The 56,560-nt window shown below is 74.1% G+C and carries 53 protein-coding genes and 1 riboswitch (2 of these 54 running past the window's edge); of the genes, 22 read left to right on the top strand and 31 right to left on the bottom strand.

Translation table 11 applies throughout. The features are described 5' to 3' along the window. Positions 1-1,381 carry the 5' portion of a glycerol-3-phosphate dehydrogenase/oxidase gene (locus tag ACTMSW_RS14730; protein WP_441181445.1) on the bottom strand. Its footprint begins 431 nt before the window's first position, so 1,381 of the gene's 1,812 nt are visible here — the first part of the coding sequence; it begins with the start codon at positions 1,379-1,381; its stop codon lies off the left edge, out of view. A 78-nt stretch (positions 1,382-1,459) separates the two neighbouring features. Here ACTMSW_RS14730 and ACTMSW_RS14725 point away from each other — a divergent pair, with 78 nt between their 5' ends. The 3 genes from ACTMSW_RS14725 (at position 1,460) to ACTMSW_RS14715 (ending at position 5,174) form a co-directional block, all read left to right on the top strand. After that, positions 1,460-3,850 carry a S8 family serine peptidase gene (locus tag ACTMSW_RS14725; RefSeq protein WP_441181171.1) on the top strand — a complete coding sequence of 797 codons (2,391 nt, stop codon included), beginning with the start codon at positions 1,460-1,462 and terminating at the stop codon, positions 3,848-3,850. A gap of 104 nt (positions 3,851-3,954) precedes the next feature. Then, complete coding sequence (locus ACTMSW_RS14720) at positions 3,955-4,890, top strand: GNAT family N-acetyltransferase (protein WP_441181170.1); 936 nt, start codon at positions 3,955-3,957, stop codon at positions 4,888-4,890. 86 nt (positions 4,891-4,976) lie between these two features. Next, a complete protein-coding gene (locus ACTMSW_RS14715) occupies positions 4,977-5,174 on the top strand; it encodes a hypothetical protein (protein WP_441181169.1) in 198 nt (65 codons plus the stop codon). Positions 5,175-5,280: 106 nt separating this feature from the next. On the opposite strand, the gene groL is transcribed toward ACTMSW_RS14715, so the two are convergent. From groL to ACTMSW_RS14700, 3 genes are all read right to left on the bottom strand, one after another. Beyond that, positions 5,281-6,903 carry a chaperonin GroEL gene (gene groL / locus ACTMSW_RS14710; RefSeq protein ID WP_441181168.1) on the bottom strand — a complete coding sequence of 541 codons (1,623 nt, stop codon included), beginning with the start codon at positions 6,901-6,903 and terminating at the stop codon, positions 5,281-5,283. A gap of 274 nt (positions 6,904-7,177) precedes the next feature. Further along, entirely contained in the window at positions 7,178-8,161 is a 984-nt protein-coding gene (locus ACTMSW_RS14705) for a hypothetical protein (protein ID WP_441181167.1), read from the bottom strand. Positions 8,162-8,406: 245 nt separating this feature from the next. Further along, positions 8,407-8,610: a cold-shock protein gene (locus ACTMSW_RS14700; RefSeq protein WP_067305333.1), complete on the bottom strand. Its 204-nt coding sequence runs from the start codon at positions 8,608-8,610 to the stop codon at positions 8,407-8,409. Positions 8,611-8,854: 244 nt separating this feature from the next. Here ACTMSW_RS14700 and ACTMSW_RS14695 point away from each other — a divergent pair, with 244 nt between their 5' ends. Continuing rightward, the gene (locus tag ACTMSW_RS14695) at positions 8,855-9,394 is read left to right on the top strand and encodes an N-acetyltransferase family protein (protein WP_441181444.1); all 540 of its coding nucleotides are present in this window, start codon (positions 8,855-8,857) and stop codon (positions 9,392-9,394) included. Positions 9,395-9,460: 66 nt separating this feature from the next. On the opposite strand, the gene paaN is transcribed toward ACTMSW_RS14695, so the two are convergent. After that, the gene (paaN, locus tag ACTMSW_RS14690; protein ID WP_441181166.1) at positions 9,461-11,134 is read right to left on the bottom strand and encodes a phenylacetic acid degradation protein PaaN; all 1,674 of its coding nucleotides are present in this window, start codon (positions 11,132-11,134) and stop codon (positions 9,461-9,463) included. Between the two features lie 186 nt (positions 11,135-11,320). Between paaN and ACTMSW_RS14685 the strand changes: the two genes are divergently transcribed. Together ACTMSW_RS14685 and ACTMSW_RS14680 are read left to right on the top strand one after the other, a co-directional pair. Further along, the gene (locus tag ACTMSW_RS14685; protein ID WP_441181165.1) at positions 11,321-13,492 is read left to right on the top strand and encodes a hypothetical protein; all 2,172 of its coding nucleotides are present in this window, start codon (positions 11,321-11,323) and stop codon (positions 13,490-13,492) included. Between the two features lie 50 nt (positions 13,493-13,542). Next, entirely contained in the window at positions 13,543-14,037 is a 495-nt protein-coding gene (locus ACTMSW_RS14680) for a hypothetical protein (RefSeq protein ID WP_441181164.1), read from the top strand. Here the strand turns inward: ACTMSW_RS14680 and ACTMSW_RS14675 are convergent. The 4 genes from ACTMSW_RS14675 to ACTMSW_RS14660 form a co-directional block, all read right to left on the bottom strand. Beyond that, positions 13,976-14,995 (bottom strand): GNAT family N-acetyltransferase, encoded by a 1,020-nt coding sequence (locus ACTMSW_RS14675; protein ID WP_441181163.1) that lies wholly within the window; start codon positions 14,993-14,995, stop codon positions 13,976-13,978. The two genes, ACTMSW_RS14680 and ACTMSW_RS14675, sit on opposite strands and share 62 nt — an antisense overlap. 247 nt (positions 14,996-15,242) lie before the next feature. Further along, positions 15,243-16,529 (bottom strand): threonine synthase, encoded by a 1,287-nt coding sequence (thrC, locus tag ACTMSW_RS14670; protein ID WP_441181162.1) that lies wholly within the window; start codon positions 16,527-16,529, stop codon positions 15,243-15,245. A 10-nt stretch (positions 16,530-16,539) separates the two neighbouring features. Next, a riboswitch (SAM riboswitch) is annotated at positions 16,540-16,675 on the bottom strand. A gap of 131 nt (positions 16,676-16,806) precedes the next feature. Next, positions 16,807-17,703: an ABC transporter permease gene (locus ACTMSW_RS14665; protein ID WP_441181161.1), complete on the bottom strand. Its 897-nt coding sequence runs from the start codon at positions 17,701-17,703 to the stop codon at positions 16,807-16,809. Further along, positions 17,703-20,570, bottom strand: coding sequence for an alpha/beta fold hydrolase (locus ACTMSW_RS14660; RefSeq protein WP_441181160.1), 2,868 nt, complete (start codon positions 20,568-20,570; stop codon positions 17,703-17,705). The genes ACTMSW_RS14665 and ACTMSW_RS14660 overlap by 1 nt, the downstream gene beginning before the upstream one ends. Before the next feature lie 373 nt (positions 20,571-20,943). Between ACTMSW_RS14660 and ACTMSW_RS14655 the strand changes: the two genes are divergently transcribed. Genes ACTMSW_RS14655 through ACTMSW_RS14625 form a run of 7 tightly spaced genes read left to right on the top strand, consistent with a single transcriptional unit; the run spans position 20,944 to position 29,686 of the window. After that, positions 20,944-22,125: a hypothetical protein gene (locus ACTMSW_RS14655; RefSeq protein WP_441181159.1), complete on the top strand. Its 1,182-nt coding sequence runs from the start codon at positions 20,944-20,946 to the stop codon at positions 22,123-22,125. Beyond that, positions 22,112-24,817 (top strand): sensor histidine kinase, encoded by a 2,706-nt coding sequence (locus ACTMSW_RS14650; protein WP_441181158.1) that lies wholly within the window; start codon positions 22,112-22,114, stop codon positions 24,815-24,817. The genes ACTMSW_RS14655 and ACTMSW_RS14650 overlap by 14 nt, the downstream gene beginning before the upstream one ends. Continuing rightward, entirely contained in the window at positions 24,814-25,290 is a 477-nt protein-coding gene (locus ACTMSW_RS14645) for a roadblock/LC7 domain-containing protein (protein WP_441181157.1), read from the top strand. Before ACTMSW_RS14650 ends, ACTMSW_RS14645 begins: the two co-directional genes overlap by 4 nt. Beyond that, positions 25,287-25,772, top strand: coding sequence for a DUF742 domain-containing protein (locus tag ACTMSW_RS14640; protein ID WP_441181156.1), 486 nt, complete (start codon positions 25,287-25,289; stop codon positions 25,770-25,772). Before ACTMSW_RS14645 ends, ACTMSW_RS14640 begins: the two co-directional genes overlap by 4 nt. Continuing rightward, a complete protein-coding gene (locus ACTMSW_RS14635; protein WP_441181155.1) occupies positions 25,750-26,502 on the top strand; it encodes a GTP-binding protein in 753 nt (250 codons plus the stop codon). The genes ACTMSW_RS14640 and ACTMSW_RS14635 overlap by 23 nt, the downstream gene beginning before the upstream one ends. A gap of 44 nt (positions 26,503-26,546) precedes the next feature. Further along, the gene (locus ACTMSW_RS14630) at positions 26,547-27,311 is read left to right on the top strand and encodes a hypothetical protein (protein WP_441181154.1); all 765 of its coding nucleotides are present in this window, start codon (positions 26,547-26,549) and stop codon (positions 27,309-27,311) included. 41 nt (positions 27,312-27,352) lie between these two features. After that, positions 27,353-29,686 (top strand): AAA family ATPase, encoded by a 2,334-nt coding sequence (locus ACTMSW_RS14625; protein WP_441181153.1) that lies wholly within the window; start codon positions 27,353-27,355, stop codon positions 29,684-29,686. Between the two features lie 6 nt (positions 29,687-29,692). On the opposite strand, the gene ACTMSW_RS14620 is transcribed toward ACTMSW_RS14625, so the two are convergent. The 12 genes from ACTMSW_RS14620 to ACTMSW_RS14565 form a co-directional block, all read right to left on the bottom strand. Continuing rightward, a complete protein-coding gene (locus tag ACTMSW_RS14620; protein ID WP_441181152.1) occupies positions 29,693-30,046 on the bottom strand; it encodes a gas vesicle protein K in 354 nt (117 codons plus the stop codon). Beyond that, positions 30,043-30,288 carry a gas vesicle protein gene (locus tag ACTMSW_RS14615; RefSeq protein ID WP_441181151.1) on the bottom strand — a complete coding sequence of 82 codons (246 nt, stop codon included), beginning with the start codon at positions 30,286-30,288 and terminating at the stop codon, positions 30,043-30,045. Before ACTMSW_RS14615 ends, ACTMSW_RS14620 begins: the two co-directional genes overlap by 4 nt. Next, the gene (locus ACTMSW_RS14610) at positions 30,279-31,145 is read right to left on the bottom strand and encodes a GvpL/GvpF family gas vesicle protein (protein ID WP_441181150.1); all 867 of its coding nucleotides are present in this window, start codon (positions 31,143-31,145) and stop codon (positions 30,279-30,281) included. The genes ACTMSW_RS14615 and ACTMSW_RS14610 overlap by 10 nt, the downstream gene beginning before the upstream one ends. Next, positions 31,129-31,494 (bottom strand): gas vesicle protein GvpJ, encoded by a 366-nt coding sequence (gene gvpJ, locus ACTMSW_RS14605; RefSeq protein WP_441181149.1) that lies wholly within the window; start codon positions 31,492-31,494, stop codon positions 31,129-31,131. Before gvpJ (ACTMSW_RS14605) ends, ACTMSW_RS14610 begins: the two co-directional genes overlap by 17 nt. 1 nt (position 31,495) lies before the next feature. Further along, complete coding sequence (gene gvpO / locus ACTMSW_RS14600; RefSeq protein WP_441181148.1) at positions 31,496-31,852, bottom strand: gas vesicle protein GvpO; 357 nt, start codon at positions 31,850-31,852, stop codon at positions 31,496-31,498. Further along, the gene (locus ACTMSW_RS14595) at positions 31,821-32,207 is read right to left on the bottom strand and encodes a gas vesicle protein GvpG (RefSeq protein ID WP_441181147.1); all 387 of its coding nucleotides are present in this window, start codon (positions 32,205-32,207) and stop codon (positions 31,821-31,823) included. Before ACTMSW_RS14595 ends, gvpO begins: the two co-directional genes overlap by 32 nt. Before the next feature lie 4 nt (positions 32,208-32,211). Next, complete coding sequence (locus tag ACTMSW_RS14590) at positions 32,212-32,967, bottom strand: GvpL/GvpF family gas vesicle protein (protein ID WP_441181146.1); 756 nt, start codon at positions 32,965-32,967, stop codon at positions 32,212-32,214. A 1-nt stretch (position 32,968) separates the two neighbouring features. Continuing rightward, positions 32,969-33,412 carry a gas vesicle protein GvpJ gene (gene gvpJ / locus ACTMSW_RS14585; protein WP_441181145.1) on the bottom strand — a complete coding sequence of 148 codons (444 nt, stop codon included), beginning with the start codon at positions 33,410-33,412 and terminating at the stop codon, positions 32,969-32,971. Beyond that, positions 33,409-34,590 carry an SRPBCC family protein gene (locus ACTMSW_RS14580; protein ID WP_441181443.1) on the bottom strand — a complete coding sequence of 394 codons (1,182 nt, stop codon included), beginning with the start codon at positions 34,588-34,590 and terminating at the stop codon, positions 33,409-33,411. Before ACTMSW_RS14580 ends, gvpJ (ACTMSW_RS14585) begins: the two co-directional genes overlap by 4 nt. Positions 34,591-34,592: 2 nt before the next feature. Next, complete coding sequence (locus ACTMSW_RS14575; RefSeq protein WP_441181144.1) at positions 34,593-35,045, bottom strand: hypothetical protein; 453 nt, start codon at positions 35,043-35,045, stop codon at positions 34,593-34,595. Between the two features lie 265 nt (positions 35,046-35,310). Then, a complete protein-coding gene (locus ACTMSW_RS14570; RefSeq protein WP_441181143.1) occupies positions 35,311-35,820 on the bottom strand; it encodes a GNAT family N-acetyltransferase in 510 nt (169 codons plus the stop codon). Between the two features lie 103 nt (positions 35,821-35,923). After that, positions 35,924-36,775 (bottom strand): hypothetical protein, encoded by an 852-nt coding sequence (locus ACTMSW_RS14565; RefSeq protein WP_441181442.1) that lies wholly within the window; start codon positions 36,773-36,775, stop codon positions 35,924-35,926. 294 nt (positions 36,776-37,069) lie between these two features. Between ACTMSW_RS14565 and ACTMSW_RS14560 the strand changes: the two genes are divergently transcribed. Beyond that, positions 37,070-37,285, top strand: a complete 216-nt coding sequence (locus ACTMSW_RS14560; RefSeq protein WP_441181142.1) for a hypothetical protein — start codon at positions 37,070-37,072, stop codon at positions 37,283-37,285. A 3-nt stretch (positions 37,286-37,288) separates the two neighbouring features. Here the strand turns inward: ACTMSW_RS14560 and ACTMSW_RS14555 are convergent, their stop codons facing one another. The 4 genes from ACTMSW_RS14555 to ACTMSW_RS14540 all read right to left on the bottom strand — a co-directional run bounded on the left by ACTMSW_RS14555 (position 37,289) and on the right by ACTMSW_RS14540 (position 40,897). After that, positions 37,289-37,702, bottom strand: coding sequence for a DUF3263 domain-containing protein (locus ACTMSW_RS14555; RefSeq protein WP_441181141.1), 414 nt, complete (start codon positions 37,700-37,702; stop codon positions 37,289-37,291). 231 nt (positions 37,703-37,933) lie between these two features. Further along, positions 37,934-38,950: an ABC transporter permease subunit gene (locus ACTMSW_RS14550; protein WP_441181140.1), complete on the bottom strand. Its 1,017-nt coding sequence runs from the start codon at positions 38,948-38,950 to the stop codon at positions 37,934-37,936. Then, complete coding sequence (locus tag ACTMSW_RS14545) at positions 38,947-39,957, bottom strand: ABC transporter ATP-binding protein (protein WP_441181139.1); 1,011 nt, start codon at positions 39,955-39,957, stop codon at positions 38,947-38,949. Before ACTMSW_RS14545 ends, ACTMSW_RS14550 begins: the two co-directional genes overlap by 4 nt. A gap of 154 nt (positions 39,958-40,111) precedes the next feature. Beyond that, the gene (locus ACTMSW_RS14540) at positions 40,112-40,897 is read right to left on the bottom strand and encodes a DeoR/GlpR family DNA-binding transcription regulator (RefSeq protein WP_441181138.1); all 786 of its coding nucleotides are present in this window, start codon (positions 40,895-40,897) and stop codon (positions 40,112-40,114) included. 198 nt (positions 40,898-41,095) lie between these two features. Between ACTMSW_RS14540 and ACTMSW_RS14535 the strand changes: the two genes are divergently transcribed. Genes ACTMSW_RS14535 through nagA form a run of 3 tightly spaced genes read left to right on the top strand, consistent with a single transcriptional unit; the run spans position 41,096 to position 44,046 of the window. Beyond that, entirely contained in the window at positions 41,096-42,025 is a 930-nt protein-coding gene (locus ACTMSW_RS14535; protein ID WP_441181137.1) for an SIS domain-containing protein, read from the top strand. Continuing rightward, positions 42,022-42,927, top strand: coding sequence for an ROK family protein (locus ACTMSW_RS14530; protein ID WP_441181136.1), 906 nt, complete (start codon positions 42,022-42,024; stop codon positions 42,925-42,927). The genes ACTMSW_RS14535 and ACTMSW_RS14530 overlap by 4 nt, the downstream gene beginning before the upstream one ends. 9 nt (positions 42,928-42,936) lie before the next feature. Then, on the top strand, positions 42,937-44,046 hold the full coding sequence (gene nagA / locus ACTMSW_RS14525; RefSeq protein WP_441181135.1) for an N-acetylglucosamine-6-phosphate deacetylase: 1,110 nt from the start codon (positions 42,937-42,939) through the stop codon (positions 44,044-44,046). 208 nt (positions 44,047-44,254) lie between these two features. Here the strand turns inward: nagA and ACTMSW_RS14520 are convergent, their stop codons facing one another. Then, entirely contained in the window at positions 44,255-45,469 is a 1,215-nt protein-coding gene (locus ACTMSW_RS14520; protein ID WP_441181134.1) for a DUF4032 domain-containing protein, read from the bottom strand. 110 nt (positions 45,470-45,579) lie between these two features. Between ACTMSW_RS14520 and ACTMSW_RS14515 the strand changes: the two genes are divergently transcribed. Together ACTMSW_RS14515 and ACTMSW_RS14510 are read left to right on the top strand one after the other, a co-directional pair. Beyond that, on the top strand, positions 45,580-46,347 hold the full coding sequence (locus tag ACTMSW_RS14515; RefSeq protein WP_441181133.1) for a phosphatase PAP2 family protein: 768 nt from the start codon (positions 45,580-45,582) through the stop codon (positions 46,345-46,347). Positions 46,348-46,358: 11 nt separating this feature from the next. After that, positions 46,359-47,594 (top strand): APC family permease, encoded by a 1,236-nt coding sequence (locus ACTMSW_RS14510; RefSeq protein WP_441181132.1) that lies wholly within the window; start codon positions 46,359-46,361, stop codon positions 47,592-47,594. A gap of 3 nt (positions 47,595-47,597) precedes the next feature. Here ACTMSW_RS14510 and ACTMSW_RS14505 read toward each other — a convergent pair whose 3' ends face one another. Next, positions 47,598-49,430, bottom strand: a complete 1,833-nt coding sequence (locus ACTMSW_RS14505; protein ID WP_441181131.1) for an NAD-binding protein — start codon at positions 49,428-49,430, stop codon at positions 47,598-47,600. Between the two features lie 90 nt (positions 49,431-49,520). Here ACTMSW_RS14505 and ACTMSW_RS14500 point away from each other — a divergent pair, with 90 nt between their 5' ends. The 3 genes from ACTMSW_RS14500 (at position 49,521) to ACTMSW_RS14490 (ending at position 52,447) form a co-directional block, all read left to right on the top strand. Beyond that, entirely contained in the window at positions 49,521-50,009 is a 489-nt protein-coding gene (locus ACTMSW_RS14500) for an MSMEG_6728 family protein (RefSeq protein WP_441181130.1), read from the top strand. A 195-nt stretch (positions 50,010-50,204) separates the two neighbouring features. After that, entirely contained in the window at positions 50,205-51,734 is a 1,530-nt protein-coding gene (locus ACTMSW_RS14495) for an FAD-dependent oxidoreductase (protein WP_441181129.1), read from the top strand. A gap of 269 nt (positions 51,735-52,003) precedes the next feature. Further along, entirely contained in the window at positions 52,004-52,447 is a 444-nt protein-coding gene (locus ACTMSW_RS14490; RefSeq protein WP_441181128.1) for an HNH endonuclease, read from the top strand. A gap of 114 nt (positions 52,448-52,561) precedes the next feature. On the opposite strand, the gene ACTMSW_RS14485 is transcribed toward ACTMSW_RS14490, so the two are convergent. The 4 genes from ACTMSW_RS14485 to ACTMSW_RS14470 all read right to left on the bottom strand — a co-directional run. Then, positions 52,562-54,037 (bottom strand): serine/threonine-protein kinase, encoded by a 1,476-nt coding sequence (locus ACTMSW_RS14485; protein ID WP_441181127.1) that lies wholly within the window; start codon positions 54,035-54,037, stop codon positions 52,562-52,564. Positions 54,038-54,118: 81 nt separating this feature from the next. Further along, positions 54,119-55,603 (bottom strand): serine/threonine-protein kinase, encoded by a 1,485-nt coding sequence (locus ACTMSW_RS14480; protein ID WP_441181126.1) that lies wholly within the window; start codon positions 55,601-55,603, stop codon positions 54,119-54,121. Between the two features lie 72 nt (positions 55,604-55,675). Beyond that, positions 55,676-56,449 (bottom strand): enoyl-CoA hydratase/isomerase family protein, encoded by a 774-nt coding sequence (locus ACTMSW_RS14475; RefSeq protein ID WP_441181125.1) that lies wholly within the window; start codon positions 56,447-56,449, stop codon positions 55,676-55,678. 89 nt (positions 56,450-56,538) lie between these two features. Next, a protein-coding gene (locus tag ACTMSW_RS14470) for a LysR family transcriptional regulator (RefSeq protein WP_441181124.1) crosses the window boundary here: on the bottom strand, positions 56,539-56,560 show its 3' end. The gene runs 863 nt beyond the window's last position; 22 of the gene's 885 nt are visible here — the last part of the coding sequence; its start codon lies beyond the right edge, outside the window; the stop codon is at positions 56,539-56,541.

Raw genomic sequence — 56,560 nt, 5'->3', positions numbered from 1 at the left:
CCAGCAGGTGCTCCACCACCCCGACCGGCAAGCCGTGCCGGCGGGCCAGGTCGGCCCGGTCCCGCCACATGGACGCGTACCCGTCGGCGCCGAGCAGCGGCAGGTCGGCGGTCCGCGACGGGCGGACCACGCCGAGGCGGTGTGCGGCCCGGTCGACCACGTCCGAGGCCATCACCCGGTACGTCGTGTACTTGCCGCCGGCCACCAGCAGCAGGCCGAGCATGGGCTCGAAGACCGCGTGCTCCCGGGACAGCTTCGAGGTGGAGTCGGCCTCGCCGGCCAGCAGCGGCCGTAGGCCCGCGTACACGCCCTCGATGTCGGCGGTGGTGAGCGGCCGGTCGAGCACCGTGTTGACCTGGTCGAGCAGGTACTCGATGTCGCGGGCCGAGGCGGCCGGGTGGGAGCGGTCCAGCCGCCAGTCGGTGTCCGTGGTGCCGATGATCCAGTGCCCGCCCCAGGGGATGACGAAGAGCACACTGGTCGCGGTACGCAGGATCAGGCCGGCCTCGCCGGTGATCGCCGAGCGGGGCACGACGAGGTGGACGCCCTTCGAGGCCCGCACCCGGATGCCGGGGCGCAGCCCCACGTCGTTGAGCATCCGCGACATGTCGTCGCTCCACACGCCGGTGGCGCCGACGACCACGCGGGCGCGTACCTCGAACTCGGCCTCGGAGCCGGCGGGCGCCTCCAGGTCGCGGACCCGGACGCCGGTGACCTCGCGGGCCTGCCGGATCAGCCCGACGGCACGGGTGCTGGTGACCACGGTCGCCCCGAGGCTGGCCGCCGTCCGGGCCAGCGTGACCACCAGCCGGGCGTCGTCGACCTGCCCGTCGTAATAGCGGATCGCACCGGCCAGCGTGTCGGGGCGCAGGCTGGGGAAGATCCGCCGGGCACCCTCGCGGGTCAGGTGGCGGTGCAGCGGCATGCCGCGACCACCGCCGAAGATGCCCGCGAAGGCGTCGTACGCGGCCACGCCGGCCCCGTAGTAGGAGCGGCGGAACAGCCGGGCCGGGAGGTCCCGGACGCCGCTGCCGGCGGGCAGCGGAACCAGGATCGGCACCGGCCGGACCAGGTGCGGTGCGAGCCGGGTGGCCAGCAGGCCGCGCTCGGTCAGCGCCTCGTGCACCAGGTGGAACTCCAGCTGCTCCAGGTAGCGCAGGCCGCCGTGAATGAGCTTGCTGGACCGGCTGGAGGTGCCGGCGGCGTAGTCACGCGCCTCGACCAGGGCCACCTTGAGCCCTCGGGAGGCGGCATCCAGGGCGGCGCCCGCCCCGGTCACACCGCCGCCGATGATCAGGACGTCGAAGCGCTCCGCCCGGAGTCGGCGCAGGTCGGCGGCACGCCGCTCGGGCGAGAGCTGGCCGGCCACGGACCGGGACACGTTGGGGTCACGCACGGTTCCACGGTAGCGGTCGTGGCCGTCGGTCGGCATGTACCCTCCGCGCCGTACTGTCGGGGCATGGAGATCGGCCCACCGTTTCCCCCCGGTCGACCCGTTCACCCCGCCCCGCCCCGTCCGGGTCCGTGGGCGGTGGTGGCGGCCGTGTTCACCGGGTTGTGGATCGTCGGATTCACCGTGGTCTCCCAGTTCGGCGGGTGGCTGACCGACCAGGTGCTGCTCGCCTCGGGCCTGAACCGGGCGGTCTGGCTGTGGCCGGTGGTGGCGCTGGCCACGGTGCTGCTGGCCGGCACGCCCGCACTGGCGTTGGCGCTGGTGCCGCGCTCGGCGGCGGTCCGCACCACGGGCCGGGTCTGGTTGGCCGGGGTGCTCGTGCTGGGGCTGCTCGGGCTGCTCCGAGCCCTCCCCCCGGTCCACCACGAGGCGTACCTCGCGACCCTCGCCGGTACCGCCGCCCTGGCCGCCCTCGCCGTACGCCGGCTGGCCCCCGCCCGTCCGGGCCGCCACGCGGGACGGCGGCCGGGGACGGTCACGCTGCTCGGGGTGGCCGCCGGCCTGGCCCTGCTGCTGCCGTGGGTGTGGGTGGGCGCGCTCGGCGGACTGCTGGAGACCCTGCTCGCCGTCCTCGCGGCGGCGGCGGTCGGCGCGCTGGCCGCCGCGCTGCTGGACGACGCGTTCTGGTCGGCGTTCGCGGTCGGCTCGCCACCCCGGCCGGCGCGGCTGGTGCTGGTCGGCGGACTGGTCGCCGGGGTGGCTTTGCTGCTGGTCGGAGCCGGCGTCGGCCAGTCCGGCGCACACCTGCCGCTGCTGGTGACCATGCCGCCGGCCGGCTTCGCGCTGGCCGCCCTGGCCGCCGCCGGCCGCCGCACGTCGCCCGGCGCCCGGACCGGGGCCGGCTGGCTGGTCGGGCTCGGCGTGTTCGGTCCGCTGGCGTTCACCGACCCCGAGGAGATCAGCGTCGTCCTGGTCAACACCCGCGACGTGCCGTACTGGGTCGCGGTCGCCGCCGGCGCCGGGCTCGCCGTCGCGGTCGTGCTCGCCGTCGCGTACGGAGTGCTGCTCGCCCGTCCCCACGGCGGCGTGCCGCGTCGGCGGGTGGCCGGGGTGACCGCCGCGGTCCTGCTGGCCACCGTCGGGGTGGTCGCGGTCGGGCTCGGCCAGCCCGGCCTGCACGGCGAACGGTTACTGGTGGTGCTGCGGGACCAGGCGGACCTGAGCGGCCTCCCCACCGCGCCGGGCAAGGCGGGGCGGGACGTGCGGGCGACCGAGGTGTACCGGCGGCTCGTGGAGACCGCCGGGAGGACGCAGGCCGACCTGCGCCGGGACCTGCGCCGGCTGCGACTCGACCACACCCCGTACTACCTGGTCAACGCGGTCGAGGTGGACGGCGGCCCGGCGGTACGCGCCTGGCTGGCCAACCGGCCCGAGGTGGCCCGCGTGCTGGTCAGCCAGCGGGTACGGCCGCTGCCCGCGCCGGCCGGCGTGACCCGGGGCGACGCCCCCGCGCCGACCGGACCGGAGTGGAACATCCGCCTGATCGGCGCGAACCGGGTCTGGTCGGAGCTGGGGGTGACCGGCACCGGCGTGACCGTGGGCAGTTCCGACTCGGGGGTGGACGGCCGGCATCCGGCCCTGGCCGAGGGTTTCCGGGGCGGCGACGACTCCTGGTACGACCCGTGGGACGCCACCCGCTTCCCCACCGACCAGGGCGGCCACGGCACCCACACGGTCGGCAGCGCGGTGGGCCGCGAGGGCGTCGGGGTGGCCCCCGGCGCCGGCTGGGTGGGCTGCGTCAACCTCGACCGCAACCTGGGCAACCCGGCGTACTACCTGGACTGCCTCCAGTTCATGCTCGCGCCGTTCCCGGCCGGCGGGGACCCGTTCACCGACGGTCGCCCCGCCCGCGCGCCGGAGATCCTCACCAACTCGTGGGGCTGCCCGGCGATCGAGGGCTGCGACCCGGGCGTGCTCCGGCCGGCCGCCGCCGCGCTCGACGCCGCCGGGATCATGGTCGTCGCGGCGGCCGGCAACACCGGACCCACCTGTGGCTCGCTCGACGACCCGCCCGCGCCGTACGCGGACGTGCTCACCGTGGGCGCGGTGGACGACCGGCGCCGGGTGGCCAGCTTCTCGTCACGGGGACCGGCACCGGACGGGGCCGCCAAGCCGGACCTGGTCGCACCCGGCGAGGAGATCGTCTCCGCGATGCCCGGGGGCGGGTACGGATCGCTCAGCGGAACCTCCATGGCGACCCCCCAGGTGGCGGGCGTGGTGGCGCTGATGTGGTCGGCGAACCCGGCGCTGGTCGGGGACCTGGACCGGACCCGGCGGATCCTCGCCGAGACCGCGACACCCGCGGTGGCGCCGACGGACACCTGCGGCGACGCACGGAACGTCGTCGGCGCCGGTCTGGTCGACGCGTACGCCGCCGTCCAGGCCGCCCAGCGGTAAGGAAGGGGTAAGGAAGGGGTAAGGAAGGGCCCCCTCTTAACGCCTGGTGAGGTGGAAGGGCCCCTTCTTAACAGGTGGCCTCCGGTGCTCTAGGGTCGGCGACCATGGACGCGGAGATCATCGTCACCGAGCTGGCCGCCGACCGCGTGCCGGACGTGGTGGAGCTGTGCCGGCGGGCGCTGGACCTGCCCGAGGACGCGGCGGAGGCGGAGGTCCTGGTCGACACGCTGTGGGTCCGGGCACGCGCGGACCGGCCGGTGGTGGCGCTCGGCGCGTTCCGGGGTGCAGAGCTGGTAGGGACGCTGGTCTGCTCGGTCTCCGGGCGGGACACCCGACTCGGGCACGTCGACCTGGTGGCGGTGGACCCGGCGTACCGCCGGCGCGGCGCGGGGCGGGCGCTGCTGTCGTACGCCGAGCGGACGCTCGCCGGGCTGGGCGCAACCGAGGTGCTGCTCGCCGGCAACCCGCCCTGGTACGGCTGGCCCGGTGTCGACGTGCGCTACACCCCGGCGGTGTGCGCCGCGCTGGCGCTCGGCTACACGCAGGACCGTACGGCCTGGAACATGACCGCCGACCTGTCGTACGACGCCTCGCCGGCCCTGCGCCCGACGGAGGCCGCGGAGGCGCGGCTGGCCGGCCAGGGCGTGTCGGTACGGCGCGCGGAGCCGGCGGACCTGCCGGCGCTGGCGGCCTTCGCCCGCGCCACCTTCGGCGGTTCCTGGGACGAGGAGCTGGCCGGGTCGGTCGGCCGTGACCGGGCGGGTTGCCACCTGGCGGAACGCGAGGGCGAGCTGCTCGGTTTCGCGGCCTGGGGGTCGTCCCGGCCCAGCTGGTTCGGCCCGATGGGCACGGCGCCGGAGGCCGAGGGTTCGGGGATCGGCGGGGTGCTGCTGCGGCGCTGCCTGGCCGACCAGCGGGAGGCGGGAATCGACACCGCGCAGATCGGCTGGGTGGGGCCGGTGCCGTTCTACTCGGGCAGCGCGGGCGCCCGGATCGAGCGGGTCTTCTTCCTGTACCGGAGGACGCTCGGAGATCAGTAAGGGGCGAATGGGATATAGACTCCGATAGCGTCATTCGCCCGCATGCGTCATGGACGGCCCCTACCGTTCTGGTAGAGGAGGCTTCCATGACCACGGACGACGAACTGCCCGGCCCGTTGCCGTTCGACCGACTCGACTTCGGCGACGCCGAGCAGCGGGCGGAGATGACCGGCGCCGACGAACCGGCCGACGAACCGGTCACGCCGGTGGACGAACCGGTCCAGATCCGGCAGCCGTACGACCGGGCACACAAGCGGCGCAACCAGCGACCCCTGCCGACGTGACGGGCTGAGCCGTCGCACGTCGCTCCTAAGGCGGTGCCACCGGGGACAGGGAAAGGGGCGGACCGCTGACGCGGCCCGCCCCTTCCGGCGTTTCAGAAACCTGGACTCAGAAGTCCATGTCCCCGCCACCCGGACCAGCCGGGGCGGCCGGGGTCTTCTCCGGCTTGTCCGCCACGACGGCCTCGGTGGTGAGGAAGAGCGCCGCGATCGACGCCGCGTTCTGCAGCGCAGAACGGGTCACCTTGGCCGGGTCGATGATGCCCGCGGCCAGCAGGTCCACGTACTCGCCGTTGGCGGCGTTGAGGCCGTGGCCCGCCTCGAGGTTACGGACCTTCTCCACCACGACGCCGCCCTCGAGGCCGGCGTTGACGGCGATCTGCCGCAGCGGGGCGTCCAGCGCGATCCGGACGATCTGCGCACCGGTCGCCTCGTCACCGGCGAGGTCCAGCTTGTCGAAGGCGGTCTTGCCGGCCTGCACCAGCGCGACGCCACCACCCGGGACGATGCCCTCCTCGACGGCGGCCTTCGCGTTGCGAACGGCGTCCTCGATGCGGTGCTTGCGCTCCTTGAGCTCGACCTCGGTGGCCGCGCCGACCTTGATCACCGCAACACCGCCGGCCAGCTTGGCCAGGCGCTCCTGCAGCTTCTCGCGGTCGTAGTCGGAGTCGCTCTTGTCGATCTCGGCCCGGATCTGGTTGACCCGGCCCTGGATCTGCTCGGCGTCACCGGCACCGTCGACGATGGTGGTCTCGTCCTTGGTCACCACGACCTTGCGAGCCCGGCCCAGCATGTCGACGCTGACGGCGTCCAGCTTGAGGCCGACCTCCTCGCTGATGACCTGGCCACCGGTGAGGATGGCGATGTCGGTCAGCATGGCCTTGCGGCGGTCACCGAAGCCCGGCGCCTTGACGGCGACCGACTTGAAGGTGCCCCGGACCTTGTTGACCACCAGGGTGGCCAGGGCCTCGCCCTCCAGGTCCTCGGCGATGATCAGCAGCGGCTTGCCGCCCTGCATGACCTTCTCCAGGATCGGGAGCAGGTCCTTCACCGACGAGATCTTGCTGTTGACGATCAGGATGTACGGGTCGTCGAAGACGGCCTCCATACGCTCCGGGTCGGTCATGAAGTACGCGGAGATGTAGCCCTTGTCGAAGCGCATACCCTCGGTGAGCTCCAGCTCCAGCCCGAAGGTGTTGCTCTCCTCGACGGTGATGACGCCTTCCTTGCCGACCTTGTCCATCGCCTCGGCGATGATCTCGCCGACGGTGTTGTCACCGGCGGAGATGGAGGCGGTGGAGGCGATCTGCTCCTTGGTCTCGACGTCCTTGGCGAGCTTCAGCAGCTCCTCCGAGACGCTGGCCACGGCCGCCTCGATGCCCCGCTTCAGGGCCATCGGGTTGGCGCCGGCGGCCACGTTGCGCAGGCCCTCACGGACCAGGGCCTGGGCCAGGACGGTCGCCGTCGTCGTGCCGTCACCGGCGACGTCGTCGGTCTTCTTCGCGACCTCCTTGACCAGCTCGGCGCCGATCTTCTCGTACGGGTCCTCGAGCTCGATCTCCTTGGCGATGCTCACACCATCGTTGGTGATGGTGGGGGCACCCCACTTCTTCTCGAGCACGACGTTGCGGCCCTTGGGGCCGAGCGTCACCTTCACGGCGTCGGCGAGCTGGTTCATGCCCCGCTCGAGGCCGCGGCGCGCCTCTTCGTCGAACGCGATCATCTTGGCCATACGGCGTTGTCCTCCTGGACACTCACGGGCCACCCGAGTGTGTGTCCCGGATGGGCCGCCTGGTGTACGCACCTTGGGGACGTCGCCACCTGGCGACGACGACGTCTCCTCGGCCGGGCCGGATAGCCCGCGACGACCGGCCATGTGCCGCACCAGCGACTGGGCGCCGTTGCGACCGTGGCCCTACCGCCCCGACCATTGGCACTCACAGTACGCGAGTGCCAATGACTTGTTTAGCACTCTCCCCTGCCGAGTGCAAGCACGAGTGGCCCGGTCAGCCGAGTTCCGCGGCAAGTCGCGCGGCGTTCACCGGGCCCTCGCAGGCCCGCTGCTCGGCGTACGTGACGATCAGGCCGACGAGTTGGGCGAGGTAAGCCGGCAGCGCCAGCACGGCACCGATCAGGCTCACCACGACGATCCCCACCGCCGTACCGGGCGAATCCAGCGGAGTTCTGCCGAACGGCAGCCCGCCGACCGTCTCGACGATCCCGGCCACCACGGACACGCCCACGATGGCCGCCGCGACCAGCGCCACCCGCCCCAGCACCAGCCCGAACCGCTCGTGGAACATCCGGAACGCGCGGCCGATCGGGTTCTGCCGCTCGAAGAGGTAGACCGGCCCGGTCAGGCTCAACGCGAACAAGAGGTAGACGCCGGGCAGGAGGCAGAAGCAGACACCGATCCCGACCAGCACGCCCGTCAGCAGGCTCCACCCCCACAGACCCAGGGCCCGGCGGAGGCCGTGGCGCCACGCCCCGCCCAGGCTCACCGGCTCGCCGGCCGCCTGGCGGGCAACCACCCAGGTGCCCGCCGCCCAGCCGACGGCCTGGACCAGGCCGAAGATCACCAACCCACCGACGAGTACGCCGACCATCGCCGCCAGGTCGGTGAGGAAGGTGTCCGGAAGCCCGTCGGGGTTGTCGGCCAGCTCGGCGTCCCACCGCGCGGTCGGGTCGACCGCCAGCGAGAGCAGGGAGATCAGCGCCGCCGGCAGCGCCTGGGTGAGGAGCAGGATCGGCACCAGCAGGGGCCAGCCGCGTCGCACCGCGCCGACGCACCGCGCCCACCATCCACCCACGCCCGCTCCGGGCGGGTTGACCAGGGGGTCGTTCGGCTCAGAGCCGGGCGGGAACCACCCGCCGGGGTACGCCGGGGCCGGCCAGGCCGCCGGACCACCCGGATACCAGGGCTGGCCGGTGGCGTACGCGCCGTGCGGGCCGGGCGGTGGGGCGCCGAACGCACCGGGAGGCGGACCCACGGCCGGATCCCACGGCGGGGGCGGCGGGCCGGGCTGCGGCGCGGTGGGGTCACCCGTCGGCCGCGCCGAGGGGTCGGGGTCCCCCGGGGCGGGGGACGGAGTGGCCGGGGGCTGCTGGTCGGACAAAGAACCCTCCTCAGCGACAGCTGGAACGGTTCATGATCCTCCTCGGTGCGTACTCCCACCGCAGCCCCGGCCCGGCCGGGGTGTGCCCGTGGTCGGCGCTCGGGAGGGACGGTCGCCGGTCAGGCGATGACGCGCACCCGCTCCGCCTGGGGGCCCTTCTGGCCCTGGGCGATCTCGAACTCCACCCGCTGGCCGTCGTCCAGCGCCTTGTAGCCGTCCATCTCGATGGCGGAGAAGTGGACGAAGACGTCCTGTCCGCCGTCGACGGCGATGAAGCCGTAGCCCTTTTCGGAGTTGAACCACTTCACGGTGCCCTGTGCCACGGTGCACTTCCTCACTCTGCACGGCATTCCACGACCCGGGACCCGGCACGCCGGCTCCGGAGGACCACCGTTCGGCGATCGGCGACGGCCGCTGAATCGGTGACCGGAATCGCACGCTACACGAGGGGTGACGGCCGCGCACGACCACAAATCGGGCGCATTCCGTGCGATCGGCATCGTCGTCCGTCGCTGTGGTAGGCATGCGCTCATGACAACCGGTCCCGGGGTGCCCAGCGCGACGCGGATGCCGTCCCGACGGGACACCGTCGGGTGGCCCCTCCCCGGACGGGCGCCGGTCCGGCGGGTCCACCCCCGGGACGCCGCCCGGATGCGGGCGCTGCGGCTGGAGATGCTGGCCGACGCGCCGCTGGCCTTCCTGGAGACCATCGCTGAGGCCGCCGCCCGGCCGCACGCCGAGTACGCCGCCCGGATCGCGTACGCATCGGCGGGCACGGCGAACGCCCAGTTCGTGGCGGACCCGGGAGGCCGCCTCGTCGGGCACGCAGGGGGCACCGCGACGCCGGACGAGCCGGGCCTGACCGTCGTGTACGCCGTCTACCTCACCCCGGCCTGGCGGGGCACCGGCCTGCTCGGCGACCTGGTGGACGCGGTGGCGCGGTGGTCACGCGCGTGCGGACGGCCGGAGCTGATGCTGGAGGTCGTGGTCGGCAACGAGCGGGCCTACCGCGCCTACCAGCGGCTGGGCTTCGTGGACACCGGCGTACGCGTTCCGCACCCGAAGATCCCCACGCTCACCGAACTCCAGATGCGCCGCCCGGCCTGAGCTGTTGTTAAGAAGGGGCCCCTCCTCTACGCGAGGCGTTAAGAAGGGGCCCTTCCTTTCACCGCGTCAGGCGTGGCGGCGGCTCTGGACGACCCGGAAGCGGTTGGCCACGTAGGCGCCGTCGGTGAGGGCCGAGTTGGCCGCCGGGTTGGCGCCGCTGCCGTGGAAGTCGGAGAAGGCCGCCGACTGGTTCACGAACACACCGCCGGTCAGGTTGCAGGACAGGTGCACCCCGACCTCGATGGCCGTCGCCTCGGCGGCGTCGAGGACCGCCTCGTCGGTGGAGTAGACCGCCGCGGTGAGGGCGCCCTTCTCACCGACCGTCGAGCGCAGGATCTCCAGGCTGTGCGCGGTGGAGTCGGTCGCGATGGCGAAGGAGATCGGCCCGAACCACTCCCGCGAGTAGGTGGCGGTGTCGTCGGCGGCGAGCTTGACGATCGTCGGCGTACGCACCACGGCACCCGGGAAGGCCGGGTGCTCGACCGTCCGCGACTCCAGCACCGGCTCGCCGACCTTGGTGATCTCGTCGAGCCGCTCCAGCACCCCGTCGTTGACGATCGCGCCGGTCAGTTCGACGCCGCGGGCCGGGTCGGCGGTGAGCTTCCCGACCGCCGCCGCGATGCCCTCCGCCACCTCGTCGAAGCTCTTGTGCCCCTGGTCGGTCTCGATGCCGCCGGAGGGGATCAGGATGTTCTGCGAGGTGGTGCACATCTGGCCGCTGTACAGGGTCAGCGTGAAGCCGAGGTTGCGGCACATGCCGGCGAAGTCGTCGGTGGAGTCGACCACGACGGTGTTGAGCCCGGCCTTCTCCGTGTAGACGGCGGCCTGCCGCGCGTTGGCCTCCAGCCAGTCGCCGTACTCGGTGGAACCGGTGAAGTCGACGATCCGCACGGACGGGTGCACGGCCAGGGTCGAGGCGAGCGTCTCGCCGGGAGCCTCGGCCGCGAGCAGCACCAGGTTCGGGTCGAAGCCGGCCTCCGCGAGCACCTCCCGGGCGTAGCGCACGGTGATCGCGAGTGGCAGCACCGCGCGCGGGTGCGGCTTCACGACCACCGGGTTACCGGTGACCAGCGAGGCGAAGAGCCCCGGGTACGAGTTCCAGGTCGGGAAGGTGTTGCAGCCGACCACCAGGGCGACGCCCCGGGGGACCACGTGGAACGTCTTGGTCATCCGCAGCGGCTCGCCCTTGCCGGCGGCCTTCTCCCAGCCGGCCGTGCCGGGGTGGCGGGTCATCTCCGCGTACGCGTAGGCGACCGCCTCCAGCGCGCGGTCCAGGGCGTGCGCGCCGCCGGCCTGGAAGGCCATCACGAACGCCTGGCCGCTGGTGAACTGCACGGCGTTGGCCAGCTCGAAGATGTGCTTGTGCAGCCGGTCGAGGATCTCCAGGCAGACCCCCGCGCGGGCCTGCGGGCCGGCGTCGCGCCAGGCGGGCAGGGCGGCGGTCGCGGCGCCGACGAGCTGGTCGGCGGCGGCGTGCGGGTACCGCACGCCCAGGTCCAGGCCGAACGGGCTGGACTCGGTGGCGACCGTGCCGCCGTCACCGGGCTGGTCGAGGGGGAAGTCGCCGTTCAGGTACGCCTCGAAGGCGGCCTTCCCGTCGGCGGCCGCGGTCTCGCCGTACACGCGCGGGCTGGGTGACTCGGGGTAGGCGGACCAGTACCCCCGCTCCGTGATCGCGGTCAGCGCGCGGTTGAGGGTCTCGGCGTGCCTGTCGTACAGGGGGTGCGGGGTCTCCGTCATGCCCGCCATCATGCAACAGAAAGCCCCCAGATCAGTAGAGCAGTGTCACAACTTTGATCGTCCGTCACAGGTGCCGGTGGCCGGCGCGGCGGCCCGGCGTAGGCGGCGGCCCACCGGGTATCCCCGCGGCCGGTCGACAGGGACGGGCGGTGCGGGTTGGGCACGACGGAGATCCGGGTGCACGGCGTGGCGGAGCGAGGCCCGGAGAAGGTCCTCGACCGTCCGATCGTCGCCCGGGTGGCCGGCGACCGGGACGCCGGCTTCTACGCCCCCCGGCCCGGACACGGCGATCCGATCGGCCCCGGTGGGGCGCGGTTGGAGGCGTACCGCTGGAGCGGCCTGACCGGTGGCACCGCCACCCGGACCCTGTCCGTGGTCCTGCTCCTGCCGTTCATGCTGAGCAACGGCGCGATCTGGATGCTGCCCACCGCCGGCCCGTCGGGGGCGCTCCCCCGGGCACTCTGTCGGCTCCTGGCCGCCACGATCACCGCGATGTACGTGCTCTCGCTCGCGAGCTTCTCCCTGGACCTGCTGGCCTGGCAGTGCGCGGGATACCCGAGGTGTCTGGAGGGACGGCGGATCATCTCCTGGCTGGGTGGCATTCCACCCGCGCAGCGCCTGGCGATCCTGGCCGCGCTGCCGATCACCGCGATCGCGTTGGTCTGGCGCCTCGGGGCCTGGACCCTGCGGCTGCCGGAGGACGCGGCGACCACCCCGGAGGGGGTCGGTGCGCAACGGCCGAACACTCCGGCCTACTGGGACACCCGGATCCTGCGGCAGCGGCTGCGCTCGGTCCACGCGGTCGTGGCCCTCTGCACCCTCGACGCCGTGCTGGTGCTGCCCGTCGAGACGCACGACGCCAGGCTGCACGGGCACGCGCTGCTCGCGGCGGTCGTCGGGGTGCTCGTGGCCGCCCTGGCCCTGCTCTGCCTGCCGGCGTTCGAGCGCCGGGGCCGCGAACGGTGGTTCCGGGCCACCCTCCGGTCGTTGCGGTGGGCCGCCATCGTGCTCACCGGGCTGAGCGTGGCCTACCTGGCGGCTCCGCGCCCGTACTGGGCCGCCCGGGGGCCGCTGCCCCACTTCGGTGAGGTGGTGTCCGGTCTCTTCGTCGGTCAGGTCGTGCTGCTCGTGGTGCTCGCCGTGTTCGTGCGGGTGCAGGCACGCCGGCCCCCGGACGCGCGGCTGCTGATCGGCGGGATGGGCGCTCCGGTCCTGATCACGATCGCGATCGCCATCGGCCTGGCGTACTCCTCGGCCCTGAGCTACCTGGTGGCCGAGTACCTGGACCGGGGTTCCAACCCGACGCCCGCCCGGCCGTTGCCGCCGGGCGCGCCGCCCCTCGTGCCCACGACCGCCTACCGGTGGGCCATCCTGGGCCTCTCGCTGGCGCTGATGGTCGTCACCCTGGTGGCGGTGCTCGGGAACCGGATCGAGCGGTACCGACTCCGGTCCGACGCGGAGGACCTGGTCCGGCGGGAGTTCCCGGAGGCGTCCCGGGTGCCGCCGGAGCGGGTCCGGGCGGTCGTGAAGGTGATCGTCCGAGCCCGGCTGGCCGATCGGCTGGGACCGGTGTTGCCGGCGATCTTCGCCGTGTTCGCCGTGCTGACACTCGGCGCGGGCGGCCTGCTGGTGAACCGCGGGCCCGGCCGCGTCGCGCTGGACATCGGCGGCCTGACGCTGGCCGGGCCGGTGGTCTTCGCCGCCGATGTCGGGACCATCGTCATCGTGCTGTCCGCGGTGGGTCTGGCCGGTGGAGCACTGGTCGCCTCCCGGTCCGGTGGCATCCGCGCGATCGGTGTCCTCTGGGAGGTGGCCAACTTCTGGCCCCGCGCGGCACATCCCCTCGCGCCGCCCTGCTACTCGGAGCGCGCCGTGCCGGAGTTGACCCGCCGGATCCGGCACCTCACCGCCGACGGGAACGGGGTGGTGCTCTCCGGGCAGAGTCACGGCAGCGTCCTGGCCGCGGCCACGGTCCTCAACCTCCCGCCGTCCTGCCGGCGGCGGGTCGCGCTGCTCACCTACGGCTCGCCGCTGGCCCGCCTCTACGGCCGGCTCTTCCCGGCGTACGTCAGCGAAGACGTGCTGCGTGAGGTCGGGGACCGGCTCGACTGGCGGTGGATCAACCTGTGGCGGGACACCGATCCGATCGGGGGCCCGATCTTCGGCGCCGGGGCGCGGAATCCGGGGGATCCGGCGGGCGGCGTGGACCGGCGGATCCGTGACCCGGAGGGTCTGGAGATCCCGTCGCACGACACCGTTCCCCCGCCGGTCGACGGACACCGGTTCAAGCCGGGCAGCAGCTTCGGGGCGGTCGTACGCGAACTCATCGACCGGTTGGAACCGCCGGCCGCCGGTTGACCCGCCGGTCCGCGGTGGCGCCCGCCCCCGGGTGGTCGCATCCTGGAGGAGTGCGGCAGCGGACCTGCGCCCGGGCCACCTGGCTCAACGGCACCACCCCCGTCGGGCTGGTGCTGGCCGCGCTGGCCCGCACCCGGCGGGTCCGTACGCCGGACGGGGTGATCGTGGCCGGCGGCTACCGCCTGCGGATCCCCCGCCAGGACTGCTTCACGGTGGGCTCGGTGGTGCTGACCCGCCGGCCGCCGGAGTGGCTGCTCCACCCGGACCGGGCCGACCTGCTCGGGCACGAGCTGCGGCACACCCGGCAGTACGCGCTGCTCGGGCCGCTGTTCTGGCCCGCGTACTGGCTGGCGTGCCTCTGGTCGTACGGCCTCACCGGCAGCTACGGGCGGGCGAACACGTTCGAGCGGCGGGCCGGTCTGACCGCCGGCGGCTACGGCGAACCGGTGCTACGACCGTGGGCCGCGCGGGCGGCGACCCTGCTCAGAGGGCCAACTGCCAGTCCGTCCAGCCGTCGACGGCCCGGAAACCCATCCGCTCGTTGATGCTGATCATGTAGTCGTTGACGGCCGCGTTCCAGGTGTCGATCGCGGTCAGCTGCGGTTCGCGGGCCAGCGCGTACCGGAGATTCTCGATCTTGACGAGCAGGCCGAGCCGGTGGCCGCGGTGGTCCGGGTCCACGATGGTGGTGGCCTGCCAGGCGTGCCACGGTGCTGACGCGCCCACGTCGAGCATCGTCCAGGCGACCAGCCGCCCGGTCGTCGGGTCGACGGCGCCTTGGTGGTACACGCGCCGGCCCCTCGCCGTCAGCGCCGCCTCGATGCCCCGGATCCGCTCGCTGTCGATCTTCTCCGGCTCCATCTCCAGGTCACCCATCGGGGCGTCGGTGATGATGCGGCTCTCCAGGCGGGCCACGTCGGCGACGTACTCGTCGGGGGTCCGACCGTGCCATCCCACCACCCGGTAGCCGGCCGCGTGCGACCGCGCGCCGGCCAGCAACTCGTCCAGTGCGGCGTCGTCGAGCCGGGCGATCTCCAACCGGCGGCGCACCTCCGCCAGCGCGGGCTCCGCACCCATCGCCGCCGAGAAGCCCGCACCCGCCTCCGGCCGCACCGCCCCGCCGGGCAGGGTCGTCACGGCGTTCCAGAACAGTCGCTTGCGGCGGTCGTCGACGGCCACCCGGCGGGCGTACGCGAACAGCGCCCGCCCGGCGCCGCGCCGGCGGTGCTCCGGGTCGACCTCGATGGTGACGCTGGCGAGGTCGGTGTTGTCCAGCTGCGACAGCCGAACCTGCACGCGCCCGACCGCCACCCCGTCGATCCGGGCGAGCGCGTGCACGATGACGTTGCCGGGCATCGGGTGGGCCAGCGTGGCGCCGAACTCCTCCCGGTCCTCCACCGGGAAGTCCGGCAGGTCGGCGACGGTGACGGCGGTGGCGATGCGGTGTGCCTCGTCGACCGCGGCCGGGTCGGCGGTGTCGAAGGGCGCGACGACGATGCTCATGGGGCGAGGATGCCCCGGAGAAACACCGAGGGCCAGCGATTTAACCGCTGGCCCTCGGAACGTTGGTCGGGAGGGACGATCGCACAACGCCTCCGGCGTTGGGTCGTAAGAACTATCAAAGTCTCCGGCGAAACGCCCTCCCGCACGGAGCATCTTGCGCCGCCCGGTTGCTGTCGTCAAGTCCCTGACGGCGCGTTTTCCGCACGCACCGCTAAAAGCCGGTTACCGCGCGGATCGGTCCGCGTCGTCAGCCGAGGAGGCCGGCGTCGCGAGCCGCGCGCAGGGACGGCTTGATGCGGTGGGTCGGGCCGACCTCGCCGGCCACCGCGTCGAGGGTCTTCAAGCCCTCGCCGGTGTTGAACACGACGGTCTCGGCGGTCGGATCGAGCCGGCCGGACTCGACGAGCTTGCGCAGCACTGCCACGGTCACCCCGCCGGCGGTCTCGGCGAACACGCCCGTCGTCCGCGCCAGCAGCCGGATGCCCGCGCGGATCTCGTCGTCGTCGACGTACTCCATCCACCCACCGGTACGCCGCACCGCCTCCAGCGCGTACACGCCGGCGGCCGGGTCGCCGATGTTGAGCGACTTGGCGATGCCGGTCGGCTTGACCGGGGTGATCGTGTCGCTGTCGGCGTGCAGGGCCGTGGCGATCGGGTTGCAGCCGGCCGACTGGGCGCCGAAGACCTTCCAGCCGCCGGCCGGCGCCTCGACCAGGCCGATCTCGACCAGCTCGGTGAACGCCTTGTCGATCTTCGTGAGCAGCTCGCCGGAGGCCATCGGGATGACCACCTGGGCGGGGATGCGCCAGCCGAGCTGCTCGGCCACCTCGTAGCCGAGGGTCTTGGAGCCCTCGGCGTAGTACGGCCGGACGTTCACGTTCACGAACGCGGTGTCCTCGAACTCGTCGGTCTCCACCAGCTCGCCGCAGAGCCGGTTCACGTCGTCGTACGAGCCGTCGATGGCGACCAGCTCACCGCCGTAGACGGCGGTGGTGACGACCTTGCCCTGCTCCAGGTCGCTGGGGATGAAGACCACCGAGGGCGTACCGGCGCGGGCCGCGTGCGCGGCGACCGAGTTGGCCAGGTTTCCGGTGGAGGCGCAGGCGAAGCGGGCGAAGCCGAGCGCCTTGGCGGCGGTCAGCGCGACCGACACCACGCGGTCCTTGAACGAGTGGGTGGGGTTGGCGCTGTCGTCCTTGACCCACAGGGGCGCGGTGATGCCCAGCTCGGCGGCGAGGTGCGGGGCGGCGACCAGCGGCGTGAGCCCCGGATCCAGGGTGACCCGGGTGGCCGGGTCCTGGCCGGCGGGCAGCAGCCCGGCGTACCGCCAGATGTTCTGCGGGCCGGCCTCGATCTGCTCGCGGGTGACGGCGGCCAGCGCGGCGGCGTCGTAGTCGACCTCCAGCGGCCCGAAACACTCGTGACAGGCGTGCTGGGCGGCCAGCGGGTAGCGCGCCGAACAGGCGCGGCAGACCAGGGCGCGGGCGGGGCTGGCGGTGGTGTCGATGCCGGAGGGGGCGAGCGTCGACGTCATGTCGAGAGTCCTCTCATCTTTCCCCGCATCGCGCCGTGCGGCGGGGACGGAATTGGCACCTGCCCCGCCGGTCGCTCAGCGATGAGCGCGCGGGGTGGTTGCCGGGGCGTCGTCGGGCCGTATCCCTCAGCCCCTCTGGATGAGGTATGAAGTTGTGCCGTCGAGTCTATGCAGAGCCGGCCGCCACACCCAGCCGGGTTCCCATTTTGTGGGCGGCGCAGCACTGTTAAGAGGGGGCCCCTCCTCTACCGCAGGCGTTAAGAGGGGGCCCTTCCTTTCAGCTCGTCACGTCCTTGCGGGTGAAGCGCCAGTAGGCGAGACCCCAGAACAGCGTGGCGTAGCTGATCGCGGAGACGCAGCCGCGGACCACGTCGTCGGTCTGCACCGGCGTGGACAGCAGGCCCAGCCAGGCGGTGCTGAAGTGGGTCGGCAGGAACGACCGGATCGCGCCGAGCGCGGTGATCTGGTCGAGGATGCTGGACAGGATCCACAGCAGCACGGCGCCACCGACCGCGCCGAGCGCGGCGTCCGTCGTCACCGACAGCAGGAACGCCAGGCCGGCCACCACCAGGAGGACGACCGCCAGGTAGCCGAGCACCGCGAGCAGCCGCAGCAGGCCCTCCCCCGGCTCCAGTTGGGCGGCGACGGTGCTGCGCAGCGGCTCCCAGCCGTACCGGAGGGTGCCGACGAGCAGGGCGGTGCCGGCGAGCAGCAGCAGCGCGATCGCCGAGTACGCGAGCGCGACCAGCAGCTTCACGGTGAGCAGCCGGGCCCGGGGCACCGGCACGGCGAGCAGGTAGCGCAGGCTCCCCCAGCTCGCCTCGCTGGCCACCGTGTCGCCGCAGAACAGCGCCACCACCACGACCAGCAGGAACCCCGCCGAGACGAAGAGGGTGAACAGGGTGAAGTTCAGCCCGCCGGAGGTGGCCAGGTCGACCAGGCTGCTGAACTCGTTGTTGCCGTTGTCGTCGTCGTCACCGGTGTCGAACTGGAACGCGGTCAGGATGATCAACGGCAGCAGCACCATGAACCCGAGCGCGAGCTGCGTACGCCGCCGGGACGCCTGCCGCCGGAACTCGGCCACGATCGGCATCGTGGCCGAGGGCCGGTAGCCGGCCGCCGCGCCGGACGGGTGCACCGACCCCGTGGTGGTCTCCTGCGTCGATCCCGCCATCACCGGTCCCCGCTTCCCCGAGAGTTCTCGCCCACCAGGGCGAGGAACGCGTCCTCCAGGCGGCGCCTCGGCACCACCCGGTCCACCCCGATGCCGGCCCGTACCAGCTCGGCCACCACCTCGCTGCGCGCCGTGCCGTTGGTGTCCACCACGAGCTGCCCCTCGGAGTCGGGCAGCACCCGTACCCCGTCCAGGCGGTCCAGCACGGTCCGGGCCGCCGTCGGGTCACTGACCTCGAAGAGCACGCTCGGCGACTCGCCGACGATCTCCTCGACCGGCCCGGAGGCGACGATCCGACCCTTGTTCACCACGACCGCGTGGGTGCAGGTCTGCTCGACCTCGGCCAGGAGGTGACTGGAGACCAGCACCGCCCGTCCGTCGGTGGCGTACCGCTGGAGCACGCGGCGCATCTCGGCGATCTGCGGCGGATCCAGGCCGTCGGTGGGCTCGTCGAGGACCAGCAGCTCGGGCAGGCCGAGCATGGCCTGCGCGATGGCCAGTCGCTGCCGCATGCCGTGGCTGTAGTTCTTCGTCCGGCGGTGCACCGACGCGCCGAGGCCGGCGATCTCCAGCGCCTCGTCGAAGTGCGCGTCCTCCCACGGCCGGCCGGTCGCCCGCCAGTACGCCTTCAGGTTGTCCAGCCCGGACAGGTGCGGCAGGAAACCGGGCCCCTCGACGAGCGCGCCGATCCGGGACAGCACCGGGGAGCCGGGTACCAGGCGGTGCCCGAAGACGTAGATCTCGCCGGCGGTGGGCTGGGTCAGCCCCATCAGGACCCGCAGGGTGGTGGTCTTGCCGGCGCCGTTGGGGCCGAGCAGGCCCACCACCTGACCGGGGTGGACCTCGAAGTCCACGTTCGACACGGCGACGAAGCCGTCGGCGTACTCCTTGCGCAGCTCGCGCACGGCCAGTGGGGTGTCCGCGTACGCCGGGTGGACGGAGTTGTCCTGGCGGCGCTGCCGGCGGCGGACGACCGCGACGACCACGACGAGCCCCAGCACGATGGCGGCGAGCAGGCCGGCGAGGATCCAGCGCCAGAGGGCGGCGGCGGTGGGGATCGGCTCCCCGTCGACCGTGGGCAGGGCGACGGCGCCGTCGGCGAGCGCCACGGTGTGCACGGCCGGCTCGACCGGGGTGGCGTACGCCTGGTCGGACGTGGCCACCACGACGCGGAGCCGGTGCCCGGCCTCGATCCGGCGGACGATCGCCGGCAGGGTGACGGTGACCGGCTGCGCGGCGTCGACCGCACGCGGCAGGCCGGTGAGGCGGACCGGCGCGACCAGACCGTTGGGCAGGGTGGCCGCGCCGTTCGGGTCGACGTCGTAGAGCTTGACGAACAGCACCGCCTCGCCGGTCGCGGAGGCCGCCCGGATGCGGACGGTCGGCGCGCCCACCACGTCCACCGCCTCGGGCAGTGGCGCGGACTCGAACCGGGCGTGCTGCCCCGGTATGTCGCCGGCGATGCCGCCGAGGAGCGAGGAGAGCTCACCGGCGAAGGGCACCGAGGAGATCGCGGCCGGGTTGCCGGCGGGCGGGTTGGCGATCGGCTGCGGCGGGCCGGCGACGACGACGTCCCGCCGCCCGGTGCCGGCGGTGCCGGGGTAGTCGGTGGTGCGGTAGCCGGTGGCGACCAGGCCCCGGTCGAGGGCGTCGAAGCCGGCGATGCGCGACCAGGTGAAGTCGTCGCCCGGTGCGTCGCCCTCGCCCTTGACGTAGTGGTCGAGCCACTGCACGGTCAGGAACTTCACCCGGTCCGAGTCGGACTTCGGCCCCGCGCCGCCGTCGTGGCCGCCGGTGAACCAGGCGACCCGCACCGGGGTGCCGTTCGCGGCGATGCCGCGCGCGTTGGCGTCCGCCTCGCTGAGCGGGAAGAGGGTGTCCGCCTCGCCCTGCACCAGCAGGGTCGGTGCGGTGATCCGGTCCAGCACGCCGGCCGGGCTGGACCGGCGCAGCAGGTCCACCGCCGCCCGGTCGGCGCGGCCGGTGGTGGCGATGCGCAGGTACGCGGCGCAGACATCGGCGGCGAACCGGCCGCAGGCCGGATCGGCGGCCCCCGCCGGCGCGGCGCCCGGACCGCTTCCCGGGCCGGCGCCCGGCCTCGGGCTGGGCGGGCCGGCCGACGCGGGCGCACCCTCCGGCTGGGCCCCGGTCACACCGGAGATGCCGGCCGGTCCGGTGCCGGCGTTGCTGCCGCCGCCGAAGAACAACCCGGCCCAGCCCGACTTGAACACGCCCTCGGTGGTGTCCCGACCGCTGCTCTCGGGCAGGAACGCCCGGGACAGGTCGTTCCAGGTGATCATCGGGACGATCGCGTCCACCCGTTCGTCCTGCGCCGCGAGCAGCAGGGCGAGTCCGCCGCCGTACGAGCCACCCACGACGCCCACCGTCGGGTCACCGGCGGCGTCGGTACGGATCTCCGGCCGGGCGGCGAGCCAGTCCAGCAGCCGCTCGGCGTCGCGTACCTCGTAGTCGGGGTCGTCCAGGTGGATCTGCCCGCCGCTGCGGCCGAAGCCGCGGGCCGTCCAGGTCAGGACGGCGTACCCCCGACCGGCGAACTCCTCCGCGTCCGAGCGCACCGACTCCTTGGTGCCGCCGAAGCCGTGTGCGAGCAGCACCGCCGGGACCTTCTCGCCGGCGGAGGCCCCCTCGGGCAGGTACAGCGTGGTGTCCAGGTCGACCGGCTCGTCGCCGGCCGGGCCGGAGCGAACGGTCAGGACGGCGGACTCGGTACGGACGTCCGGCCCCTGCGGACGTACCGCCCAGACCACCGCCCCGACGAGCAGCACGGCGACCGCCGTGGCGGCGACGGCACGGCGGCGGGTGGGCAGGGCACGCCGGATCCACGCGGCCGGCGACGGCGATCTCATGCGGCACACGCTACGGGCCGCATCCTGAGCGTTGGCTGAGATCGTCCGTACGTCCGTCCGGTTGCTCCGATCGTCGGCCGGATCCGTGCGAGCGCGGAAGGTCCAGACCCGTCCCAGCTGGATGTATTCGGATCGCGTGAATTCCGATCTTCGGCGGAAATCGGCTCCGATGCGTCCATGTCGGCACGGGGAGTGGCACGGACGGTGTCGATCGGATCAACGACAGGTGACTTCGCGCGAACTGACGCAAAACTGACTGTCCGACGGCACGAAGCGCCCTCCCGGGTTCGGTTAGTTTCCGGTCCGGTGCATGGGACTCGATCGGCGAGCACCACACCGCGACCGGTTCCACCCCCGCCGGAGGAGACTGACCATGACCGTCCCCGCGCCGCGGGTCCGTCGGCGACCCTCCGTCGCCGGCCGTGCTCTGCCACTACTGCTGGTGGTGGTCCTCCTCGCGCCGCTGGCCCTCCTCTTCGTCCAGACCTGGCGGCTCACCGACGACGACCGGGACCTGGTCGTGTCCGAACGTCTCGGCGTGGAGTACCTCCGGGCCCTGGCCCCGGTGACCGACGCGCTGGTGGAGGCCCAGTCCGCCGCCGTGGCCGGTCGGCCGGTGTCCGGCGAGGAGCTGACCCGGGCGGTGGCGAACTGCGCCTCGGTCGACGCGCGCATCGGCGACGACCTGCGCGCCCAGGAACGCTGGGCCGGACTACGGGCGAAACTGGAGGCGCTGTCCGACCAGAGCCCCACCGACCCGGAGACCGCCTACGCCGCCTACGGCGAGACCACCGACCTGCTGCTGGAGCTGCACCGCAAGGTACGGGAGACCTCCGGACTGGTCCGCGACCCCGAGTCCGACTCCTTCTTCCTCCAGGACGGCATCGGCAAGGACCTGCCCCAGGCGATGGTCGCCGCCGGCCGGCTCGCCGACCTGACCGTCCTGGCCGCCCGACGGCCGGCCGCCCAGCAGGCCAGGACCGTCGCCGAACTCGCCGGCGTCCGCGTCGCCGCCCTCGCGCCGTCGGCCGACATGGTCACCGACCTGCGGGCGGCGGTGGACAACTCCGAGAGCACCAACCTCGGCCCGACCGTCCTCACCCCGCTGGACACCTACCAGCGGGCGGTCGAGGCGCTGGCCGCGTACTCGACCCCCACGCCCAGCGGCGAGGTGGACCCGGGTCGGCTCGCCGGCGCTCGGGCCGCCGTCCAGTCCGCCGGCCAGCAGCTCCAGCCGGTCATTCTCAATGAACTCGACGCGCTGCTCGCCGACCGCCTCGACGACCTGGACCGGGAGCGGTGGCTGGCGGTGGGCGCCGCCGTGACGGCCGTTCTGCTACTGGCCGCGCTGGCCGCCATCCTGGTCACCGCCGCCCGGCGGGCCCGCCACCGCGCCGCCGAGTCCCGGGCGAGGACCGAGGACTCGGGTGCCCTGCCGCCCACCCACTGGCGGGCTCCGGCCAGCCGGCCGACCGAACCACGTCCACTCCAGCCGGCCGGTACGGGCCGGGAGCCGGCAGCCACGCAGTGGGGACCCTTCGATGCTGCTCGGTAGGCTCCGGATCCGGGGCAAGCTCGCCCTGCTGGTGGTGGTCCCACTGCTCAGCATGGTCGGGCTCGCCGTGCCGGTGGTGCTCGACCGGGTGGCCGCCGCCCGGCAGGCCGGCGACATCGCCGACCAGGTCCGTGTCGCCAGCCGCGTCGGCACCCTCGTCCAGGACCTGCAACAGGAACGCATCCTCTCCGTCGGCCTGCTGCTCGGCCGGGTCGCCCGGACCGAGCTCGTGCAGAAGTCGGCCACCGTGGACGACCGGGTCGCCGACCTGCGGGCCCTCCCCGGCGACCTGCTGCCCGCCCGGGTCCTCGCCGCCCTCGACGGCGTACGCAGGCTGACCGACCTGCGGGCCGCGGTCCTCGCCGGGGCCGCCACCCCCGACCAGGTCATGGCCACCTACGGGCCGGTCAACATGGCGCTGATCGAGTCGCTGCGGCTGCCCTTCGGCGTGGACACCAACACCTCGGCCGGGCGGCAGGTGCTCGCCCTGGACGCGGTGCTGCGCGCCGACGAGGGGCTGGGCGCCTGCGCCACGCTGATCGTGCTCGTGAAGGCCACCCAGGCCCCGACGGCGGTCACCGCGTACGTCGCGTGCATGTCCGCGCTCCAGGTCGACAACCTGCGCTTCCGAGGGCTCGCCACGCCGGAGCAGTACCAGCTGGCGCTGCTCAACGACGCAGCCGTGCAGGCGCGGACCAGGCCGGACTTCCTGACCGCGAGCGTGGTCGATCCGATCGCGACGGTTCGGGACGTGCCGTTGGACGCGCTCTTCCCGTCGGCCCGCTCGATGATCACGCTGGGCCAGTTCGTCGAGAAGAAGATCGTCGCGGACGTCATCGCCGAGGTCAGCGCCGAGCAGCGGCGGGCGCTGATCGCCGCGTACCTGGTCGGCGGGCTGGCCCTGCTGATCCTCACCGTGGTGGTGCTGCTGAGCGTGGCCGTCGCCCGGACGGTGGCCCGGCCGCTGACCCGGCTCACCCGGTCGGCCGACCGGGTCGCCCGGGTCGCCGAATCCGAGCTGACCCGGGTCGCCGACGACGAGACGGAGACCGCCCAACCGGTCCGCCTCGACCCGGTCGACGTACGTGCCCGGGACGAGATCGGCGACCTGGCGCGGGCCTTCGACCGGGTGCAGACCACGGCGGCCCGCCTGGTCGAGCGGCAGGTGGCCGGCCGGCGCAACGTCGCCCAGATGTTCGGGCACGTCGGCCGGCGTACGCAGAACCTCGTCGGCCGCCAGATCGCGCTGATCGACCGGCTGGAGCGGCAGGAGACCGACCCCGGGCGTCTGGAGCACCTGTACCGGCTCGACCACATCTCCAGCCGCCTGCGCCGCAACGCCGGCAGCCTGGTCGTGCTCTCCGGCGCGGCCGGCGACGACCCGCACGTCGCGCCGGTGCCGCTGGCCGACGTGGTGCGGCTGGCGCTGGGCGAGATCGAGGACTACACCCGGGTGGACGTGCAGATCGCGCCGGGCGTGTCGGCGGCGCCCGGCACGGTCGGCGACCTGGTCCTGGCGCTGGCCGAGCTGATGGAGAACGCCACCGTCTTCTCGCCGCCGCACACCCGCGTCACGGTGGCCGGCGAGAGCACCGGCATCGGCGCCCGGCTGAGCGTCGTCGACCACGGCATCGGCATGACGGAGGAGCGGCTCTCCGCGGAGAACGCCCGGCTCACCCGGCGCGAACGCCTCGACCTGGCGCCCACCGAGGTGCTGGGCCTCTTCGTGGTGGGCCGGCTGGCCCGCCGGCACGGCTGGTCGGTCACCCTCGCCCCGACCGCCGGCGGCGGGCTGACCGCCCACCTGGAGATCCCCCAGTCGGCCCTGGTGATCCGCCGGGCGGACCGCGCCGGAGCGACCGTCGCCCGGGCGACCGTTCCGGGGCGGGACCGCCGGTCCCCCGCCGGCAACCTGGACACCGCGCGGGGTGGGCGACCCCTGGCCGCCGTCGGCGCCGCACCGGACGCGCCGTCAGGCGGGCAGCCGGAGACCTCGTCGCACGGCTTCGATCCGGTCCTGCTCAGCCGGGCCACCCGCAGCATGGAGTCCGGTACGCCGTGGGACGCCTTCGGCGCCGGCGGCACGCGGCCGGCCACCGCCACGGACGCCTCCACCGGTGGCAGCGCCTTCCCGGAGATCAGCGTGGGGGGCCGCGAGTCCACCCGCGACCTGCCGGTGGCCGGCCGCCCGCCGGCCGACCTCGGCGCGCCGTCCACGACCACCGCCCACGGCCTGCCCCGCCGGCCCGTACCGGGTGGCACAACGAACGGCCTCGCCGGACCGTCCGGGCCGCCGCCGGCCTTCGCGCCGCCGGCCATGCGACAGCGCGTGCCGGGTGCCAGCCTGCCGCCGGGCGGGGCGCCGGTGGGCCCGGTGGACGCCACCCACGCCGACCCCGCCGCCGCCCGCGCCCTGGTCGAGGCGTTCGAGTCCGGCGTACGCCGCGCCGAGTCGGCCCGTCCCGCCGGACCCCCGCCGCCCGCCACCGCGGCGGAAGCGGAACGGCCCCGGTTGACCCGGCGGGTGCCTGGGGCCAACCTGACACTGAGCCCGCCCCGCCCGCCGTCCGTCCAGAACCCCGGCGACCCCGCCGAGGTCCGCGACCTCATCACCGAGTTCGAGGCGGGCGTCGCCCGGGCTCTGCGTGAGGTCAGTCCACACCGCCGCGACGAAGAAGGATCAACACGTTGACCAGCCCCTTCCTGCACGACAACGTCGACCACCAGGGCCACGCCGGGGTGGGCGGGGACCTCAGCCCGGAGGCCCGGACCTTCAACTGGCTGTTGGACTCGTTCACCTCCAGCACCGCCGGCGTGCTGGAGGCGATCGCGGTCTCGTCGGACGGGCTCCTCATGGCCATGTCCTCCATCAAGGACCGCTCCAACGCCGAGCGGCTCGCCGCCGTCGTGTCGGGCATGACGAGCCTCGCCGGCGGCGCCGCCAGCTGGTACGCGCTGGGCGGCCTGAACCGGGTCATCGTCGACATGGCCGAGGGTTACCTGCTGATCAGCGCGATCAGCAGCGGCAGCGTGCTGGGTGTGGTCGCCGACCGCTCGGCGAACCTGGGCACCGTCGCGTACGAGATGACGCTCTTCGCCGGGAGGGCCGGCGGCGCCCTCACCCCACGCCTGATCGCCGAGTTGAAGAACGCCGTCCAGCAGTGAGTCCCGACGTCGCCGGCGAGGACGATCCGGAGCCCGTGATCCGGATCCGTCCCTACCTGCGCTCGCCCGCACCGGCCAGTGAGCCCGGCGCGGTGGGCCTGCCGGCGGCGACGGCCGATCTCGAACCCGACCCGGAACGGCCGGCCGGGCCACGCCCGTTCGTGCTCACCGCCGGGCGGGTGTCCGGGGCGGACCCGGCGATCGGCCTGGAGACCCAGGTCACGGCCCGTCCGGCGACCGAGTGGTCGACACCGGCCGCGCGACTCGCCCCGGAACTGGCGACGATCGTCGCGCTCTGCGCCGAGCCGATCTCGGTGGCGGAGATCTCGGCCACCATGCGGATGCACTTCGGCGTCACCCGGGTCCTGGTCGGCGACCTGCGCGCCGCCGGGCACCTGGACGTGCACGTCGGCGCCCCCGACGACGCCCTCGACCCCGACATCATCCTGCGAGTGATTGATGGACTCCGTGCGATCTCCTGACTGGTCGGCCTCCCCGCTGGGCGGGCTCGCGGCCAACAGCGCCGCCGCCCGCTACGGCGTGCCGACCGGCGCCCACCCGTCGACCGGACACGGCGCGGCCGCACCGCCTCCGCCGTACCGGCCGCCGGGCTCGGCACCGGAGCCGGGTGCCGCGCCCGGGCCGCGCGCCGCGCCGCCCATCCCGGTGAAGATCCTGGTGGCCGGCGGCTTCGGCGTGGGCAAGACCACGACCGTCGGCGCGATCTCCGAGATCGCCCCGCTCACCACCGAGGCGGAGATGACCAGCGCCGCGCTGGGCGTCGACGACCCGGGCGTACGCAGCGCGAAGACCACCACCACGGTGGCGATGGACTTCGGCTGCGTCACCATCGACCGCAGCCTGAAGCTGTACCTGTTCGGCACCCCCGGCCAGGCGCGGTTCGGTTTCATGTGGGACGACCTGGCCCGTGGCGCGCTCGGCGCGCTCGTCGTGGTGGACAGCGCGCGCCTGGACGACTGCTACCCGGCGATCGACTTCCTCGAGCGGGCCGGGCTGCCCTTCGCGGTCGGCGTCAACGCCTTCAACGGCCGGGTGGCGCACGACCTGACGGCGATCCGGTGGGCGCTGGCCATCGGCGACCACGTACCCCTGGTGCAGTTCGACGCCCGGGACCGGCTCTCGGTGCGGGACGCCCTCCTGGTCGTCCTGGACCGCGCGCTGGATCAGGCAACCCGGGAGAGGAAGACCTGAACCGAGCGGCGGTCAGACCCGTTTCATAGAAAGGGGTGGTCGTGATGAGAGGTGGGCTGGACGAGACACTGGCCCGACTGGCCCGGCGCGAGGAAGCGCTGCGCCGGCGGGCAGCCGAGGAGGACACGGTGGCCCTCCCCGGCACGGGCGCGCCGCCCGGCACCGTCACGCTGTCCGACCCGGCTACGGCGCCCGACCCGGTCGCCGCCCCGGGAACCACGGCGACCACCGGCGCCGGCACGCCCCACGGTGGTGGCCGGAACGCGGGGCCGGGCTGGGCGGACGGCCGGGAGGCCGCCCGCACGACCGATGCCGGCCGGCCGCAGCGCGGCACCGACAACCGCGACCGGCCCGACGGGACCCCTCCTCCGCACTGGGCCGACGCCGCCGCTCCTCCGCGCTGGGCCGACGTGGCCGGTCCCGCACAGTGGGCCGACGTCGCCGGTCCCCCGCAATGGGCCGACGCCGCCGGTGGTCAGCACCGGGCCGACGACGCCAGGTGGCGGGACCCCGTGGAGGAGGTCGCCGAGGTGGTCCGCCGGGTCGTCGCGGAGCACCCGGGGATGGCGGTGTCCGTGCGGGTCGACCACGACGGGCAGGAGCACCCGCTACGGGTCTCCTGGTCGGGCGGGATCGTCACGGTCAGCGGGACGGGTGCCGCCGTACCGCCGCCGCCCTGGCCGATGTCGGTGAAGACCGTTCCGGCGTGGACGCCGCGGGACGGGTTGAGCTCCGACCCCGCGGCCCGGCTGGCGGAGATCATCCGCCAGGATCCCTCGCTCCTCACCGACGACGACCGCCCGCGGTGACCGGACGGCCCCACCGTGACTCCGGGGGCTAGGGTCGGGCGGTGGCGGTACCCGACCTGACCTTGACCGCGAGCCTGCGGCCGGCGGCGCTTGACGCCCGGCGCGGCATCGTCCGGCTGCACCCGGAGGTGCTCACCGCGCTCGGGCTGCGCACGGGCGACCCGGTCCGGCTGGCCGGCCGGCGGGTGAGCGCCGGCATCGTGGCGCCGGCCGAGCCGGGCGCCGGCACCGGCCTCCTGTACGCCGACGACCTGATGCTGGGCAACCTGGGCATCCGCGACGGCGGCGAGGTGAACGTCAGCCCGGTGCCGGTCACCGCCGCGCGCCGCGTGGTCCTCGCCGGGCCGCCGCCGGTCGTCGCGGTGGTCTCGCCGGAGATGCTGCGGCTCGCCCTGCTCGGCAAGGTGGTCACCGTCCGGGACGACGTGTCGTTGCTGCCGCAGGACGTGCTGCCGGACGCCTCGGTCCGCAGCCTCGTCGAGGCGGCACGGCGCAGCCTGTCCAACCGCGTCGGGTACGCCTGGACCAGCACCCTGCTCACCGTGGTCGCCGCCGAGCCGGACACCGCCGCCCTGGTCACCATGGACACCGTGGTGGCGTGGGAGCACGGCCCGGTCACCCACGGCTCCGGCGGTGTCCCGTCCGACGGCAGGGCGCACACGGCCGGCCCGGCCGGGACGTCGGCCCCGACACGGACCGCCGGCCCGCCGGGAGGTGGCGCCGCCACGACCGCCCGCCCCGGCGGCGGCCCGGCAACCCGTTCCCCAGCCGGCGGCGGGACGGCCCGGCCGGCGGAGCCGACGGGGGTGGACGACGCGCCGTCGGTGGACGAACTGCCCGGCCTTCGCGCCCAGGCCGAGGAGCTGACCGAACTGCTCGACCTCGGCTTCCACCATCGGGAGGTGCTGGGCCGGCTGGGCACGACGGTCTCACTCGGCGTCCTCGTCGACGGTCCGGCCGGTTCGGGCAAGTCCGCGCTGGTCCGCGCCGTGGCCGCCGGGGTCGGCGCGCGGGTCCGCCCGCTCTGGGCGCCCGAGCTGGCGGCGCTGACCAACGAGGCGGCGGCGCAGCGCCTGCGCGACGCCGCCGCCGACGTACGGGCGGACGGGCCGGCGGTGCTGCTGGTCACCGATGTGGAGGCGCTCGCCCCGGCGGACGAGCCCGGCCCGGTGGCGACGGTCTTCCGGCAGGTGCTCGCCGAGACCCTCCGCACGGGGGCGGCGGTGGTGTGCACCACCGGCCGTCCGGAGGCCGTCGACCCCGCGCTGCGGGCACCGGACCTGCTGTCGTTGCGGATCGGCGTACCGCTGCCGGACCCCGCGCTGCGGCGGGAGCAGTTGACGGTGCTGACCCGTCAGGTGCCGCTCGCCGAGGACGTGCGGCTGGACGAGGTCGCCGGCCGTACGCCCGGTTTCGTCGCCGCGGACCTGGCCGCGCTGGTCCGGGAGGCCGGCGTGCGCGCGGCGCTGCGGCAGAAGTCGGCGGAGCGGCCTACGGTGGCGATGGCGGACTTCACGGCGGCGCTGGAGGTGGTCCGCCCGACGACCATGGCGGCGTCCACCCTGGAACTGGCCCGGGTGACCCTCGACGACGTGGGTGACCTGATCGAGGTGAAGCAGACACTGACCGAGTCGGTGCTGTGGCCGCTGACGTACCCGGACACGTTCGCCCGGCTGGGCGTGCAGCCGCCCCGCGGGGTCCTGCTCTACGGGCCGCCCGGCTGCGGCAAGACCTACCTGGTGACCGCGCTCGCCGGCTCCGGCCGGGCCAACGTGCTGTCGGTCAAGGGCGCCGAGCTGCTGTCGAAGTGGGTGGGCGAGAGCGAGCGGGCCGTACGCGAGCTGTTCCGCCGCGCCCGGGAGGCGGCCCCCACGCTGATCTTTTTGGACGAGGTGGACGCCTTGGCGCCGGTACGCGGCCAGGCCACCGACGGCGGCACCACCGACCGGGTGGTCGCGTCGCTGCTCACCGAGCTGGACGGGATCGAGGCGCTGCGCAACGTGGTGGTGGTCGGTGCGACGAACCGGCCGGACCTGGTCGATCCGGCCCTGCTCCGACCGGGTCGGTTGGAGCGCCTGGTGTACGTGCCACCGCCGGACGGGCCGGCCCGCGCGGAGATCCTGCGCGCCGCGTCCCGGACCGTGCCGCTCGCCGACGACGTGGACCTCGCCGCCCTCGGTGAGGAGCTGGACGGCTTCTCGGCGGCGGACTGCGCGGCGCTGGTGCGGGAGGCCGCCCTCGCCGCGATGCGGGAGTCGCTGACCGCCACGACGGTCACCGCCGCGCACGTCGCGACGGCCCGGTCCCGGGTGCGCCCGTCCCTGGACCCGGGACAGGTCGCCTGGCTGGCCGCGTACGCGCAGACGCGGGGCTGACCCCGCTCAGTCGGTGGGCAGCAACGGGCCGAGCGGGCCCAGGTCCAGGTTGAGGTCCTCGGGTGACAGGCCGAAGTGGTCGCGGAGCAGCACCATCTGCTCGTCCAACGCCATCAGCGTGGCACCGATCCGCTCGATCTGGTCCTCGCTGAGGTCACCCAGGTCGACCCGGCGCAGCGCCTGCCGCTCCATCAGCTGCCGCAGCAGCTCCACGACCGTGAGCACCAGACTGGCCAGGCCGCGTTCGACGGAGTCCCGGTCGACGGCCAGTCGCCGGTCCAGCGGCGTGACGTGAGGCGCCTGCCACGTCGGCGCGCCGATCGCCGCCGCCAGTTCCGCGGCCTCGTCGCGGCGGTTCACCCCGACCCCGGTGGAAGCGGGACCACCCGGTCGGGCACCTCGGGCGCGGCCAGCGCGCCGACCGACGCCACCAGGGCGCGCAGCGACACCCGGACCAGGTCGACGTCGGCGATGGCGATGGTGATGTCGCCGGAGATCACCACGCCGGTGGCCAGCACCCGGTCGAGCAGGTCCACCAGGGACACCGGTCGGGCGGCCAGCGGGTCGTCGGCGCTGCTCGGCGCCAGCGTGGTCACCGCCATGCCGGCCTCCGTGCCGCGGTCGGAGCCGGTTCCCGGACCGCGTGCGCCGGCTCCGTCGCCGGTTCCTCCACCACGAAGGAGTACGCCGGCCACGGGCCGGTCGGCTCCAACCGGATCTCCGGGTGCCGGTCGGCGATCGTCCGCAGCAGCGCGGCGAAGCCGTCCACGCCGGTCCGGTCGAGCAGGTACGCGCCGTTGAGCACCATCGCGCTCGCCGCGCCGGAGAGCCGACGGTCCTGGGGGGCGTGCCGACGGGCGGCGACGGCGTGCCCGGCGAGGGCCTCGTGCACCCCGGCGGCCGCCTCCGCGGAGATCCGCTGCCCCTCCTCGCGGGCGGTCAACTGGGCCCGGCGCCGCCGTAGGTATGCCGCGCCGGCCCCGCCTCCCCCGGTGGGCGCGGCCTCGACGCGGGGGGTCGCGCCGGCCACCACGTACCCCTTGACGCCCCACTCCTCGCGGCCGTCGAGCCGGTCGAGGGTGGCCGTCAGCTCGGCACGCCGTTCGACCAGAACCCGGGCGAGGTGTTCGTCGTCGCGGTGCACGGTGGCCAGTCGCGCCGGCACCACCGCACCGGCCCGGGACAGGCCGTCGACCACCGCGTGGTGCACCCGCGCGGTCCGTTCCAGCCACGGCAGGTCCTCCAGGTTGCGACGCAGCGCCTCCTCGCCGTACCCGCTCAGCGGCACGCCGCTCACCACGGCGGCCAGTCCGGCCGCCCGCACCGCGTGGACGGGAGTGCCGTCCAGGCCGACGGTCGCGGCCAGCGTTCCCGGTGCCACGTCCCGGACCACGCCGTGCAGCCAGGCACCCGTGCCCGGCTCGGCGCCGGTGGTCAGCGGTTCAGCCGTCGCACTCATCCCACTCCTCCCTCGCGGCGGCCCGCCGGGCGATCCGGGTCCGACGCTCCGCCTCCACCTGCTCCGGGTCCCGGGGACCCGGCTCCACCGGAGGGCTGGCCCGGGAGCTGAGCCACGGGTCGTGCTCCCACCAGTCGATGCCGATCTGCCGCGCGGTGTCCACCGAGGCGATGACGAGCCGCAGCTTGAGCGTCAGCAGTTCGATGTCGAGCAGGCTCACCCGGATGTCACCGGCGATCACGATGCCCCGGTCGAGCACCCGTTCCAGGATGTCGCCGAGGTTGGCCGGCTCGTGGCCGGCGGGCAGGACCTGCCCCGAGTTCTGCACCACCGAGGGCTGCACGGACACCTCACCCCACCTCGCCCTTCCCACGCTGGTAGCGACGCACGCGGCGGTAGCCGAGCAGGCCCCCCTCGACGTCCAGCTCCACCTCGTACAGGCCGAGCAGGTCCGTCGAGGCGGGGATGCGGTGGTCCTCGACCACCTCCACCCCGACGACCCAGCCGTCCCGGACCGACCGCAGCGAGGTGGTTCCCACCGGGTCCCGGCCGGTCAGCTCCACGACCTGCCGCAGCCCCTCGCGGGCGGCCTCGGCCGCCGACACCGGCTCCAGGTACTCGTCCTCGTCGTCGTACCGGTCGTCGTCGGGGTTCGCCGGTCCGTTCTGGCGGCCCCTACCGCCGTCGCCGCGGATCAGCTGCGTCATGGCCCTCACCTCCCACACCGCCGTCGCGTGCCCGTCCGGTGTTTCCTCGTCGTTCCTTCTCCGGTCCGGCCACCCGCCGCCGTGCCGTCCCCGCCCGGCGGCCGGCACCCGCCCCGGGCGCCGGCCGCCGGGCGCCGCCGGTCAGCCGGTCCAGCACCTGCTGCTGCCCCCGGTCGCGCTCGGCCGGGGTGATGTCGCCGGCCGCCGCCGCCGCGTCCAGCTCCTCCAGCTCCCGGCGTACGTTCGCCGGGTCGAACTGGCGGGACTCCGCCTCCCGTGCGATCACCTTGACCACCGCCGTCAGCCCCCGCACGGGTGCGTACGGCAGGGTCAGCAGCGCCCACAGGATGTCCACCGGATCAGCCCGCGAGCTGGTGGGCGCCGACGAAGTCGTACGGGGCCAGCGGGCCGAGCAGACGCGTCCGGATCAGCTTCTGGCGCTGGTCGGCGTACTCCTCCACCGCGCCGATGAACTCGTCCTCGCGGTCCCGCTCCACCAGGAAGGCGGCGTTCGCCGCGTCCAGCTCGTTGCTCGGCGGCCGGGGTGCCGCCGCGACGGCCAGGGGCGAGAGCAGGTCCAGCACGTGCCGGTTCTCCGCCTCCCGCGCCAGCTCCACCGCCTGGCTGATCATCTCGCCCAGCCGGATGCGCTGCTCCCGGCTCGTCACCTCCGGCTGACCCTTCACCTGGTCGGCGAGGTCGGCGGCGGCGGGGTTGTCGGCCAGGATGCCGGCGATCAGCGTCGCCTCGTCGAACCGGGCGTGCACCGTGTACTGGATCCGTCCCTCCAACTCGTCGAGCGCGTCGGCGAACCGGTCGTGGTGGGCGTCGAGCAGGTCCACCACGGCGTCCGACCCGGTCACCACGGTGCCGAACCGCACCGGCAGGATCGGCGCCACCGCCACCGTGCCGTCGAGGAGTTCCTGGTACGCGGTGAGGTCGGCGGGCCGTCCGAGCGGCCCTTCGAGGGGCACCTCGCTCACCAGCGCCGCGAGTTCACCGTGGCGGACCGCCGTGACCTCCCCCGGCGGGTCGCCGACCCCGGGTGCGTCCGGGGTCGGCTCCACGTCGGAGGGCACGATGCCGTAGACGAACAGTCCGGTCTCCTCGGCCACGTCAGCGCTCCTCGTCCCGTCGCCGCCGGGGACGGTCCCGATCGCGGTCCCGTTCCCGGTCGCGACCGCCGGAGCCGAGTTCGCCGACGGCGTCCTTGACGGCACCGCCGATGGCGCCGACCGTGCTGCCGAGCCCGGAGACCGCCTTGCCGGCACCGATTGCCCCGGTCGCACCGTCGAGCAGGTCCGGCAGGCCCTTCTGGTCCTTCGGGGTGATGTCGAAGCGGTCGACCGCCTCGGCGAACCGCAGGTACGTCTCCACACTGGCGATGACGATCCGGGCGTTGATCTCCAGGAGCTGGATGCCGACCACCGCGACCGACACCTGGGCGTCGATCACCACGCCCTTGTCCAGGACGGTCTCCACCACGTCGGCCAGATTCGAGCCGGCGCCACCCCGCTCGAGGGCGCCGCCGGCCGGGCTGCTGCTCGTCGCGACGGTCACTGGTCGCGCTCCTCACGTCGACGGCGGACCACCGGGCGGCGCGGCGCCTCCGGGGCACGACGGGACCGGGGCTCCTCCCGGGGACGCGGCTCCTCGCGGGGCTGGGGCCGACGGGCCCGCTCCGGAGCGCGGCGACGCGGCGGGGCCGGCTCCTCCTCGGGCTCCTCCTCGTCGTACCCCTCGTCGTAGTCCTCGCCCTCGTCGTACTCGTCGTACTCGTCCTCGGCGGGTCGACGGCGCGCGGGCGGCCGGCGGCGGCCGCGCTCGGCGGGCCGGCGCTCCTCCGCCTCGGGCTCCTCCGGCTCCCCGGCCGCGCCCTGTTCGGCCCGCTCGCGGGCCTCCTGCTCCTCGCGGAGGGCGGTCTCGTGGTCCTTGACCACCCGGGAGTCCTCGATCTCGCCACGCCAGCCCTCGACCGAGTCGTGGTCGAGCGCGGTCGTGGTCATCACGTGGCGGACGAAGTGCTTCAGCTCCAGCCGGGCCCGCCGGCCCTGGGCGCGCCACAGGTTGCCGGTGTGCTCGAAGAGGCCCTGCGGGTGGTACTCCAGCACCACCAGGATCCGGGTCAGGTCGGGCGACAGCTCGTGGAAGCTGACGGTGCCGTCGACCGAACCCTTCTCGCCCTTGGACCGCCAGTGGATCAGCTTGTCCGGGATCTGCCGGACGATCGTCGACTCCCACGTCCGGTGCGACCAGAAGACCTGCGCCTTCCAGGTCATCTTCTCGTCGGAGTCGTTCTCGGCCTGCTCGACCTTCTTCATGAAGCTGGGGAAGTCGCCGAACTGGGTCCACTGGTTGTACGCGACCCGGACGGGGACCCCGACCTCGATCGTCTCGACGATGTTGGTGACCTTCTGCTTCTTGCCACCGCCACCCTTGCCGCCCTTGCCCCGTCCGAAGGCCGCCATCACCTTCTCCTTACCGCCGGCCATCCCGGCATGGAGCATCGCCTTCACCGGTGACTCGCCGTGGGCGAGCTTCTGCGCGCCGGTCGCCGCGGCGAGCAACCCCGGTCCGCCGCCCTGCTGGGCGTACTCGCTGAGGCGGTCGGTGGCGCCGGTGATCCGCTCGGTCACCACGTGGACGGCGCGTTCGCCGATCGCGTGCGCCAGGTTGCGTACCTCGCCGGCGATCTGCGTCCGGACCCGGTCGCCGAGTCCACCCGTGTTCGGTGCCATGGTCACCGCCCCCGCTGCTCGTCGTCGGTGCCGGCGCCCTCGGGCCGGTCGTCGCCGGATTCCTGGTCACCCTCGTTCCGCTGCCCGGCACCGCCCTCGTTCCGCTGTTCGGTACCGCCGCCCTCGTTCCGCTGCCCGGCGCCGCCGCCCTTGCGGCGCAGCGCGTCGGCGGAACCCCGCAGCTTTCCGCCGACCGCGTCGATGCCGCTGCCGGCGGCGGCGTTGGCGGCGGCCTTGGACGCCGAGACGAGGGGGCCACCGAGCCGACCGAGGTTGCTCAGTTGCGGGGACGAGTGCAGCAGCTTCGACCCGGCGTTCAGCAGCCCGCCGGAGGTGTGGCTGGCCCGGCCGGCCGCGACGGCAGCCGCCAGCACCAGCGCCTTGCGCAGCTTCCGCCGACGCCCGAGCAGATATCCGGCACCCACCGCGAGCGAGATTCGCGCTCCGTTGTTCATCAATTCTCCTTCGCTCCCCGGTGGCAGAGGCACCTGACCGGTGCGCGGCCGGGAAAGCAGCCACCGGGGAAAAGCAAGAATGGCCCGCGATCAGATGCCCGCCATGAGCGGACCCGGCAGGCAGTACCCGGCGAAAAGTGCGCGAAACATATCCGCTGTGCGTGGGCTCAGTATTGAGAGCCGCAGTCAACGCTGCCGCGATACGGACGTTCAAGCCGTCCTGAGCAGCGTGAACACCAGAGAGGAACGAAGGAGGAAAAAGCGCTCAGAGGGCGGGCGGCGTCGAATCGAGACAGATCTCGGCGCGGACCTTGCCGCCATCTTCACGCAATTTCGCGCCACACTTCTCCAGCACCTTCAGGGCCCCGTAATTGTCCGGGGTGGTGTCCGCGACCACCAGTCGCATACCGGCGCCGGCCGCCTCGTTCAGCAACTCGCGCAGCGCCGCCGGACCGATGCCCTGGCCCCGGGCGGACCGACCGAGCCACATGCCGGTCTCCGCCGTGCCCGGCTCGTCACACCGGGTCATCCTGATCATGCCGACCACCTCGCCGCCGGACAGGATCGCGTACATCCGGGTCCGGGTCGGCCCGTCCAGACCGCCGAAGCTGGCCCGGTGGAACTCGCGGAACGCCTCCCGGCGGGCGAGCGACCAGCCGGCCGGAGCCTCCACCGGCGGCATCACATCGCCGGGCTCCGCCTCGGCAGCCGCTACGGAGAGCAACGGCTCCAGGTTCCCCTCGTTCACCGGCTCCAGCCGGACCGCACGCGTCACGTGCCGCAGTCTGCCGCCCCCACCGGCCCGAGTCCACCCCAATGGGCGGCGAGTGGCGGTCCGGCGGCGGGTATCAGCCGGTCGGCCCGCATGGTGTTCCGCCTCACGCTCCGCTGTCACCGCCCCTATCGGTGTCGAACTCGCAGAGCACCACCGAGGCGTCGTCGACCGCCTTGTGGCGACGGAGACGGCCGGCGTGGTCCCGCTCGGCGGCCCGGACGCGCCCGACCAGCGCCTCCGGCCCCTCGTGCGTGACCACATCCAGCAGCCCGGCCCAGTCGAGGAGGCCGAACTGGTCGACCACCGCCGACGCGCCGTCACTGAGCAGGGCCGCGCGGCGTAGCGCACCGGGCCCGCGCAGCGGCACCGTCCCCGTCAACCCGTGGTACGCGGCGTCCGGATCCGCCGCCGCCACCCAGTAGCCGTGGGTACGGTTCATCCGCTGCCGCTGGAGGCTCACCGCGTGCCGGAACCGTGCGGCCGGATCGTTCGGGTCGACCGGAATCGTCGCGGCGATCGCCCGCAGGTCCGCCATCGCGGCGTCGAGGCGGTCGTCGGCCACCACCGTCACCCGGTCACCGGTGTCCAGCACCAGCGGGCTGTCGCAGAGCACCAGCCAGTCCACCTGGTCGCCGCCGTCGCGCAGCAGGCAGACCGTGCTCGACGGGGTGCCGGGGTGGTCCAGGTCGCACACACCGCCGTGGTCGGCGCGTACCGCCAGGATCGCCGCCGCCAGGTTGCTGACCAGGGTCGCCGCCGGTCGGGCCGCCTCGGCCACCGCGAGCCGGGCGGCGAGGTGCCGCACGTACCAGGACGGCCCGTGCACGCAGCCGGTGTCGAAGCCCTCCGGGACCGTCGCCCCGTCGAGAACCCCCACCAGCGGGCCGACCTGGAAGACGACGTCCTCGTTGAGCGTACGGCCCGGAGCCGGCACCGACGCGGAGCGGACCCGCATCGTCCGGACCACCGCCGACCGTCGGGGCTCGTCCACCGCCTCCGGCGCGCGGTAGCCCACCGGCGACCCGGCCGGGTCGGTCACTCCCATGGCCGCACCCTCCCTCCCCGTCCGCCGGTCCGCGGCCGGACGGCTCGCCTACCCACGTGGGCGCGGCGCATGCTCGTCGCGTCCCGGGCACGGCACATCGACTCAACCCTCGGTGGTCTCACGCTCACGAGCTGTAGCGTCGGCAGCGGCGGTCTGCGGGCCGCACCCGGGTGGGACCGTCCGTCGCGACAGGGGGATCGCACGATGTTGAAGCGCTTGCACGAGGCCGGAGTGAGGGCCGAACACGCGTACGTGGCCGGGTTCGCCAGCATCGGCCTGTCGTTCACCAGCTGGTTCCTCTCCAAGCACCTGGAGAGGGCGGGCGTGGCGAGGGCCGACCGCTGGGGGATCTTCATCGGAGAGTGGGCACCGACGTTCTTCGCCATCGGCAACGGGCTGCAGATGTACGAGAAGCGCTGACGCTCAACGCCGGCGGTTGCGGGCCCGCGACGAGCGCAGCCGGCGCAGTCGACCGACCAGCACCGGCTCGGCGGCCAGCGCGGCGGGATTGTCGAGGAGCCCGTTGAGCAGTTGGTAGTAGCGGGTGGCCGAGAGGTCGAACCGGTCCCGGATGGCCTGCTCCTTCGCACCGGCGTGCCGCCACCACTGCTGCTCGAAGTCCAGGATGTCGCGTTCTCGGTCGGTCAGTCCCGCCGACGGCTCGGCCACGGCGGGGGTGGCGACCACCTCGGCGCTCGTCGCGTCCGGTTCGGCGGTGCCGCCCGCGGGCGTGGACTCGGGGGCGGGCGTGGACTCGGGAGCCGGCGTGGACTCGGGCGCGGAGCGGGGCGTGGGGACCGACGGCTCGGTGCGGACCGGGGCGGCGTCGGGTTGCATGGCGCTCCTCGCGAGGGCGGGCGGCGGCACGGTGACGCCCACCCGGGAACCCCACCCTAACCAGGGCCCCTCCGAACCGCATCCGCCCGTCCGGGCCGGCGTGGACCGTGACGTCTCAGCGGCACGTCGGCCGGCGTGTCGTACCGCCGATGCGTCACCGATCGTCGGTCCCCCGGCGGCGGTGGCGGGTGTCCGGAGGGCCGGGGAGGGCCGTCCGGACACCCGCACCGGTCAGGCGACGTCGCGGCGGCGCATGGCCCAGAGGGCCGCCCCGAGGATGATGACCGCCCCGACACCGAGCAGCACCGACGACTGCTGCCAGGTGATCGCCAGGGTCTCCGGCTTGCACTCACCGAAGTAGGTCGCCTGGCAGGAGTCCCAGTTCTCCAGGACGATCTCCTTCTGCATCCACGCGACGGCGTACGTCGGCAGCAGCCACGCCGCGGCGAACTTGACGCCGGCCAGCTCCAGCATGATGCCCAGGCCGAACTGGCCGACCACCATCAGGGCGACCACCCCGCCGAGCGCCATCGCGGTGTGCCGCCCGAGCGACGCCAGCCCGAAGCCGACCGCCGTCAGGACCACCGCGAGCGCGACGCCGCGCAGGCCGGTCAGGGCGAAGGACTGCCAGGCGCCGGACGTCATCTTCTCGGTGGTGCCGCGCAGGGTGGCGACCAGCCAGAAGCTGCCGAACCACAGCGCCGTCGTGGTCACGGCCAAGGCGAGCAGGCCGGTGAGCAGCGCCGCCAGCTTCGTCAGGAGTACGGTGAGCCGGTTCGGCCGCCACAGCAGCAGGTTCATCATGCCGCCGGTGCTCCACTCGGCCCCCACGAAGGAGGCGCCGACGATGAACCCGACGAGAGCCAGGATCGCGGCGAGCGGCAGCAGTGTGCCGCCGAAGTCCTTCCGGAAGTCGAAGGTGGACGGCAGGAACCACTGCGCCTCGATGGCCTCCCGTGGCGGTGGCGTGATCGCCGAGCAGTCGTCCGGGTAACGGCCGGGCTCGGCGTTGCCGCTCTTCTTGGCCGCCTCGCACGCGACGACCTCCTGCTCGGCCCAGCGCACCTGCTCCTGGTACTGCTGCTCCGCCCTCCGCTCGGCGCCCGCGAGCGCGTCGGCGTCGATCTTCTCGTTGGTGGCGAAGGTCCCGATGACGATGGCGGCGAGCACGAGCAGCCCGAGAACCGACATCCAGCGGGTGAAGCGCCGCTTGGTGAGCCGGCGCAGCTCCGTACGGTAGAGACTCACGCGCCCCAACCTCCCCCGGTGCCGCCGGACTGGCCCGGCTCACCGACCTTCGTGGACTGGTCGACCTGCCGGTGCTGGCCGGGAACCGGCGCGGTGGCGGTCAGTTCGAGGAAGACGCTTTCCAGGTCGACCGCGACCGGGGCCAGTTCGCTGACGTACAGGCCCTGCTCGGCGAGGAGCCGGGTCACCGTCGCCGGCTTGTCGACGCCGGTGAGCATCAGGTGGTCCGGCTGCCCGCTGACGCGGATGCCGGCCCGGGTCAGCGTCTCGGCCGCCGTCGGCAGGTCGGTGACCGCCTCCAGGCGGATCCGGACCGCGCCGGAGGAGTGCTGCGCGAGCACCTCCTCGACCGGGCCGAACGCGACGCGGCGGCCGAGCGAGATGATCGTGACCGAGTCGCAGATGAGCTGGATCTCGCCGAGGATGTGGCTGGACAGCACCACCGTCATGCCGGAGGCGGCGAGGTCGCGCATCAGCGAGCGCATCTCCCGGATGCCGCCCGGGTCGAGACCGTTGGCCGGCTCGTCGAGGATCAGCAGCTTCGGGTTCTTCAGCAGCGCCGACGCGACCGCGAGCCGCTGCTTCATGCCGAGCGAGTACGTCTTGACCCGCTCTCCGGCCCGGTCCCGCAGACCGACCAGTTCCAGCACCTCGTCGACCCGCGTGGCGGGCACCTCGCCGGCGCCGGCCAGCAGGGACAGGGTGTCCCGGGCGGTGAAGTGCGGGAAGAACTGCGGGCTCTCCACGATCGCACCGACCTGGCCGGCGACCGTGGGCAGCGCCGCCGGCACCTCGTGGCCGAGGATCGCCATCCGCCCGCCGTCGGGGCGGATCAGGCCGAGCAGGGTCCGCAGGGTGGTCGTCTTGCCGGATCCGTTGGGGCCGAGGAAGCCGTGCACCTGCCCGGCCTCGACCCGCATGTCGAAACCGTCGAGCGCGTTGCGGGTTCCGCGCCGACGGCTCTTGTACGTCTTGCGTAGACCTTCGATCTCCAGGACAGCTGGCAAGCTGCACCTCCCCCGATGGTGTGGGTGACGCCAGACACCATACGCGGTATACGTCGGAGGGCAATACCCGGTATGCATGGACACGCCGGGGTCGCGTGTTAAGCGGGGGCCCTTCCTCGACACGAGGCGTTAAGCGGGGGCCCTTCCTTACACCTCAGGCGCAGATGACGTGGACTCCGGCGGCGCGGAACGCCTCGACCAGATCGGGCGCGGCCCCGGAGTCGGTGACCAGCGTCTCCACCCGGTCCACGGGGCAGATCCGGGCGAAGGCATGGCCGCCGAGCTTCGAGGAGTCGGCGATGATGACCACCCGCTTGGCCCGGGCGACCATCAGGTTGTTCATCGCCGCCTCGCCCTCGTGGTGGGCGGCGGCGCCGAGCTGCGGGTCGATGGCGTCCACACCGAGCAGGGCCACGTCCAGGGTGACCTCGCGCAGCAGCGCACCGCCCAGCGGGCCGACCAGCTCGAACGACTTGGGGCGGACCACACCGCCGGCCACCACCACCTTCATCCGCGAGCGGACCAGCAGTTCGTTGGCGATGTTCAGGGCGTTGGTGACGACGGTGAGCTGGGCTCCCTCGGCGCTGGTGTTCAGGTCCGGACGGACCGCCAGGGCGCGCGCGACCTCGGTGCTCGTGGTGCCACCGTTGAGGCCGACCACGGTGCCCGGGGACACCAGCGCGGCGGCGGCGGCGCCGATCCGCTGCTTCTCCGCCGAGTGCTTCGCGGTCTTGTAGCGCAGCGGCAGGTCGTAGGAGACGCCGTTGGCGACCGCGCCGCCCCGGGTGCGGGTGATCATCTGCTGCTGGGCGAGCTGGTCGAAGTCACGCCGGATGGTGGCCTGGGAGACGTCCAGCCGCCCGGCGGCCTCCTCGACGCTGACCCGGCCGTTGTCGGTCAGCATCTCGAGCAGGGCGTTCCATCTGGCGTACCGGTCCACCCAGGCCCTCCCAATTACTGCACGGTCGGTGATTGATTGCGTGCACAGTAGTGCGCGAAACTACGAGTGCGCAAAACCCTGACCTGCGCGGTCGCGCGGCCGGTTGCCACCGGCCCCGGGCATCGCGCAGAATGGCGCGCGAAAGACGGGTCAAACGAGCCGTATTGCGCAGCGCTCCCCTGCGGAGGAGAGTTTCTCATGTCGTACGTCGACGCGGAGATCGCGAGCCAACCCGACTGCTGGCGGGAGGCGGCGCGCCTGGCCGCCACCGTCGGCACGCACCTCCCGCGCCCGGGGGAGCGGGTCGCCGTCGTGGGGTGCGGCACGTCCTGGTTCATGGCGATGGCGTACGCGGCCCGCCGCGAGGCCGCCGGCCAGGGCGAGACCGACGCCTTCCAGGCATCCGAGTTCCCCGCCGGCCGCCGCTACGACCGCCTCGTCGCGATCACCCGCTCCGGCACCACCACCGAGGTCACCGAGCTGCTCGCCGCGCTGCGCGGACAGGTGCCCACCACCGTCCTGGTCGGCGACCCCGCCTCGCCTGCCGTGGAGCTGGCCGACGCCGCGGTGACCATGCCCTTCGCCGACGAGCGCTCGGTGGTGCAGACCCGCTTCGCCACGACCGCGCTGGCCCTGCTCCGCGCCCACCTCGGGGACAACATCGCCGCTCTCTCCGCCGACGCCGAGGTGGCCGTGCGGGCCCCGCTGCCGATCGACCCGACCACCATCGAGCAGGTCACCTTCCTCGGTCGCGGGTGGACGGTGGGCCTGGCCCACGAGGCCGCGCTGAAGTGCCGTGAGGCGGCCACCTTCTGGGCCGAGGCGTACCCGGCGATGGACTACCGGCACGGCCCGATCGCGGTCGCCGCTCCCGGCCGGCTGGTGTGGGCGTTCGGCGAGCTGCCCGAGGGTCTGCCGGAGGACGTGACGGCGACCGGCGCGGCGTTCGTGCACAGCCGCACCCACGGCTGCCGCACCGTGCTCGGCAGCTGGTCCGCCGGACGTACGCCGGTCGACCCGATGGCCGACCTGATCCTCGCCCAGCGCTTCGCCGTCGCCCTGGCCACCAGCCGCCGGCTCGACCCGGACGCGCCGCGCCACCTGACCCGTTCCGTGGTACTCGCGTGACCGATCTCGTCGTCGCGCTCGACGTCGGCGGCACCGGGATGAAGTGCGCCCTGGTCCGCCCGGACGGCACCGCCGTGCACACCGAGCGACACCCCACCGACGCCGGACGCGGTCCGGACGCCGTGGTCGACACGATTCTGGAGGTCGCCGAAGGGCTGGCCGGCAAGGCCCGCGCGGAGGGACACACGCCGGTGGCGGTCGGCGTCGCCGTACCGGGCGTCGTCGACGAGGCCGCCGGGGTGGCGGTCTGGTCGGCGAACGTGGGCTTCCGGGACGTACCCCTGCGGGACCTGGTGGGCGCGCGGCTCGGCCTGCCGGCGGCGCTCGGCCACGACGTACGCGCCGGCGGTCTCGCCGAGGCCCGCCTGGGCGCCGGACGCGACGCCGGCCACGTGCTCTTCATCGCGATCGGCACCGGCATCGCCGCCGCCCACATCGTCGGCGGGGCGGCCGTCACCGGCGCGCACGGCGCCGCCGGGGAGATCGGCCACATCCTGGTACGCCCCGACGGCCCCCGCTGCGGCTGCGGCCGGCCCGGCTGCCTGGAGGCGGTCGCGTCCGCCTCGGCGATCGGCCGCCGCTACTCGGAGCTGGCCGGTGCCGCGGTGACCGCCGCCGAGGTGGCCGAGCGGGCCGCGGCCGGCGAGGAGCTGGCCGGACGGGTGTGGCGGGAGGCCGTCGAGGCGTTGGCCGACGGGCTCGCCACCGGCCAGGCCCTCTTCGACGTGGAGACCGTCGTCGTCGGCGGTGGCCTGATCCGGGCCGGTGCCCAGTTGCTCGACCCGCTGCGGGCGGCCGTGCACGAGCGGATGACGTTCCACCGGGAACCACGCCTGGTCGCGGCGGCCCTCGGCGACGAGGCGGGCTGTCTCGGCGCGGCCCTGCTCGCCCTCGACAGTTAAGGAGACGTGATGGCCCCTCGGGTCAACGGCAAGGTGGTGACCCCGACCGGTGTGATCCGGCAGGGCTGCGTGGAGCTGGACGGCGACCGGATCAGCGCGGTCGCCGAGTACCCGTCGGTGCGCGACGGCCACTGGATCCTCCCCGGCTTCGTGGACATCCACACCCACGGCGGGGGCGGACACACCTTCACCACCGGCGACGCCGAGCAGGCCCGCGCGGCCGCCGGCTTCCACCTGCGGCACGGCACCACCACCCTGCTGGCCAGCCTGGTCAGTTCGCCGTTCGCGCTGATGCGCGACGCCACCGCCGCGTACGCGCCGCTGGTCCGCGAGGGCGTGCTCGCCGGGATCCACTTCGAGGGGCCGTACCTGTCGGCGGCGCGCTGCGGGGCGCAGAACCCCGAGTTCCTCCGCGACCCGTCGACCGACGAGCTGACCGAGCTGATCGAGCTCGGCGACGGCGCGGTCCGCATGGTCACGCTGGCCCCCGAGCGGGACGGCGCGCTGGAGGCGGTCAAGCTGTTGACCGGCCGCGGCGTGGTGGCCGCCGTCGGGCACACCGACGCCACGTACGACCAGACCCGCGCCGCCGTGGCGGCCGGCGCGAGCGTCGGCACCCACCTGTTCAACGGGATGCGCCCGGTGCACCACCGCGAGCCCGGCCCGGTCGTGGCGCTGCTCTCCGCCCCGAACGTCGTGTGCGAACTGGTCGCCGACGGGGTGCACCTGCACGACGGCATGCTGGCCTTCGCCAGCACGACCGCCGGTCCCGAGCGGACCGCGCTGATCACCGACGCGATGGCCGCCGCCGGCATGCCCGACGGGGAGTACGAGCTGGGTGGCCAGGCGGTGTCCGTCGCCGACGGGGTGGCCCGGCTGTCCCGCGACGGCGCGATCGCCGGCAGCACCCTGACCATGGACGCGGCGCTGCGGCACGCGGTCGACGCCGGCATCCCGATCGCCGACGCGGCCCGGATGGTGGCGACCACCCCGGCCCGCGCGATCGGGCTCGGCGACCGGCTCGGCGCACTCCAGATCGGGCTCCGCGCCGACCTGGTGGTGCTGGACGACGAGCTGAACGTGGTCCGGGTGATGCGTGGCGGTTCCTGGGTGGAGTGACCGGGGGGCTCTGGAGGACCAGGGTCGTTCGGATCCTGTCGAGCTGATGTCGTCAGTGACTCACTGCCGGAACCGGCGGCGTCGACGCCGCCCGGCCAGTCGTGTGATTCATCCAGGACCTCAGCTCGACAGGACGCACGACGTCATGCCGACCCCAGCGGCCGAGGCCGCGCCGCACCGACGAGGCCGCGCCGCCGACGGTGCCGGGTCAGCCGGTGGCGGCGGGGACCTCGACGCCGAGCACAGCCTGCTCGTCGGGGCGGTGCGCGAGCACGTTCGACAGGTACGACTGCACGGCCGGCGCCATCCCCACGTCCCGGCCGGCCTGCTCGGAGAGCAGCCACTTGTGCTCGATGATCTGCGCGAAGATCTCCTGCGGCTCCAGCTTCCGGCGCAGGTTCGCGGGGACCGCCCGGACGACCGGCTCGAAGACCTCGGTCAGCCAGCGGTGGGCAGCCTGCTGCTCGTCGGTCAGGTCGCTCTCGGCCCGGTACGCGTCGAGGTCGTTGAGCAGCCGCCGGGCCTGGTTCTCCTCGGCGTCAAGGCCGGTGAGCCGGAGCAGCCGCCGGGTGTGGTAGCCGGCGTCGACCACCTTCGGGCGGACCAGGTAGCGCCCGTTGTCGATGGTCGACATGGCCACCTCGGCGACGTCGAAGCCCATCTCGTTGAGGCGGCGGATGCGGCCCTCGATGTCGTGCCGGGCTTCCCGCTCGACCTGCTGCTCGTAGGTGATCTCGTGCCAGAGCCGCTCGTAGCGCTGCACGACCTCCTCGCAGACCACCTCCGGGTCGATCGACTCGTGCAGCAGGCCGGCGGCCTGCAGGTCGAGCGCCTCGCCGAAGATGTTGACCCGGGCGATCTCCAGGTCCTCGCCGCGCTGCCCGTTCGACAGCGAGCTGTGCAGCGCGCCGGTCTCCGCGTCGACCAGGTACGCGGCGAACGCGCCGGCGTCCCGGCGGAACAGCGTGTTCGACAGCGAGCAGTCACCCCAGAAGAAGCCGGTCAGGTGCATCCGCACGAGCAGCGCGGCCAGTGCGTCGAGCAGCCGCTGCATCGTCTCCGGGCGCAACGTGTGCGAGAACAGGGCCCGGTACGGCAGGGAGAACTGGAGGTGCCGGGTGATCAGCACCGACTCGAGGGGAACACCTGCGTCGGTCTGCCGGTCGGCGACGATCGCCACCGCCTCCACCGACGGGAAGTCGATCCGCTCCAGCGCGCGCAGCAGGTCGTACTCCCGCTCGGCGATCCGCTCGCGGGTCTCCTTGAACGCGTACACGTAGTCGCCGAGGCGCACGAAGCGGACGATGTGCCGCGAGATGCCCTGCGGCAGCGCCACCAGGTGGTGCGCAGGCCACTCCTCCAGCGGGGTCGACCAGGGGAGGTCGAGCAGCGCCGGGTCGACGAGGGCCGAGGTGATCCGCACGCGGACAAGTGTGACGGTTGTCCCCGTAGAGCGCCGCTTTTCGTGGCTGGGCACACAGGGCCCTCGGCCCGTCCCGGTCGGGCCTCGCGGGTGGCCGGTAGCGTGTTCGCGTGCGGGAAACCACGACGGTACGGCCGAAGCCCCTGCTCCGGCCCGTCCGCCCGGCCGGCTGGTGGTTCGACGCCCTGCTGCTCGCCGGGCTGGTGGGGCTCACCGTCGCTCTCGCCGACGGTCACCTCTTCGGCCTCGACCGCGCGGTCGCCGACTGGTCCGACGCGCACCGCCCCGGGGTGGCGTACTGGGTCGCCCGGATCCTCAACTACCTCGGGCAGGGCACCCCGCTGACGCTGATCGCCGCCGGATTGGGTGTGCTGCTGGCGGTCCGGCTCCGGTCGGTCCGCCCGCTGCTGCCGCCGGTCGTGGCGTTCGGCTTCACCTACCTGACGATCGGCCCGCTCAAGGTGTGGACGGCCCGGCCGGCGCCCAGCGCCGCCACCCGCGAGCCGTTCCTGCCGGCGGAGCAGACCCTCCCGCTCTTCCAGGACGACCTGCCGCTGCGCTTCGCCCAGTCCTACCCGTCCGGGCACGTCGCCAACGCGATCGTCTGGTACGGGGTCATCGCCCTGCTGCTCGCCCCGTTGCTGCGCGGCTACGGGCGCACGATGCCGCCCCGGCTGGTGACCGTGGTCCGGATCGTCCCGCCGCTCGTGGTGCTCTGCACGACGACCTACCTGGGCTGGCACTGGCTGACCGACTCGGTGGCCGGGCTGCTGCTCGGCCTCCTGCTGGACCGGCTGCTGCACCGGGCGCCCTGGGACGACCTGCCGCTGCCGAGGGCGCTCGGCCGCTGGAACCGGCCGTTCACGTCGTACCCCTAGGGTCCTCGGTCGTGGAGCAACTGGCACGCCGGCTCGGCGTACACGACGCGGTCGTCATCGGTCTGGGCGCGATGCTCGGCGCGGGCGTCTTCGTGGTCTTCGCCCCCGCCGCAGCGGCGGCCGGAGGTGTCGGGCTGCTGGCGGCGCTGGCGCTGGCCGGCTTCGTCGCCTTCTGCAACGCGACCAGTTCGGCGCGGCTCGCCGCCCGCTACCCGGAGTCCGGCGGCACGTACGTCTACGGGCGGGAACGCCTCGGCCCGTTCGCCGGTTTCCTGGCCGGCTGGGGGTTCGTGGTCGGCAAGACGGCGAGCTGCGCGGCGATGGCGCTGACCATCGGGGCGTACCTGTGGCCGGACCAGGCCCGGCTCGTCGCGGTCGCCGCCGTCGTCGCGGTGACCGCGGTGAACCTGCGCGGCGTCGCGAAGACCGCGACCGCCACGCGCGTCCTGGTGGTGGTCGTGCTCGCGGTGCTGGCGCTGGTCGCGGTGGCCGGCGCGGCCGGCGGCGCCTTCTCCCTCGACCGGATCGACGGGCCCGGCGGCTCTCCCCGGGGCGTCCTCACGGCGGCGGGCCTGCTCTTCTTCGCCTTCGCCGGGTACGCGCGGATCGCCACCCTCGGCGAGGAGGTCCGCGACCCGTCGCGCACGATCCCCCGCGCGGTGCCGGTGGCGCTCGGCATCGTGCTGGCGATCTACCTGACGCTGGCCGTCATCGCCCTCGGCGTCCTCGGGCCGGCGGGGCTGGCCGGGTCCGTCGCGCCCCTGGCCGACGTGGTGAGCGCCGCCGGGCTGCCCGGCCTGGCCTGGGTGGTCCGGGCCGGGGCGGCCGTCGCGGTCACCGGGGTGCTGCTCTCCCTGGTGGCCGGTGTCGGTCGCACCACCCTGGCGATGGCCCGCCGCCGTGACCTGCCCGGGACGCTGGACGCCGTGCATCCCGTCCACCGGGTGCCGCACCGGGCCGAGCTGGCGGTGGCCGCCGTGGTGGTCGTCGTGGTCCTGCTCGGCGACGTGCGGGACGCGATCGGCTTCTCCAGCGTGACGGTGCTGGTCTACTACGCGATCACCAATGCGTCCGCGCTGACTCTCGGGCGGGAGCCGGAGCGGAAGCTGCCGGTCCAGGCGCTGGCCGCGCTCGGGCTGGCCGGGTGCCTGCTGCTCGCGGTCAACCTGCCGCTGTCGAGCGTGCTGGGCGGGTTCGGGGTGCTGGCCGTCGGCGCGGCCGGCTACGCCCTGCGCCGGCGATCCTGACGCTCAGTCCTCCGCCTCGCGCGGCACCGGCGTGCCGGCCGGGCGAGGCGGTGTGACCACCGGGCGCGGGGACGCGCCGGGCGGCGGAGGGGGCTCCGGCGGGGCGGCCTCCCGCAGCAGGGCGTTCAGGCCGGCCCGCCGGGCCACCACCGTCAGCCGGTCACCGGCGACGATCACCAGGCGCCGGTCGGGCGACCAGTCGTACTTCTGGCCGGCGCGGGCGTGCGCGAGCAGTCGTACGCTCTCCGGTCGGTCCACCGCCGCGAGCGCCCGACCGTCCAGTGCCGACCCCGCCGCCACCGGAACCTCGGTGACCAGGAGCGCGTGCCGGCCCACCGGGATGGTGGCGAGTACCGCCCGGTCCAGCAGCGCGGCGACGAACGAGGGTGCGGCCAGGTAGGACACGCTGCGCGAGATGCCGATGCCGAAGGCCCGCTGGATGCGTTCGGCGAAGTCGCCGTCGAAGAGGCGCAGCACCACCCGCAGCTCGTCGGTGAGGGCCCGGCCGTTGAGGGCGGCCCGCAGGTTGGCGCCGTCGTCGGTCGACACCACCACCAGCGCCTGGCAGCTCTCGACCGACGCCACCCGCAGCGTCTCCTCCCGGGCCGCGTCCCCCACCACGACCGGTACGCCGAGCCGCCGGGCCAACGGCACGCCCCGCGCGTTCGGGTCCTTGTCGATCGCCACCACCTCGACGCCGAAGTCGCAGAGCTGGGCCATCACCCGCATGCCGATGTTGCCCAGGCCGACCACCACCACGTGCCCGGAGCGCTCCGGCAGGATGCGGCCCGTGTGCAGGGCGAGCCGCGCGTTGACGATGCCGTCGACGACCACCGCCGTGATCAGGGGGATCAGCGCGAGCCCGGCCAGATTGAGCACCACCTGCATGACCTGCTGGGCCACCGGCTTGCCCGGTTCCGGATCCTGCCCGCTCAACGTGGTGACCAGCGTCAGGTAGAGCGCCTGGCCCAGACTCACGTGTGCGGTGCCCGCGTACAGGCCACCGAGGGCGGCGATCACCGCGAGCAGGACGAGCACCGCTATGCCGATCTTGCGGGTGGCGAAGGTGCGGACCGCGCGGACCAGCATTGCGACCGGACGACGCCGGCGGCGGGCCCGGCGCAACCGACGCGCGGCCACCTCCGTGCCCGGGGGCGCGCCGGTGGCCTCGGCGAGCACCACGTCCGCGTCGCCCTCGTCGGCCGGGAGCACCCGGACCGCCTGCGGGTCCCGGGTGTCGGCCACCCCGCACACCACGTCGCCGGGGCGTACGTCGTCCCGCTCGGCGACGTACAGGGTGCGTCCGCCGTGCCGGAAGTGGGTCGGGGCGACCTCCCCGAGGGCGGCGGCCACGAACGCCGGCGCGGCCATCGACGCGTCCGACAGCACCGCCGAGTCGGGGAAGATCTGGCGGACCCCGTTCGCCAGGCCGGTGTTGAACATCCGCACCACCAGGCGCAGCCGAGGCTCGACCTCCTGCGCGCACAGGGCGGCGTGCATGTTGCCCACGTCGTCCTGGTGCAGCAGGGCGAGCCCGTCGGCCCCGGTCAGGCCGGCACGGCGGAACGTCGCCTCGTCCAGCCGGTCGGCGCGGACCACCTCGACGCCCTCGATGTCCCGCCCGTCCGGGCTGTCCGTACGCCGGCGCTCGGGCACCACCAGGGTGATCCGGATCCCGCCGGACTGCACCTCGGTCGCGAGCAGGGCCTTGACCACCCAGTACGCCAGGGCGTCGTGGCCGCAGACCACGTAGTGCGCCCGGACGTCGCCGTTGGCGCGGAGCCGACGGCCGGCCCGCCGCGCACGATCGAGCAGGGGCTCCGCCATGTGCCGCATGGTAGTCACCCGGTCGCAACGCGCGCTGCCCCCTGATCATGAACGCCGGTCGCCGAGCATGTCGGGCCCCGCGGCGGGTAGAGCAGCGGTATGCAGACGTTCCTCCCCTATCCGGACTTCCTGGCCAGCGCACGGACGCTGGACCAGAAGCGACTGGGCAAGCAGCGGGTGGAGACGATCCAGGTGCTGCGCGGCCTCACCCGGCCGACGTACGGGTGGCGCAACCACCCGGCGGTGAAGATGTGGGCCGGGTACGAGGAGGCGCTGACCCGGTACGGGCTGGACATGTGCGCGGTCTGGTGCGAGCCGGGCCGGGCGGACACCTGCGCGGCCACGATGACCACCGACCTCGCCGCCGCGTGCGGCCTGGCCCGGGTCCGCACCCAGGGGGAACTGGCCGCCGCCGGTGAACTGCCCCCCTGGTTGGGCAGGGAGGACCTGCACCTCAGCCACCGCTCGTCCCTGCTGCGCAAGGACCCGGAGCACTACCGGCCGCTCTTCGGCGACGACGTCCCGCCCGACCTCGAGTACGTCTGGCCCGCCTCCGACCGCGAACGCCGCTGCCTCCTGCCCGAGTGAAAGGAAGGGCCCCCGCTTAACGCCTCCGGTAGAGGAAGGGCCCCGCCTTAACACCTCGCCCCGACCCCGACGCTCACACACCGCGCGGCGCGGCGCGCGTTAAGAAGGGGCCCTTCTACAACGCCAGGCGTTAACAGGGGTCCCTTCCTTTCACCTGGGGCAGACTGGAGGTCCCAGCGCGCGAAGAAGGTGCACATGGCGTTGTCGCAGGTGTTCGGTCGGCTCATCGGCGTACGCGAGCACGAGGTGGATCCCGGCGGCGGTGGCGCCTCCCGCGTGCCGCAGCCGGTCACGGCGGTGGTGGTCGGCGGCGGGATCGCCGGCGTGTCGGCTGCCGTGGTGCTCGCCGAGCGGGGGGTCGACGTGACCGTGCTGGAGGCCGCCCCGACGCTCGGCGGACGGCTCGGCGCCTGGCCGGAGGAGCTGCCCGACGGGCCGCAGCAGAACGAGCACGGGTTCCACGCGTTCTTCCGGCAGTACTACAACTGGCGGTCCATCCTGCGCCGCGTCGACCCTCAGCTGGGTTTCCTCAAGCCGATCCCGGGTTACCCGATCCTCAGTGAGCGGTGGCCGACCGAGGAGTTCGGCAAGCTGCCGCCCGCCCCGCCGGCGAACCTTCTCGCGCTGCTGCTGCGCAGCCCGAGCCTGCGCCTGGGCGACCTGCGCGGCATGGACCGGGACGCCGCTCTGCCGCTGCTCACCTACGACCCGGTACGCACCTACGCGGAGTTCGACGACACCACCGCCGACGCGCTGCTCACCTCGCTGAAACTGCCGGACCGGGCGCGGGCGATGCTCTTCGAGGTCTTCTCCCACTCGTTCTTCAACCACGAGGCCGAGATGTCGGCCGCCGAGATGATCGCCCAGTTCCACTTCTACCTGCTGGGCAACCCGGAGGGGCTGGCCTTCGACTGCCCGGACGAGGACTACGCGACCGCGATCTGGCAGCCGCTGACCCGGCACGTGGAGAAGCACGGCGGCCGGGTGGTGACCGGCGCGGCGGCCACCGCGCTGACCCGCGACGCCGCCGGGTGGCGGGTGGAGACCGCGGACGGCACGTCGTACCCCGCCGGGCACGTCGTGCTCGCCGTCGACCCGCCGGCGCTCGCCGCGCTGGTCACGGCCTCCCCCACGCTCGCCGAGGTCGCTCCCGAGTTGGTGGGGCGGATGTCCGCGTTCGGCCAGGCCGGTCCGCCGTACGCGGTGGCGCGTTACTGGTGCGACGGGGACGTGAACCCGGACCGGGCGGTGTTCAGCGGGGTGTCCCGGCAGCCGACGCTGGACTCGGTGACGCTCTACCACCGGCTGGAGAACGAGTCGCGCCGCTGGGCCGAGCGCACCGGCGGCTCGGTGATCGAGCTGCACGCGTACGCCTGCGAGCCGGGCGTGCCCGCCGAGGAGCTGGCCGAGCGGATGCGGGCCGAGCTGACCGCGCTCTGGCCGGAGGCGGCCCGGCTGCGGGTGCGGGAGCTGCGGGCGCGGGTGGAGGCGCAGGCGCCGGCCTTCACGCCCGGCAGTCACTCCTGGCGGCCGGGGGTACGCACCGACGCCGACGGTCTCTACCTGGCCGGGGACGGGATCCGGACGGAGTTCCCCAGTGCGCTGATGGAACGTTCGGCGGCCACCGGCATCCTCGCCGCGAACCACATCCTGCGGGCCACCGGCGGCGCGGCCGAGCCGGTCCGCTCGATCCGTCCCCGGGGACTGCTCGCCCGGCGCGGCTGAACCGCATCGAAATCCGTTGCCCGTCCCTCCGGGCCGACCTACCGTGATCATGCAAGGCCGACCAGCGTTCCGGGAGTTCAGCATGTCGATGTCGCACGACACCCTCGTGCCGTCGACGCTGCCCGTCGACGGTCGGCGAAGCGTTGACCCCGGGGGCGGCCGGCCCGACTGACGTGTCCGACGACACGACGTCGAGCCGCCCGTTCCCACCCGGGAGCGGGCGGCTCTGTCGTTGCCCGGTCCCACACGACCCATGGAAGGAGACACCGGTGGACGCCGTCCTCGTCGTCAACGCCGACCTCGGCCCGCTGCACCGGGTCACCGTCAAGCACGCGATCCGGATGCTCTGCCGCCGGGTCGCCGAGATCCACGAGGCCGAGCCGGACCAGGTGATCGGAGTCTTCCCGATGCCCCGGGTCGTCCGGTTGGTCCGGTACGTCGTCACCCGCTGGCGGTTCACCTCCGGCCCGGCCTGGTCCCGCGCGGGCGTGCTGCGTCGGGACGGGCGGTGCTGCGCCTACTGCGGCGGGACGGCGACCACGATCGACCACATCCTGCCCCGCTCGCGCGGGGGCCGGAACACGTGGCGGAACACGACTGCCGCCTGCTACGCGTGCAACCAGCGCAAGGGCGACCGCACGCCCGACGAGGCGGGCATGCCGCTGCGGCGCGAGCCGGTGACGCCGAGCTGGGCGGCGCTGGCGGGGCGGTGAGGACCGGCCGGCGGGAACGGGGGGCCGCACCGGGGGTACGCCTCCGGCGCGGCGCCCGCCGGCCCCTCCCTCTTCCCAGCCACCGGTGCTGACGTCGGGTGGTGTGCGGGGCGGTCAGTCGGCCTGCTCCTTGACCCGAGGCTTCGGCCGATCGTTGGCGCACCGCACCGTGATCACGCTGCGGTTTCCGGTGGACACCAACTCGACCCGCACCTCCCGGGCCGGTCCCGGCTCGTACGTGTCGATCTGGTAGCCGGTGGCGGGGGTGACGCTCACGATCTCGGCCGACTTGTCGACACACTGGACCGACACCGTGCCGCCGCGCGCCGCGACGTCGGTGGTGTCCCGTGCGGTCGACGGGGTGGGCGTGGGACCGGGGGTCGGGCTGCCGGACGGCGTCCCACCGGCCCCCGGGGGCGCGGAGGCGGGCGCGAGGGTGGTGGACCGGGGGGTCGACGGCCCGCCGGACGCGGCACGGCCCGACGGGGCGGGTGCTCGGGGCGCGTCGGCGGTGGCCGGCAGCACGACGCTGGTCGTGTCGCCGGTCCCGAAACCGGTGTCCGGCTCGTCCGCCCCGGGCCGCCGGAACGCGGGCTCGCCCAGCGTGCCGGCGAGCGCCACCACGCCGAGGACGGCCGCGCCGACCGCCACGAGCGTCCGGGAGCCGAACCGGAACCGCCGCGCGGTGACCGGAGGAGCGGGCCGGGCCGGCGGGGAGGCCGGGGATCGCAGGGCCGGCGCCTTCCCGTCCGGAGGCGCGGCCGGCGCGTCGGCGGTCGTCCGGGTGAGCGCCGTGGTGATGACCCGGGCCGCCTCGGCGGCGGTCGGCCGGTCCACCGGATCCTTCGCCAGGCACCAGCGGTGGAGACGGCCGACCTCGGAGGGCACGCCCTCGATGTCGGGCAGCGGGTCCGGCTCCTCGTACGCGTGGGCGCGCAGCATCCCGGTCCCGGTCTCCCGCCGCCACGGCAGCCGGCCGGTGAGCATCCGGTGCAGCAGCAGGCCCAGCCCATACACGTCGGAGGCGGCGACCACCTCGCCCGCGTCCAGCCGTTCCGGGGCGAAGTACGCCGGGGTGCCGAGGAGCCGCCCCTCGACGTCGATCTCCGGTGTGCCGGCGACCGCCGCGATGCCGAAGTCCATGACCTTCGCGCCGGTCCGGGTCAGCATCACGTTCTCGGGTTTGACGTCCCGGTGCACCAGGCCCTCGCCGTGCGCGGCAGCGAGACCGGCGGCCACCTCGGCGGCGATCCGCAGCGCTTCCTTCGGCGGCAGCGGCCCCTCGGTGAGGCGCTGCGCGAGTGTGGTCCCGCTCAGCAGTTCCATGACCACGAAGGGAACCTGCTCGCCGGCGAGCGGGGACTCCCCGTAGTCGTACACGTTCGTGACGTTCGGGTGCGACAGCCGGGCCGCCGCCTTCGCCTCCGCCTGGATCCGCCACCGGGCGGCCGGCTCCGTCGCGACGAGCACCTTCACCGCCACGTCGCGTTCCAGCACCTCGTCGTGGGCCCGCCAGACCACGGACATGCCGCCCCTGCCGAGACGCTCGTCCAGTCGGTAGCGACCGGCGAGCAACTGATCACGCTGCACAGTGGACAGCCTGCCCCACCGCACCCGGCTCGCACCACCCGCCATCAAGTCGCCGCGATGGTCCGGCGGGGCGGCGGCCGGCTACTGCGGGCTCTCTTTGATCGTCGGGACCGGCCGGCCGCGCTGGCATGTCACCTTGATCTCGCTCTCGTTCCGGTCCGAGAGCAGGACCGCCTGGACCTCCTTCGCGGGGCCGGGATCGTAGTCCTTGACCTGGTATCCCGGGCCGGGCACGAGCCCGACGAGCGTCGCCCTGGCGCCCTGGCACAGGACGGTGACCACACCGCCGAGCGCGGTGAGCGGAGTCCCGCCCGACGAGGCCGTCGCGGGTGCCGTGGTCTGCGCAGCGGTCGTCGAGGGCCGCCCGGAGGACGCCGGGGTCGGCCCGGGTGACGTCGGAGTCGGATCCGCCGTGGTGAAGGCGGCGGTCGAGGAGGGCGCGGGCGCGCCGGGCGCGGGTGGTCGGGCCGACGGTGCGACGGCGGGACCGCCCGCTCCGGGGGACCCCTCGACTCCTCCCCCTCCGGCGACGGCGGAGCCGTCGGCACCGGTCGGCACGGCGCCCCTGGTCCCGGCGTCGAACGCGGACGGCCCGGTGGCCCCGTCGAGAGTTTCGGCGTCGCCGATGCGGTCAGCGAGCAGCGCGGCGGCCAGGACCGCCACCACGGCACTGCCGGTGACCACCAGCATCCGTCGACGGCGCCGGGCTCCGTCGGCGGTGCCCGTGTCCCCGGGCTCGTCCACGAACGACACCGGACCGGCGGCCCGGGCGAGCACCCGCGCCGCCTCGGCGGCCGACGGACGGTCGGCCGGGTCCTTCGCGAGGCACCGGCGGCAGAGGTCACGGACCTGTTCCGGCACACCGGCGATGCGGGGCAGCTCCGCCGGCTCGACGTAGACGTGCGCCGTCAGCATCTGCGTGGTCGTCTCGCTCTCCCAGGGCAGCCGCTCGGCGAGCACCCGGTGCAGGAGGAGTCCCAGGGCGTACACGTCGGAGGCCGGCACGACCTCACCGGCGGTGAGGCGCTCAGGAGCGAGGTAGGCGGGTGTTCCCATCAGCTGGCCGTCCGGGTCGACCTCCGGGGCGCCGACCACCGCGGCGATGCCGAAGTCCACGACCTTCGCCCCGGTGGGGGTCAGCATCACGTTCTCGGGTTTGATGTCCCGGTGCACCAGGCCCTGGGCGTGTGCCGCGGCCAGGGCTTCGGCCACCTCGGCGCAGATCCGCAGCCCGGCCCGCGGCGGCATCGGCCCGTCGGTGAGCCGCCGGGCGAGCGTCTGGCCGGGCAGCAGTTCCATCACCACGTACGGCATGTCGCCGCCGTCCGGCGACGTCGACTCGCCGTAGTCGTAGACGTTGGTGACGTGCGGGTGGGACAGTCGCGCGGCCGCCCGCGCCTCGGCCCGGATGCGGTCGCGGGCCGAGGCGTCGGTGCCGGCGAGAAGCTTGACCGCGACGTCCCGGCCGAGCACCTCGTCGTGCCCGCGGTACACCACGGACATGCCGCCGCGACCCAGTACCTCGTGGATCACGTAGCGGCCGCCGAGCGTCTGTTGGCTCTGCACGGTCACAGCCTGACAGAGCGCGCCGCTGCCGGCACCCCCGGCAGCGAACGCAGTCGATCGGGCGGACGCTGGTCAGTGCCGGGTGGGCGGCGCCCAGCCGAAGTGCGGCGGCCGGCGCTCGTGGAAGGCCGCCACGCCCTCGCGCGCCTCGCCGCTGGCCCGCACCTGGCCGTGCCACCAGGCGATCCGGTCGTCGTCCGCGCGCCCGTCGACGATCTCCTTGGCCGCGGCGACGCTGAGCTGCGAACGGGCCGTGACCGCGGTGGTGATCTCCTCCACCCGGGCGGCGAGCGCGTCGCCGGGCAGCACCTCGTCGACCAGGCCGACCCGCAGCGCCCGCTCGGCGCCGATCAGCTCGGCGGTGAACAGCAGGTGCTTGGCCGCCGCCGGGCCGACCAGCCGGGCCAGCCGGCGGGTGGTCGGCGCCGGGTAGACCAGTCCCAGCCGCGCCGGCGGTACGCCGAAACGCGCGTCGTCGGCGGCGATGCGCAGGTCGCAGGCGACCGCGAGCTGACATCCGCCGCCCACGCAGGCACCCCGGACGGCGGCGACGGTCGGTTTGGCGAAGGCGGCCAGCCGCTCCTCGGCGGCGACGGCGATGCTGCCGTCACCGGCGTCCAGCAGTTCGTCCAGGTCGCCGAGGTCCGCGCCGGCGCAGAACGTGCCGTCCGCGCCGGTGAGCACCAGCGCCCGGACGGCGGGGTCGGCCTCCAGGCCGTCCAGCAGGTCCGGCAGCCGCCGCCACATGTCCGTGGTCATCGCGTTGCGCCGTCCCGGGTTGTGGATCACCACCGTCGCGACCGCACCGGTCACCTCGACGAGCAGGTCCGCGTCCGCCACCGTCACCACCCCTTCGACCGGCCGCGACCTTCGGCGGTGCCGGTGCGGCGACCATAACGGCGCGGGCCCGCCGGCCACCCGGGCGGGTGGACCGCTCACCAGTGGGCGGCCGCCTCC

Origin of the sequence: Micromonospora sp. BQ11 (genome assembly GCF_052068135.1) — a bacterium.
Taxonomy (GTDB): domain Bacteria; phylum Actinomycetota; class Actinomycetes; order Mycobacteriales; family Micromonosporaceae; genus Micromonospora.
The sequence above is the reverse complement of the archived record's forward strand: the minus strand, read 5'-3'. Positions and strand labels throughout refer to the sequence as shown.

Coding starts and splice junctions, on each gene's coding strand:
- ACTMSW_RS14725 (WP_441181171.1), top strand. CDS start 1,460: ATGGAGATCGGCCCACCGTTTCCCCCCGGTCGACCCGTTCACCCCGCC.
- ACTMSW_RS14720 (WP_441181170.1), top strand. CDS start 3,955: ATGGACGCGGAGATCATCGTCACCGAGCTGGCCGCCGACCGCGTGCCG.
- ACTMSW_RS14715 (WP_441181169.1), top strand. CDS start 4,977: ATGACCACGGACGACGAACTGCCCGGCCCGTTGCCGTTCGACCGACTC.
- groL (WP_441181168.1), bottom strand. CDS start 6,903: ATGGCCAAGATGATCGCGTTCGACGAAGAGGCGCGCCGCGGCCTCGAG.
- ACTMSW_RS14695 (WP_441181444.1), top strand. CDS start 8,855: ATGCCGTCCCGACGGGACACCGTCGGGTGGCCCCTCCCCGGACGGGCG.
- paaN (WP_441181166.1), bottom strand. CDS start 11,134: ATGACGGAGACCCCGCACCCCCTGTACGACAGGCACGCCGAGACCCTC.
- ACTMSW_RS14675 (WP_441181163.1), bottom strand. CDS start 14,995: ATGAGCATCGTCGTCGCGCCCTTCGACACCGCCGACCCGGCCGCGGTC.
- thrC (WP_441181162.1), bottom strand. CDS start 16,529: ATGACGTCGACGCTCGCCCCCTCCGGCATCGACACCACCGCCAGCCCC.
- ACTMSW_RS14665 (WP_441181161.1), bottom strand. CDS start 17,703: ATGGCGGGATCGACGCAGGAGACCACCACGGGGTCGGTGCACCCGTCC.
- ACTMSW_RS14660 (WP_441181160.1), bottom strand. CDS start 20,570: ATGAGATCGCCGTCGCCGGCCGCGTGGATCCGGCGTGCCCTGCCCACC.
- ACTMSW_RS14655 (WP_441181159.1), top strand. CDS start 20,944: ATGACCGTCCCCGCGCCGCGGGTCCGTCGGCGACCCTCCGTCGCCGGC.
- ACTMSW_RS14650 (WP_441181158.1), top strand. CDS start 22,112: ATGCTGCTCGGTAGGCTCCGGATCCGGGGCAAGCTCGCCCTGCTGGTG.
- ACTMSW_RS14635 (WP_441181155.1), top strand. CDS start 25,750: ATGGACTCCGTGCGATCTCCTGACTGGTCGGCCTCCCCGCTGGGCGGG.
- ACTMSW_RS14630 (WP_441181154.1), top strand. CDS start 26,547: ATGAGAGGTGGGCTGGACGAGACACTGGCCCGACTGGCCCGGCGCGAG.
- ACTMSW_RS14615 (WP_441181151.1), bottom strand. CDS start 30,288: ATGGCGGTGACCACGCTGGCGCCGAGCAGCGCCGACGACCCGCTGGCC.
- ACTMSW_RS14610 (WP_441181150.1), bottom strand. CDS start 31,145: ATGAGTGCGACGGCTGAACCGCTGACCACCGGCGCCGAGCCGGGCACG.
- gvpO (WP_441181148.1), bottom strand. CDS start 31,852: ATGACGCAGCTGATCCGCGGCGACGGCGGTAGGGGCCGCCAGAACGGA.
- ACTMSW_RS14580 (WP_441181443.1), bottom strand. CDS start 34,590: ATGGCACCGAACACGGGTGGACTCGGCGACCGGGTCCGGACGCAGATC.
- ACTMSW_RS14575 (WP_441181144.1), bottom strand. CDS start 35,045: ATGAACAACGGAGCGCGAATCTCGCTCGCGGTGGGTGCCGGATATCTG.
- ACTMSW_RS14565 (WP_441181442.1), bottom strand. CDS start 36,775: ATGCGGGTCCGCTCCGCGTCGGTGCCGGCTCCGGGCCGTACGCTCAAC.
- ACTMSW_RS14560 (WP_441181142.1), top strand. CDS start 37,070: ATGTTGAAGCGCTTGCACGAGGCCGGAGTGAGGGCCGAACACGCGTAC.
- ACTMSW_RS14555 (WP_441181141.1), bottom strand. CDS start 37,702: ATGCAACCCGACGCCGCCCCGGTCCGCACCGAGCCGTCGGTCCCCACG.
- ACTMSW_RS14535 (WP_441181137.1), top strand. CDS start 41,096: ATGTCGTACGTCGACGCGGAGATCGCGAGCCAACCCGACTGCTGGCGG.
- nagA (WP_441181135.1), top strand. CDS start 42,937: ATGGCCCCTCGGGTCAACGGCAAGGTGGTGACCCCGACCGGTGTGATC.
- ACTMSW_RS14505 (WP_441181131.1), bottom strand. CDS start 49,430: ATGCGGCACATGGCGGAGCCCCTGCTCGATCGTGCGCGGCGGGCCGGC.
- ACTMSW_RS14500 (WP_441181130.1), top strand. CDS start 49,521: ATGCAGACGTTCCTCCCCTATCCGGACTTCCTGGCCAGCGCACGGACG.
- ACTMSW_RS14495 (WP_441181129.1), top strand. CDS start 50,205: ATGGCGTTGTCGCAGGTGTTCGGTCGGCTCATCGGCGTACGCGAGCAC.